The 57671-nt window shown below is 71.1% G+C and carries 49 protein-coding genes (1 of these 49 running past the window's edge); 27 read left to right on the top strand and 22 right to left on the bottom strand.

Annotated elements, in window-relative coordinates:
• Window positions 1–14 carry the 5' end (the start) of a cytochrome P450 gene (locus ABT342_RS25630; protein WP_502965613.1) on the bottom strand. 1276 nt of this gene lie to the left of the window's left edge, so the window shows 14 of its 1290 coding nt (coding positions 1–14); it begins with the start codon at window positions 12–14; the stop codon falls past the left edge of the window.
• A gap of 246 nt (window positions 15–260) precedes the next feature.
• Between ABT342_RS25630 and ABT342_RS25625 the strand changes: the two genes are divergently transcribed.
• The 3 genes from ABT342_RS25625 to ABT342_RS25615 are packed head-to-tail and all read left to right on the top strand — an operon-like array spanning window position 261 to window position 3134.
• Window positions 261–1337 (top strand): type III polyketide synthase, encoded by a 1077-nt coding sequence (locus tag ABT342_RS25625; RefSeq protein WP_351578308.1) that lies wholly within the window; start codon window positions 261–263, stop codon window positions 1335–1337.
• Window positions 1338–1344: 7 nt separating this feature from the next.
• Complete coding sequence (locus ABT342_RS25620; RefSeq protein ID WP_351578305.1) at window positions 1345–2574, top strand: cytochrome P450; 1230 nt, start codon at window positions 1345–1347, stop codon at window positions 2572–2574.
• On the top strand, window positions 2571–3134 hold the full coding sequence (locus ABT342_RS25615; protein WP_351578302.1) for a cupin domain-containing protein: 564 nt from the start codon (window positions 2571–2573) through the stop codon (window positions 3132–3134). Before ABT342_RS25620 ends, ABT342_RS25615 begins: the two co-directional genes overlap by 4 nt.
• Window positions 3135–3136: 2 nt before the next feature.
• On the opposite strand, the gene ABT342_RS25610 is transcribed toward ABT342_RS25615, so the two are convergent.
• The 5 genes from ABT342_RS25610 to ABT342_RS25590 form a co-directional block, all read right to left on the bottom strand.
• A complete protein-coding gene (locus ABT342_RS25610) occupies window positions 3137–3367 on the bottom strand; it encodes a hypothetical protein (RefSeq protein WP_351578299.1) in 231 nt (76 codons plus the stop codon).
• 231 nt (window positions 3368–3598) lie between these two features.
• Complete coding sequence (locus tag ABT342_RS25605; protein WP_351578296.1) at window positions 3599–4198, bottom strand: sigma-70 family RNA polymerase sigma factor; 600 nt, start codon at window positions 4196–4198, stop codon at window positions 3599–3601.
• 95 nt (window positions 4199–4293) lie between these two features.
• Complete coding sequence (locus tag ABT342_RS25600) at window positions 4294–5058, bottom strand: hypothetical protein (protein WP_351578293.1); 765 nt, start codon at window positions 5056–5058, stop codon at window positions 4294–4296.
• Window positions 5059–5300: 242 nt separating this feature from the next.
• Window positions 5301–6461 (bottom strand): acyl-CoA dehydrogenase family protein, encoded by a 1161-nt coding sequence (locus tag ABT342_RS25595; RefSeq protein WP_502965612.1) that lies wholly within the window; start codon window positions 6459–6461, stop codon window positions 5301–5303.
• 182 nt (window positions 6462–6643) lie between these two features.
• Entirely contained in the window at window positions 6644–7282 is a 639-nt protein-coding gene (locus tag ABT342_RS25590; protein WP_351578287.1) for a Type 1 glutamine amidotransferase-like domain-containing protein, read from the bottom strand.
• Window positions 7283–7520: 238 nt separating this feature from the next.
• On the opposite strand from ABT342_RS25590, the gene ABT342_RS25585 reads away from it, so the two are divergent.
• Both ABT342_RS25585 and ABT342_RS25580 read left to right on the top strand, forming a co-directional pair.
• Entirely contained in the window at window positions 7521–8687 is a 1167-nt protein-coding gene (locus ABT342_RS25585; protein ID WP_351578284.1) for a serine hydrolase domain-containing protein, read from the top strand.
• A gap of 93 nt (window positions 8688–8780) precedes the next feature.
• Complete coding sequence (locus tag ABT342_RS25580) at window positions 8781–9194, top strand: VOC family protein (protein ID WP_351578282.1); 414 nt, start codon at window positions 8781–8783, stop codon at window positions 9192–9194.
• On the opposite strand, the gene ABT342_RS25575 is transcribed toward ABT342_RS25580, so the two are convergent.
• Entirely contained in the window at window positions 9119–9865 is a 747-nt protein-coding gene (locus ABT342_RS25575) for a DUF6597 domain-containing transcriptional factor (RefSeq protein WP_351578279.1), read from the bottom strand. The genes ABT342_RS25580 and ABT342_RS25575 overlap by 76 nt on opposite strands.
• An 86-nt stretch (window positions 9866–9951) precedes the next feature.
• On the opposite strand from ABT342_RS25575, the gene ABT342_RS25570 reads away from it, so the two are divergent.
• The 4 genes from ABT342_RS25570 to ABT342_RS25555 are packed head-to-tail and all read left to right on the top strand — an operon-like array spanning window position 9952 to window position 16795.
• Window positions 9952–10302 carry a CU044_2847 family protein gene (locus ABT342_RS25570; RefSeq protein WP_351578276.1) on the top strand — a complete coding sequence of 117 codons (351 nt, stop codon included), beginning with the start codon at window positions 9952–9954 and terminating at the stop codon, window positions 10300–10302.
• Window positions 10302–12053 carry a VMAP-C domain-containing protein gene (locus tag ABT342_RS25565; protein ID WP_351578273.1) on the top strand — a complete coding sequence of 584 codons (1752 nt, stop codon included), beginning with the start codon at window positions 10302–10304 and terminating at the stop codon, window positions 12051–12053. The genes ABT342_RS25570 and ABT342_RS25565 overlap by 1 nt, the downstream gene beginning before the upstream one ends.
• Window positions 12054–12110: 57 nt before the next feature.
• The gene (locus ABT342_RS25560; protein ID WP_351578270.1) at window positions 12111–13100 is read left to right on the top strand and encodes an AAA family ATPase; all 990 of its coding nucleotides are present in this window, start codon (window positions 12111–12113) and stop codon (window positions 13098–13100) included.
• A gap of 17 nt (window positions 13101–13117) precedes the next feature.
• Window positions 13118–16795 carry an SAV_2336 N-terminal domain-related protein gene (locus ABT342_RS25555; protein WP_351578267.1) on the top strand — a complete coding sequence of 1226 codons (3678 nt, stop codon included), beginning with the start codon at window positions 13118–13120 and terminating at the stop codon, window positions 16793–16795.
• Window positions 16796–16808: 13 nt separating this feature from the next.
• Here ABT342_RS25555 and ABT342_RS25550 read toward each other — a convergent pair whose 3' ends face one another.
• Window positions 16809–17987, bottom strand: coding sequence for a YihY/virulence factor BrkB family protein (locus ABT342_RS25550; protein ID WP_351578264.1), 1179 nt, complete (start codon window positions 17985–17987; stop codon window positions 16809–16811).
• 17 nt (window positions 17988–18004) lie between these two features.
• Here ABT342_RS25550 and ABT342_RS25545 point away from each other — a divergent pair, with 17 nt between their 5' ends.
• Window positions 18005–19657 (top strand): acyl-CoA dehydrogenase family protein, encoded by a 1653-nt coding sequence (locus tag ABT342_RS25545; protein WP_351578261.1) that lies wholly within the window; start codon window positions 18005–18007, stop codon window positions 19655–19657.
• A 290-nt stretch (window positions 19658–19947) separates the two neighbouring features.
• Window positions 19948–21231 carry a GAF domain-containing protein gene (locus ABT342_RS25540; protein WP_351578258.1) on the top strand — a complete coding sequence of 428 codons (1284 nt, stop codon included), beginning with the start codon at window positions 19948–19950 and terminating at the stop codon, window positions 21229–21231.
• Here ABT342_RS25540 and ABT342_RS25535 read toward each other — a convergent pair.
• On the bottom strand, window positions 21125–23494 hold the full coding sequence (locus ABT342_RS25535; protein WP_351578255.1) for an FUSC family protein: 2370 nt from the start codon (window positions 23492–23494) through the stop codon (window positions 21125–21127). The genes ABT342_RS25540 and ABT342_RS25535 overlap by 107 nt on opposite strands.
• Window positions 23491–24933 carry an MFS transporter gene (locus ABT342_RS25530; RefSeq protein ID WP_351578252.1) on the bottom strand — a complete coding sequence of 481 codons (1443 nt, stop codon included), beginning with the start codon at window positions 24931–24933 and terminating at the stop codon, window positions 23491–23493. Before ABT342_RS25530 ends, ABT342_RS25535 begins: the two co-directional genes overlap by 4 nt.
• Window positions 24934–25554: 621 nt before the next feature.
• On the opposite strand from ABT342_RS25530, the gene ABT342_RS25525 reads away from it, so the two are divergent.
• Entirely contained in the window at window positions 25555–26451 is an 897-nt protein-coding gene (locus tag ABT342_RS25525) for a DMT family transporter (RefSeq protein WP_351578249.1), read from the top strand.
• Window positions 26452–26555: 104 nt separating this feature from the next.
• On the opposite strand, the gene ABT342_RS25520 is transcribed toward ABT342_RS25525, so the two are convergent.
• From ABT342_RS25520 to ABT342_RS25510, 3 genes are all read right to left on the bottom strand, one after another.
• A complete protein-coding gene (locus ABT342_RS25520; RefSeq protein WP_351578246.1) occupies window positions 26556–27464 on the bottom strand; it encodes a Dyp-type peroxidase in 909 nt (302 codons plus the stop codon).
• A gap of 361 nt (window positions 27465–27825) precedes the next feature.
• On the bottom strand, window positions 27826–28092 hold the full coding sequence (locus ABT342_RS25515) for a hypothetical protein (RefSeq protein WP_351578243.1): 267 nt from the start codon (window positions 28090–28092) through the stop codon (window positions 27826–27828).
• 209 nt (window positions 28093–28301) lie between these two features.
• Entirely contained in the window at window positions 28302–35864 is a 7563-nt protein-coding gene (locus tag ABT342_RS25510) for an RHS repeat-associated core domain-containing protein (RefSeq protein WP_351578240.1), read from the bottom strand.
• Window positions 35865–36209: 345 nt separating this feature from the next.
• Between ABT342_RS25510 and ABT342_RS25505 the strand changes: the two genes are divergently transcribed.
• From ABT342_RS25505 to ABT342_RS25450, 12 genes are all read left to right on the top strand, one after another.
• Entirely contained in the window at window positions 36210–36776 is a 567-nt protein-coding gene (locus ABT342_RS25505) for a GNAT family N-acetyltransferase (RefSeq protein ID WP_351578237.1), read from the top strand.
• 199 nt (window positions 36777–36975) lie between these two features.
• On the top strand, window positions 36976–37062 hold the full coding sequence (locus ABT342_RS25500) for a putative leader peptide (protein WP_351578386.1): 87 nt from the start codon (window positions 36976–36978) through the stop codon (window positions 37060–37062).
• Between the two features lie 123 nt (window positions 37063–37185).
• Window positions 37186–38883: a nitrite/sulfite reductase gene (locus tag ABT342_RS25495; RefSeq protein ID WP_351578234.1), complete on the top strand. Its 1698-nt coding sequence runs from the start codon at window positions 37186–37188 to the stop codon at window positions 38881–38883.
• Window positions 38880–39062, top strand: a complete 183-nt coding sequence (locus ABT342_RS25490) for a hypothetical protein (protein WP_351578231.1) — start codon at window positions 38880–38882, stop codon at window positions 39060–39062. The genes ABT342_RS25495 and ABT342_RS25490 overlap by 4 nt, the downstream gene beginning before the upstream one ends.
• Window positions 39059–39769, top strand: a complete 711-nt coding sequence (locus ABT342_RS25485) for a phosphoadenylyl-sulfate reductase (RefSeq protein ID WP_351578228.1) — start codon at window positions 39059–39061, stop codon at window positions 39767–39769. Before ABT342_RS25490 ends, ABT342_RS25485 begins: the two co-directional genes overlap by 4 nt.
• Window positions 39769–40335: an adenylyl-sulfate kinase gene (gene cysC, locus ABT342_RS25480; protein WP_351578226.1), complete on the top strand. Its 567-nt coding sequence runs from the start codon at window positions 39769–39771 to the stop codon at window positions 40333–40335. The genes ABT342_RS25485 and cysC overlap by 1 nt, the downstream gene beginning before the upstream one ends.
• On the top strand, window positions 40332–41267 hold the full coding sequence (cysD, locus tag ABT342_RS25475) for a sulfate adenylyltransferase subunit CysD (protein ID WP_351578223.1): 936 nt from the start codon (window positions 40332–40334) through the stop codon (window positions 41265–41267). Before cysC ends, cysD begins: the two co-directional genes overlap by 4 nt.
• Before the next feature lie 2 nt (window positions 41268–41269).
• Window positions 41270–42610 carry a sulfate adenylyltransferase subunit 1 gene (locus ABT342_RS25470; RefSeq protein ID WP_351578220.1) on the top strand — a complete coding sequence of 447 codons (1341 nt, stop codon included), beginning with the start codon at window positions 41270–41272 and terminating at the stop codon, window positions 42608–42610.
• Between the two features lie 241 nt (window positions 42611–42851).
• Window positions 42852–43973 (top strand): aliphatic sulfonate ABC transporter substrate-binding protein, encoded by a 1122-nt coding sequence (locus ABT342_RS25465; RefSeq protein WP_351578217.1) that lies wholly within the window; start codon window positions 42852–42854, stop codon window positions 43971–43973.
• Window positions 43974–44014: 41 nt separating this feature from the next.
• A complete protein-coding gene (locus tag ABT342_RS25460) occupies window positions 44015–44815 on the top strand; it encodes an ABC transporter ATP-binding protein (protein WP_351578214.1) in 801 nt (266 codons plus the stop codon).
• Complete coding sequence (locus tag ABT342_RS25455; protein WP_351578211.1) at window positions 44802–45713, top strand: ABC transporter permease; 912 nt, start codon at window positions 44802–44804, stop codon at window positions 45711–45713. Before ABT342_RS25460 ends, ABT342_RS25455 begins: the two co-directional genes overlap by 14 nt.
• Window positions 45714–45722: 9 nt before the next feature.
• Window positions 45723–46556, top strand: coding sequence for a sirohydrochlorin chelatase (locus tag ABT342_RS25450; protein ID WP_351578208.1), 834 nt, complete (start codon window positions 45723–45725; stop codon window positions 46554–46556).
• A gap of 9 nt (window positions 46557–46565) precedes the next feature.
• On the opposite strand, the gene ABT342_RS25445 is transcribed toward ABT342_RS25450, so the two are convergent.
• Entirely contained in the window at window positions 46566–47036 is a 471-nt protein-coding gene (locus tag ABT342_RS25445; protein WP_351578206.1) for a hypothetical protein, read from the bottom strand.
• Window positions 47037–47176: 140 nt separating this feature from the next.
• On the opposite strand from ABT342_RS25445, the gene ABT342_RS25440 reads away from it, so the two are divergent.
• Complete coding sequence (locus ABT342_RS25440; protein WP_351578204.1) at window positions 47177–47368, top strand: DUF4236 domain-containing protein; 192 nt, start codon at window positions 47177–47179, stop codon at window positions 47366–47368.
• Here the strand turns inward: ABT342_RS25440 and ABT342_RS25435 are convergent.
• The 7 genes from ABT342_RS25435 to ABT342_RS25405 all read right to left on the bottom strand — a co-directional run bounded on the left by ABT342_RS25435 (window position 47337) and on the right by ABT342_RS25405 (window position 54158).
• Entirely contained in the window at window positions 47337–47726 is a 390-nt protein-coding gene (locus tag ABT342_RS25435) for a nuclear transport factor 2 family protein (protein ID WP_351578202.1), read from the bottom strand. The two genes, ABT342_RS25440 and ABT342_RS25435, sit on opposite strands and share 32 nt — an antisense overlap.
• Complete coding sequence (locus tag ABT342_RS25430) at window positions 47719–48285, bottom strand: DUF1697 domain-containing protein (protein ID WP_351578199.1); 567 nt, start codon at window positions 48283–48285, stop codon at window positions 47719–47721. The genes ABT342_RS25435 and ABT342_RS25430 overlap by 8 nt, the downstream gene beginning before the upstream one ends.
• A 73-nt stretch (window positions 48286–48358) precedes the next feature.
• Window positions 48359–49561 carry a S8 family peptidase gene (locus ABT342_RS25425; RefSeq protein ID WP_351578196.1) on the bottom strand — a complete coding sequence of 401 codons (1203 nt, stop codon included), beginning with the start codon at window positions 49559–49561 and terminating at the stop codon, window positions 48359–48361.
• 261 nt (window positions 49562–49822) lie between these two features.
• Complete coding sequence (gene mgt / locus ABT342_RS25420; protein WP_351578194.1) at window positions 49823–51028, bottom strand: macrolide-inactivating glycosyltransferase; 1206 nt, start codon at window positions 51026–51028, stop codon at window positions 49823–49825.
• Window positions 51029–51094: 66 nt separating this feature from the next.
• A complete protein-coding gene (locus ABT342_RS25415; protein ID WP_351578192.1) occupies window positions 51095–52399 on the bottom strand; it encodes an ABC transporter substrate-binding protein in 1305 nt (434 codons plus the stop codon).
• 5 nt (window positions 52400–52404) lie between these two features.
• The gene (locus tag ABT342_RS25410) at window positions 52405–53238 is read right to left on the bottom strand and encodes a carbohydrate ABC transporter permease (protein WP_351578190.1); all 834 of its coding nucleotides are present in this window, start codon (window positions 53236–53238) and stop codon (window positions 52405–52407) included.
• A gap of 2 nt (window positions 53239–53240) precedes the next feature.
• On the bottom strand, window positions 53241–54158 hold the full coding sequence (locus ABT342_RS25405) for a carbohydrate ABC transporter permease (RefSeq protein ID WP_502965615.1): 918 nt from the start codon (window positions 54156–54158) through the stop codon (window positions 53241–53243).
• 126 nt (window positions 54159–54284) lie between these two features.
• Between ABT342_RS25405 and ABT342_RS25400 the strand changes: the two genes are divergently transcribed.
• Window positions 54285–55136 carry a phosphotransferase enzyme family protein gene (locus ABT342_RS25400; protein ID WP_351578188.1) on the top strand — a complete coding sequence of 284 codons (852 nt, stop codon included), beginning with the start codon at window positions 54285–54287 and terminating at the stop codon, window positions 55134–55136.
• Between the two features lie 36 nt (window positions 55137–55172).
• On the opposite strand, the gene ABT342_RS25395 is transcribed toward ABT342_RS25400, so the two are convergent.
• Entirely contained in the window at window positions 55173–56378 is a 1206-nt protein-coding gene (locus ABT342_RS25395) for an RNA-guided endonuclease InsQ/TnpB family protein (protein WP_502965611.1), read from the bottom strand.
• 200 nt (window positions 56379–56578) lie between these two features.
• On the opposite strand from ABT342_RS25395, the gene ABT342_RS25390 reads away from it, so the two are divergent.
• A complete protein-coding gene (locus tag ABT342_RS25390) occupies window positions 56579–57418 on the top strand; it encodes an alpha/beta fold hydrolase (protein WP_351578184.1) in 840 nt (279 codons plus the stop codon).
• Window positions 57419–57671: the final 253 nt, after the last annotated feature.

Raw genomic sequence — 57671 nt, 5'->3', positions numbered from 1 at the left:
GGTTCTGACGTCATCGCGTTCAACTCCAGTGTTGTGATCACGCGTGCGTGCGGCTGCGGTGAGCGGATCACGCGCGGTGTACGGGTACGGCCCCCCGTCAAGACCGCATCCCTTCCCGATCGGCGCTCCATCGGCCCGGCGGAGCCCTCGCATCACCGGTTCGGCCCAGGCATGTGGGGGGATTCCCCAGCGCGCGCGTCGGCGAGCGGTCCGTGATCCTCAGATCAAACGCGACAGACGCGAGAGAAGGGCGCAATGTCATGGCCACTCTGTGCAGACCCGCGGTGTCCGTGCCCGAGCATGTGATCACCATGGAGCAGACCCTTGAGCTGGCGCGGTCCGTCCACGCCGACCACCCCCAACTGGAGCTGGCCCTGCGGCTGATCCGGAACACGGGGGTGGAGAAGCGGCACCTGCTGCGACCGATCGAGGAAACGCTGCGGCACCCCGGATTCGAAGAGCGCAACGCGGTCTACGAGTCCGAGGCCAAGGCGCGGGTACCCGCCGTCATCCGGCAGGCACTCGAAGACGCCGAGCTCCGCCCGGCGGACATAGACGTGATCATCTACGTGTCGTGCACGGGCTTCATGATGCCCTCGCTCACCGCGTGGCTGATCAACACCATGGGCTTCCGCACCGACGCGCGTCAGGTGCCGATCGCCCAGCTCGGATGCGCGGCCGGCGGTGCCGCGATCAACCGGGCGCACGACTTCTGCACCGCCTATCCGGAAGCCAACGCGCTCATCGTGGCCTGCGAGTTCTGCTCGCTGTGCTACCAGCCGACCGACGTGAACGTCGGCAACCTGCTCTCCAACGGCCTGTTCGGTGACGGCATAGCCGCCGCCGTGGTCCGCGGCAAGGGCGGCCACGGCGTCGAACTCGAGCGCAACGGCGCGTACCTGGTCCCCGAGACCGAGGACTGGATCGCGTACGACATCCGTTCGACCGGATTCCACTTCAAGCTGGACAAGCGGGTGCCCGGCACCATGGAACCGCTCGCTCCGGCGCTCAAGGAACTCGCGGGGCTGCACGGTTGGGACGCCGCCTCGCTGGACTTCTACATCATCCACGCGGGCGGTCCACGAATCCTGGACGACCTCAGCAAATACCTCGGAGTGGCCCCCGAGGCGTTCCGCTTCAGCCGGGCCACGCTCACCGAGTACGGCAACATCGCCAGCGCCGTCGTTCTGGACGCCCTTCGCAGAATGTTCGAGGAGGGCGGTGCGGAGCACACGGCGCGAGGGCTGCTCGCCGGCTTCGGTCCGGGCATCACGGCCGAGATGACCCTTGGCCGCTGGAGCATTCCAGACGGGCCCTCACCCGCGCAGAGGAACTGACTGAACCATGCGGAAAGACACGACGACCACCACCACGACCACGGACGAAAGGCCGCCGGTCCGCTTCTGGCCGGCCCAGGACCTGTTCGGTGTGGACTTCGATCCGGTGCTCGCGGAGCTGATGCGCGAGGGACCCGTGACCCGGATCAAGCTCCCCAACGGCGAGGGCTGGGCCTGGCTGGTCTCGCGGTACGACGACGTGAGGATGGTGACGAACGATCCGCGCTTCAGCCGCAAGGCGGTCGTGGAGAACGATGTCACCCGGCTGGCCCCGCATTTCATCCCGGTCGACGGCGCGGTCGGCTTCGAGGACCCGCCCGACCATACCCGGCTGCGCCGGGCGGTCGCCGCCGCGTTCACCTCGCGCGGCGTGGAGCGGCTGCGGGAGCGGGCGCAGGAGATGCTCGACGAACTCGTCGACGGTGTCCTGCGCGACGGGCCGCCCGCCGACCTCACCGAGCGGCTCCTGGTGCCCTTCCCGCTCGCCGTCGTCTGTGAGCTGATGGGGGTGCCCGAGCCCGACCGGCCGCGGATGCACGAGTGGACGTACCGCATCCTGTCCTCGTCCAACGGCGTGGAGGTCAGCGAGCAGGCGAAGACGCAGATGTGCGCGTACTTCGCCGAGCTGCTGCGCAAGCGGCGTGGCACGGGCGGCGAGGACGTGATCGGGCTGCTCGGGACGGCGGTCGTGAACGGCGAGATCACCGAGTCGGAGGCGGTCGGGCTCGCGCTGCTCATCCAGATCGGCGGCGAGGCCGTCACCAACAACTGCGGCAACATGGTCTACATCCTCCTCACCCATCCGGAGCATCTGGCCAGGCTGCGCGCCGACCCGGACCTGCGTCCCTCGGCCATCGACGAACTGCTGCGCTACATCCCGCACCGCAGCGCCGTCGGGCTGTCCCGGATCGCCATGGAGGACCTGACGGTCGCCGGACACGACATCAAGGCGGGTGAGGCCGTCTACGTCTCATATCTGGCGGCCAACCGGGACCCGGACGTCTTCCCCGAACCCGAGGAGATCGTCCTCGACCGCAGCCCCAACCCGCATGTGGCGTTCGGGTACGGCCCGCACTACTGCGTGGGCGGCATGCTCGCCAAGCTGGAGTCGGAACTGCTCGTCGCCACCCTGGCGGACCGCTTCCCCGGCCTGCGCTTCGCCGTGCCGGTCGAGGAACTCCGCTGGCGTCCCGGCGCGTTGATCCGCGGTCCCGAGTCATTGCCGGTGACGTGGTGACCGCGCACGTCAAGAACCCGGCCGGGGCCGCCTTCGCGGAGTCGCCCGATGGGCTGCTGGTGCCCACGGGGCACGGCCGTACTCTGCGAACGGCGGCCCAGGAGGTGACCTTCAAGGTCACCGGCGAGCATTCGCGTGTCGCGTCGAGCTTCGAGGTGGTGGTGCCGCCCGGCTTCGATGTCGGCGCGCATCTGCACACGCGCAGTGAGGAGCTCTTCTACGTGCTCGAAGGCGAACTGGACGTCCTCGCCTTCGAGCCCCGGGTGCGGACGCGCGACGACTGGCGGCACTGGGAGTCGCCGGGCGGCAAACGCACCGTCCGCGCGGGCCCCGGCACGGTCATCGTCGTACCGCCGGGCTGTCCGCACGCGTTCGCCAACCGGTCGGGGGAGCCCGCGAAGATGTTCTTCCAGGCATCCCCGCCGCCGGACCACGAGCGCTACTTCGAGGAGCTCCTGGAGATCCTCGACGCGGGCGGCCCGCCCGACCACGCGGCGATCGCGCAGTTGCGCGCCCGCTACGACATCGAGCAGCTGACACCGTTGCGCCACGACGCGTGACGTCACCTGCCGCCTGTGTGCAGTCCCCCCACGAGCGCGAACAACTCCGCCTCGTTGCCCGCGAAGCCCGCCGCCGCGAGAGCCCGGTCCGCCTCCGCCATCGGCGCGGCGGTCAGGGCCACGGGCGGCGGGCCGGCGTGTGCGGTGTCTCCGGGTGGACTGTCGAGGGCGGCGCGGACGGCACCGAGGAGGCGCAAGTAGGCCTGGGCGGCGGCTCTTTCGTGCGATGTCATCACACCGTCCAGACTGCCCCATGCCACTGACAGCGCGGCGGCGGGAACTTCCGCGGTCCGCTGTCCGACCTCCTGGACACGTGGTCGACTCGCGTGCGACGGAGAACCCGGCGACCACCCCCTCCGGCACCGGACCGGGCAGGCGGCGTCCGCGACGCCCGTGTCGTGGACGGCGGCGATCCGGTGTCCGCGAGCGGGGTGGGCGGGAGAAGCCCGCCACAGGCACCCCCCTCATGCCGCCGCGGGCAGCTCCGCCGCCCGTCGTTCGGCGTCGGACAAGAGTGCCGCCAGCGCCGCCCGGGCGCGCGCCACGCGTGAGCGGATCGTGCCGACGGGACATCGGCACAGCGCCGCCGCCTCCGCGTACGGCAGCCCGAGCAGCTGCGTCAGTACGAAGGCGTCGCGACGCTCGTCGGGGAGCCCGGCCAGCAGCGCGGCCAGCGCCACGCCTTCCTCGAAGCCCGGCAGCCCGCGCGGCTGGGCGTGTTCGACGGCGGTCTGCCAGTCGTCGGTGTCGGCACGCCGGGGCCGGGCGGCCGCGTGGCGCAGGCTGTCGACCACGGTCCGGCGTGCGATGGTCAGCAGCCAGGTGCGTGCGGACGAACGCCCCTCGAACCGGCGCAGGCTGCCGAGCGCCCGCAGGAACGTTTCCTGCGTCAGATCGTCGGCGTCCTGCGGATCGGCGCTCAGATGGGCCACGTACCGCCACACGTCACGGTGCAGGGCGCTCACAAAGCGTTCGACCGCGTCGGGGTCGCCGTCCCGGGCGTCCAGCGCCCAGTTGGTGATGGCCTCGTCGTGGATGCGTACGCGGGGCAGGGCAGATGTCATCGCCTCGTGTCCCTCTCGGGTTTCGGTTCCGGTGCTCATGTCGTGACGGCCGCCGCACGCGCTCGGGCGGGGCGGCCGGTGAAACCGGCTGTCGGTCAGACGACAGCGGGGACGACAGGAGGGCCCCGCGAGGTGATGGCGTGGACGAGGAGCCGCCCCCGGAGCCTGCGCCGCCGGTCCGTGTCGGGGCGCCGCCGGAGCCGGGGCCGGTGCGGGCGCACGGCCGGGCGCAGGAGCAACAGCAGCCTCAACGGCGCGGCGAGGCGGTCCGCGACACCGCGCAACGCGCCGAGGGCGCCCCGGAGCCGGGTGACGGCGCGCTCTCCGTGCGCGAGCCACAGTGCGCAGAGCACGGCGGCGAAGGCGTGCGCGAGGAACATGTCGACGGGCGCCGTGCCGTCCAGCGGATGGCCGGACGCCGCCAGGTCGGGGGCGGCCATATGGTGTGCCGCCATGTCGGTCACGCCCATGGTGTGCGAATCCATGGTGTGCGAACCCGCGTCGTAGGAGCCCGAGCCCGGGGAGCCCATGTCGTGGAAGCCCATGCCGTGCGAACCCATGGCGTGCGAGCCCATGCCCGCGTCGCGGGTCACGGTGTGCCCGTACGCCGCCTGCGCGAGTGAGAAGCTCACATGCAGCGCCGCCTGCGCGGCCACCGCCGCCACCGTGACCACGGCGAGCCCGCGTTCGCGCCGGGCCAGCGCCCACGCTCCCGTCACCGTCAGCGCGAAGCCCGCCGCCAGTGACCACCAGGGCACGGTCGCGCCGGACGTGAGGGCGTGCCCCAGGGCGGTGAGCAGCACACAGACGGCCGCGAACACCACGGCCCGTATGCCTCTCGCACATCGCCCAGTCGTCATGGCGCCCTCATCCTCGCATCCACGCGGCGGATCTCACGCGGCGTCACCTCGGTGACGGAGACCCTGTGCGAGGCGGGATCCGCGAGCCCGGACGGCAGGGCGCCGAACGGCCGTGACGACGCCGGTGGTGGCAGCGCCGTACGGCACGAACCCGTCCAGGAGGCCTCCCCTACGGCCTCGCGGCGCTCACCGGCTCGTGGACGTGTAAGGCACCTGACGCCCCGCCGGCGCCATGACTCCGATCACGCCTCCCCCAGCACCCGCCGCGCCACCGACGTGACGTGGAGTTCGTCCGGCCCCTCCAGGATGCGTGCCATCCTGCCCGTGCGCAGCAGCGTGGGCAGGGCCGTGTCCGGGCCGAGGCCCTCCGCGCCGTGGATCTGGATCGCCGCGTCCGCGATCTGCTGCAGCATGCGCGCGGCCGCGACCTTCGCGAGGCCCACCTCCACATGGGCGTCGTGCCCGGCGGCGAGCTTCGCCACCGCCTCGTACACGAGCGGCCGGGTCGAGCGCAGCGCGAGCAGGGCATCGAAGACGTGCTGCTGCACGAGCTGGAGGTCGGCGAGCGGGCCGCTGGAGCGGGTGCGGCTGACCGCCCTCTCCCGCATGAGTCCGTACGCGCGCTCCGCCTGTCCGAGCCAGCGCAAACAGCGCAGGGTGCGTCCGAGTTGGAGCCGTTCGGCGGCGATGTCGACGGCCTGGCCCGGCGCGCCCAGCATGTGGTCGTCCGGCACGGTGACCCTGTCAAGCTCGATCTCCCACTGTCCGCCGCCGCCGAGTACGGGCAGCTCGCGTACCAGCCGGAAGCCGGGCGAGTCGGTGGGAACGAGCAGGAGGGACAGGCCATGGCGGTCGCCGGGCAGACCGTCGGTGCGGGCCAGCACAGTCACCACGTCCGCGCCGCTCGCGCCCGCGACGAACCACTTCCGGCCGCTCACGACCCAGCTGCCCGGCCGGCGCATGGCCGCCGTGATGGTCATGAACGGGTCCGTGCCCGGGGTTTCGGGCTCGGCCATGGCGTAGGCGGCGCGGAGCTCCCCGGCGGCGAGCCGCTTCGGATAGTGCTCGCGCACGTACGGTGTGCCGTGCCGGGCCAGCATGAGGACGTCCAGGAGCGGTGCCGAACCGAGGGCGTCCGGACCGTGGTCGCTGGCACCTTCGGCCTCGGCGACATGGGCGTACTGCGCCAACGGCAGTCCCTGGCCGCCCAGTTCCACGGGTAGCGGGAGCGCCCAGAGACCGGCGCCGCGGGCGCCGTCCTGGAGCTCGCTCACGATGGTGGCGGCGCCGGGGCCGCCCGCGTCCAGTTCCGGCTCGCGCGGCATGACGTGGTCGCGTACGTACGCGGCCGCTCGGTCACGTACGTCCCGCACCTCGTCCGGGCAGGTCGGCAGTCCGCTCACGTCCATCGCTCCACATCATCCGAATCATCGGGAACCAGGGGGAACAGCAGTCCGACTGCTGGTCCTGAAGAACTGGTCGGGCGCGCGGGCCTTCGGGTTCCCGGGTTCGTCATGTTCGTGATCAAGTCCGCAAGTTCGGGAGTAGGTACGCAAGTTCGGGGTCAGCTCCACGAGTTCGCGGCTCACGCGACGGCGGCGGCCTCCTCGTCGACGACGAGGACCTCGCCGTCGCGCAGCGCCCGGTACGTGACCCCCTCGCGCTCGTAGCGCTCGACGACCAGCTCGATCGCCTCGCTCTCCGCGACCGGCGACCGGTAGTGCGGCACGAACGCGCGGTCCAGCAGTCCGAGCCCGTCCCACGGAGCCGGTTCGCCGTAGGCGGCGTCGGTGTCCTCCGGGTCGTCCACGAGTTCCAGGCCGTGCAGGCTCGGTGCCAGGACGCAGGCCCCTGCGCTCCAGCCCGCGTAGACGATCGCGTCGCGCCGCAGCAGGTCGGTCACGGTCTCGTCGGCGCCGCTGAGGGCCATGGCGCGGCGCAGGACGAACGGGTTGCCCCCGTGGACCCACAGCACGTCGAAGGCGGCCAGCCGCCGCGCGAGCCCGTCGGGGTCGCCGAAGTAGTCGCGCAGGTCCACCTCGGTGACGTCGTACCCGCGCTCGCGGAGTGCCGCGATCTCCCGGCCGGTGGCCTGCTGCCGGAGGGTGGCGGGCAGGGCGTCCAGGGCGTTGCCGATGACGGCGGCCTTCCGCCCGCCACGGGCGAGGTGGTCGAGCCGCTCGGGGTTGTCGCCGAGCTTCCAGGAGGAGAGGAACAGGCGCATGGGGGCCTCTTTCTGAACTCGGATCGGGTCTGCCGCGTGCAAGGTCAAGACTGCCGAGACAGGACCCGCCCGACGACTGGCCGGACTGCCACCATTCGCAAGGATCCAGACATGCCCGCCACTCGACGGAGTGATGGCCCGAGGCCGGCCGCCCGCTTCCCGGGTCCTGAACCTTCACCACCGTCCGACCAGTCGGTACGTTCATGGGGACGTACGCACGAGCGCGGAGGAGCGAGTCATGTCCCGACCGGTGCCGCAGATCGAGGGTCATTGCGACGTACGGTTCTCAACGGTGCGCACGGCGTTCGAGGAGAACTTCCGGGAACGCGGCGAGCTGGGCGCCGCCGTCACCGTACAGGCGGGCGGCGAGACCGTCGTCGATCTGTGGGGCGGCTGGGCGGACGCGGCCGGAACGCGGCCCTGGCAGCGGGACACGCTGGTCAACGTGTGGTCGACGACGAAGGGGCCGACCGCGCTGTGCGCGCACATCCTCGCCGACCGCGGACTGCTCGACCTGGACGCCCCGGTCGCCTCGTACTGGCCCGAGTTCGCCGCGGCGGGCAAGGACACCCTGCCCGTACGGCACCTCCTCTCGCACCGCGCGGGGCTGGCGGGGCTGCGCGAGCCGCACACCCTCGCCGAGCTGTACGACTGGGAGCTGACGACCGGCAGGCTGGCCGCGACGGAGCCGTGGTGGGAGCCCGGGACCCGGTCCGGGTACCACGCGATGACGTACGGCTTCCTCGTCGGCGAGGTGGTCCGGCGCATCACGGGACTGCTCCCCGGCGAGTTCCTGCGCCAGGAGGTCACCGGCCCGGGTGGCGTCGACTTCACCATCGGCCTGCCCGAGAAGGAGGCCGGCCGCGCCGCCGAGCTCGTCCATCCCCCGGCCGCCGCCGACAGTGAACAGGCCACGGTCTTCTCGCAGTTGCAGCCGGCGGCGCTGGCCGCGCTGGTCAACCCCGTTGTCACCGCCGCCGATGCCAACACCCCGGAGTGGCGCGCGGCCGAGATCCCGGCCGCCGGCGGCCACGGCACCGCCCGCGCCGTGGCGGCCCTGTACGGCATCGTCGCCTCTGGCGGCCTCCTCGGCGAGCGGCGCGTGCTCTCGGCCGGGGCCGCGGAGAGGGTCCGTGAGGGGCAGGGGGCGTGCCACGATCTCGTACTCGGCGCCGGTTTCCGGTACGAGACGGAGGCCGCTCTCGGCCTGTGGCTGAGCGGCCCGAACGGCTCGTACGGCCCCAACCCGCGGGCCGTCGGCCATGACGGCTTCGGCGGCTCCTTCGGCCTCGCGGACCCGGAGGCGGGGGTGTCGCTCGGCTACGTCATGAACCGCATGGGTCCGCACATCTCGGACGACCCGCGCAAGATGGCGCTGGTGGAGGCCGTGTACAGGGCGCTGTGAGACCGCCCGGGCCCCGGGCCGTTGGCGCCCCCGGGCCCGGGCGTGTCCGATTCGTACAAGACCGGGCATCCGCGCCGCGCCTACCGTGGCCCCATGACCCTGACTCCACAACTCGACTCCGTCGGCCTGGTCGTCGCCGACATGGCCGCATCGCTCTCCTTCTACCGGCGCCTCGGCCTGGACGTCCCCGCCGAGGCGGACTCCGCCCCGCACGCCGAGGCGACCCTGCCCAGCGGGCTGCGCGTGCTGTTCGACACCGAGGACACGGTCAGGTCCTTCGACCCGGACTGGACCCGGCCCGAGGGCGGTGACAGGGTCGGTCTGGCCTTCCGCTGCGACGGTCCCGCCGAGGTGGACAAGGTGTACGAAGAGCTGATCACGGCGGGCCACCGCGGCCACCTCGAACCGTGGGACGCGTTCTGGGGCCAGCGTTACGCCGTCGTGCTCGACCCGGATGGCTGCGGCGTCTCGCTGTTCGCTGACATCGAAGCCGCCAGCGCGACGTAGCCGCCGAGCGTCAGTCCCGTCAGGTCCCGCATCTCCCGGGCGAGATGGGGCTGATCGGTGCAGCCCGCGGCGAGCGCGGCCTCGGCGTACGGCATGCCGGATCGTACGAACGCCAGGGCCCGTTGCAGCCGCAGCACGCGGGCCAGCGTCTTGGGCCCGTACCCGAAGGCGTCCAGCGATCTGCGGTGCAGCCCGCGCGCACCGAGGCCCACGGCCTGCGCCGTCGCGGCGACGCTGCGGCCCGCGTCGAGGGCGGCGACGACGGCGCGCAGCAGCGGATCGGGCGGCGGGGTGCCTTCCGCGTGGCGCAGTGCGACGGCCTCCAGGGCCGCCGGCCGGTCCCGTGCGGCGCCGACGCGGTCGGCGAGCGTACGCACCCGGGCGGCGGGCCACAGGTCGGCGAGGTCGACGCGGCGGTCGCGCAGTTCGTGTGCCGGAACACCGAGGAAGGCGGGCGCGGCGCCGGGCGCGAACCGTAGGCCGACGTAGTGGGCGCCCGTGTCGGGCGGGACGTGCGCGTGCGTGTCGGGTCCCGCGACGAGGAGCCGTCCCTCGGTCCACAGCAGGTCCATGCAGCCGTCCGGCAGGACGGGCACGAAGGGTCCGGGGCCGGACGGCCGGTTCGTCCAGACGACGGCGCCGTCGAGCAGTGAGGCCCGTTCCTCGTACATGCTGTTGAGGCTAAACCTCCTCCGCCGGGGCGGCCATTGATCCAGAATGGTCGGCGGATCGGACGCGTACGAGGGACGGGGCGACGATGGCGGCATTGATGGAGTTCACCACCGACGACGGGGCGACGGTGGTGGTGGAGGTGGACCGGGACTCCCCCGGTGCCAGACTCGTCGGACGCGGCGGCGACTCGCTCGCGCAGGCGACCCGGACGTTCGACCAGGCGCTGGAGGGGATCCGCGGTGCCGCCGAATCGGCCCTCGCGGTGTTCCGTGACGGTCCGCTCAAGCCGGACGGTGTCGAGCTCGAATTCGGCGTGAAGATCATGGCGGAGGCGGGCGCGGTGATCGCCAAGAGCGCCGCCGAGGGCCATCTGACGGTCAAGCTGTCGTGGACGCCGGGCGGCGCGCCTCAGCCCCCGGGCGGCGCGGCGCAGTGATGGCCTCGCCCGCCTGGCACGCGCGGATCGACATCGGCGGTGCGGTGGAGGGCTCCGGGTTCCTCGTCTCCGACCGCGCGGTGCTGACCTGCGCCCATGTGGTGCGGTCCACGGACCGCGCCGAGGTCGTGTTCCCCGGCTCTCCGTACCAGGCGCCGGTCCCGGCCAGGGTCGCCGGGCGCGGCGGCTGGGCGGGCGGCGACCGGGATCCCGGCGATGTGGCCGTCCTGGAGCTGGAGCGGCCCGTGGACATCGCGCCGGCCGGTTTCGCGGGGCTCGACGAGGCCTACGCGGCACGGGACCGGAAGCTGGTCGCGTACGGCTTCCCGTACGGGTACGACGAAGAGGGCGTGCAGAGCGAATTACGGGTCACGTCCAGCCAGTTGATCCGCGACGAATGGTCACAGCTGGAGTTCTGGCGGGGCTACGGGCAGGAACCGGCGCGCGGTTTCAGTGGCGCGGCCGTGATGCTGGAGCACAGCGGGACCGTGGCCGGGATGGTGTCCGCGCACGACCCGACGACCCGCAACGGCCGCATGATCCCGGTCCACGTCCTCGCCCGCCACTGGCCTCCGCTGGCCGATCTGGTGCCCACGCCGGGCTATCCGGCCGAGGAGAAGCGGTGGCTGCGCGAGCTGGTGGCGCGGACGCCGGTGCTCACCGAACCGGTCGGACCGCTGCTGCGTGCCGCGATCGGCCCGCTGGGCGTCGTACCGCCGGGCGGACGGATCGGCAGCCTGTGGGAGGCGGTCTGGTATCTGCTCTCCGAGTCGCCGCCGAGGCCGGACGGCCTGCCGCTGGCCGATCTCGCGGTACGGGTCTCCGGGCTGGTCGGCGACCGGCCCGGTCCGGGGCGGGAGTTGCTCGACTGGGCGCGTGCGCACCGGGCACGCCACGAGGTCCGGGCACCCGCGGCTCCGGCACCGGCCCCGGAGCGGGCCACCGGGCGCTGGTCGCCGATCCTCGTCGAGATCAGACGCAGCGGGGCGGACCGTGGCGCGCTGGTGGTCGAGGTGTCGGCGTACCGGAACGGCAGCCGCCGTCTCGTCGGCGAGGAGCGGCTGCCGCGGGCGCGGGTGCGCGAATGGGTGCTGGACCGGATCGACCGGGCGTTCGGGGAGATCGACAGTGACGGGCAGGAGCTGATCGGCTTCGCGCTGCCGCGCGGCTGGCTCAACCAGCCGGTCGACCAGTGGGCCCGGCGCAGGGGCCGGGACGCGCCGCTCGGCTGCCGGGCGCCCGTGGTGGTCATGGACCACGACCGCAGGTCCAACGACCGGCTCCAGTTCCGGCTGCGCAAGGTCTGGAACGTCCTGGAAGGCCGCGACAGCTCCCCGGTCCACCGGATCGAGTGCGGCAGTACGCACCGGCCCGACCGGCTCTCCGCCGAACTGCAGGAGGTGTACGGGCCGGTGGGCCTCAGCCGGCCGCCGCGCGCCCCACGCGACAAGGCACTGCACCGAGCGGTGCTCGAAGCGCCCGCGCCGATCGTCCTGTGGCCGCGCGTCGGCTGCGAGGAGAAGTCCTGCGAGGGCTCGTGTCCGGCGGGCAGCGGCTTCCTGGACGTGCTCGCCGAGCGGCTGGCCGCGCTGCCGCCGTCCCTGCTGCCGCAGTTCGTCATGAAGTTGAGACTGGACGCGTTCCTGCACAAGGGGCCCGACCCGCACTGGGCCGCCGACTTCTCCTTCGTCTGGGAGGACCCGCGCTGGTTCCCCGCCGTCCCCCGGCTGAGCCGCAGTCCCGTCGGCTGATCCGCAGTCCTGTCCGCTGCTCCGCAGTTCTGTCGGCTGATCCTCTTGGAGGCCCGCATGTCCCTCTGGCCGGTCTACACCGGATCGAACGCGCCGCACGACGGTATCGAGCGGCTGCCCGCGCCTCCGCCGTGGCGCGCGTTCAACGGCGGGCCGCCCGTCCGGCCGCCCGCCGACGAGCCCGAGCCGTCCCCCGACCAGGTCCACCGGGCCCGCGCCTACCGCGCCACCGACCAGAGCGTCCAGCTCGTCAACGCCGCGCTGTACCTGCGTCGGCCGCTGCTGGTCACGGGCCCGCCGGGGAGCGGCAAGTCGAGCCTGGCGTACGCGGTGGCACGGGAGCTGAAGCTCGGGCCCGTGCTGCGCTGGAACATCACGAGCCGGGCCGTGCTCAGCGACGGGCTCTACCAGTACGACCCGTTGTCCCGGCTGTACGCGGCGGGGCACACCCCGGAGAACAGCGGCATCGAGGACCATCTGCGGCTCGGCCCGCTGGGCACCGCCCTGCTGCCGTACGAGCGGCCCCGGGTGCTGCTCATCGACGAGATCGACAAGAGCGACCTGGATCTGCCGAACGACCTGCTGAACGTCCTGGAGGAGGGGCGGTACGAGATCCCCGAGCTGGTCCGGGCTGCGGGGACGCGGCCGACGGCCGAGGTCCTGGTGGCCGACTCCGACCGGCGGGTCGATGTGGTGCGCGGGCGGGTGCGCTGCCGGGCGTTCCCGTTCGTCGTGCTGACGAGCAACGGCGAGCGCGAGTTCCCTCCCGCCTTTCTGCGGCGTTGTGTGACGCTGGAGTTGAAGCAGCCGGTGGCCGAGCACCTGGAGGACATCGTGCGGGCCCATCTGGGGGAGCTGGACGAGCGGGCGCGGGAACTGGTGCGGACCTTCCTGGAGCGGGGCAGCGCCGGGGAGCTGGCCACCGACCAGTTGCTCAACGCCATCTACCTGACCCGGGCTTCGGGTCTCGACGGCGCTTCGCGCGACGAACTGGCGGAGAACCTCATGCGCTATCTGAGCCGGGCGCCGGAACCCGACGCGTTCTGATGAGCCCGAGGGGGGCGATGGGCGCGATGGACGCGATGGGCGCGGAACTGGAGGCGCTGCGGCGCACGCTGGAGAGCGCGGGCGGCGATCCGCCGACCGGCCGGGAGCTGGCCGAACTGATCTGGCTCGCACGGCACATGACGTCCGGGCCGGACGCCGGCGATGGCGCGTCCGGCGTCCCCGGCCCCGAAGCCCCGCCGCTGTCGGCCGACGTCCGCCGCCCAGGTTCCGCTCCCCCGCCGGGCCACACCGACGGCGACCCGCTGCCGGACCCGGATCCCGACCTGGTGCCGCTGCGCACGTCCGCGCCCGCCTCCGTACCGCCCGACCGGCACCGGCCGGCCGCGGCCGGCGCGGAGGCCTCCGTGCTCGCGCCCGCTCCCCCGATGATCGCCCGCCCGCTCGCGCTCCAGCGGGCACTGCGACCGCTGCGGCGGACCGTACCGTCGGTGCACGAGCGGGAGTTCGACGAGGCGGCCACCGCGCACCGGATCGCCGCGCTCGGCGCCCGGCGCGGTCTGTGGCTGCCGGAGCTGCGTCCGAGGCGGGAGCGGTGGCTGCATCTGCGGATCGTGCTCGATACGGGCCCGACCATGGCGATGTGGCGGCCACTCGCGCGCGATCTGCACCAGGCGTTCGGGCAGACCGGTGCGTTCCGGACGGTCGAGGTGCAGCGGCTGGGCGCGGACGGGAAGGTCCCGGCCCGGCCCGTCGCACCCGCGCGCACCGCCGTGCTCGTCCTGAGCGACTGCATGGGCCCGCAGTGGCGCGAGGGCCCGGCGGGTGCGCGGTGGTACGGGACGCTGAACCGCTGGGCCCGGGAGCTGCCGCTGGCCGTCGTACAGCCGCTGCCCGAACGGCTGTGGCAGCAGGCCGCGCTGATTCCCGTCCCGGGGCTGTTCTCCGCGCCGGGACCGGGTGCGGCGGCCGCGGCACTGCGCTTCGAGCCGTACGACGGCGGGCCCGTCGCGGGGATCGCGGGGATCCCGGTGCCGGTGCTGGAGGCGTCGCCGGAGTGGTTCGGGAACTGGGCCGCGCTGGTGGCGGGTCCGGGCGGGGCGGGGCTGCCGGGCTCGGCGGCGCTGCTGGGGGCACTGCCGCCACCGGCCGGGGACCAGGACGGCGGGCTGGTTCCGGAGGCCGTCGGGGCGGAGGAGCTGGTGCTGCGGTTCCGTTCCCTCGCCTCCCCGCAGGCGTTCCGGCTGGCGGCCCATCTGGCGGTGGGCCCGCCGAGCCTGCCGGTCATGCGGCTCGTCCACACGGCGGTCGAGGAGCATCCACGGCCGCAGCATCTCGCGGAGGTGGTGCTCAGCGGGATGCTCACCGCGCGCCCCGGAGGCGGCCCGGAGGGCACGTACGACTTCCGGCCCGGTGTGCGGGACCTGCTGCTGGGCGCCCTGCCGCGCACCGCGCTGGCCCGGACCGTGAACCTGCTGGAGCGGGTGGGCGCGCAGATCGAGGCGCGCGCGGGTGCGGTGCCGGGCGAGTTCCGGGCACTGGTGGGCACGGCTGGTCCGGGCCGGGCGGGTGAGCCGTTCGCGCTGGTGAGCCGGGAGAGCATCCGGCTGCTGCGGGGGCCGGAGCCGGAGGCCGTGCCGGAAACCGTGCCCGACGCCGTGCCGGAAACCGTGCCGGACGCCGCGCCGGAAGCCGTGCCGGACGATCCGCGCCTGATCGCGGGCCGGTACCGGCTGCACACCGTCCTCGGCCGCGGGGGACACGCCCAGGTCTGGCTCGCCCACGACACGGCGACCGGCACCTGGGTCGCGGTCAGGCGCCTGGAGCTCCTCGGTTCGGAGCGCGCCGGGTACGAGGCCCGCGTGCGGGCCCGCGCGCTCCGCGAGGCCCGCAGGGTGGCCGCGCTGCGACATGACGGGATCACCCTGATCCATGACTTCGGCGTGCACGGCAACACCTTCTACCTCGTCATGGAGCTGCTGGAGGGCCGCGACCTCCGTGAGCTGCTGGAGGCGGGCGGCGGGCGGCCGCTGCCGGCCTCGGACATCACCGACATCGCGCGGCAGGTCCTCGCGGCACTGACGTACGCGCACGAGCGCGGCGTCTGGCACCGCGACCTGACGCCCTCCAAGATCGTGCTGCTGCCCGACGGCACGGTGAAGATCCGCGGCTTCGGCATCCTCCAGTCCGGCATGGGCAGCACCCTCACCTCGCAGCTCGCCCGGGCGGCGGCGGCCCGGAGCGTCCCCGCGTATCTGTCGCCCGAACAGGCCGCCGGTGAGGGTGCCGACCACCTCAGCGATCTGTACGCGCTCGGCTGCGTGCTGTACGAGCTCGCGACCGGCGCCCCGCCGTTCGACTTCGCCGACGACTGGCAGACCCTCGTGGCCCACCGCGACTCCGCGCCCCGGCCGCCGAGGGAACTGCGTCCCGAACTGCCCCGGCTGGTCGCGGACGCGATCCTGCGGCTGCTCGCCAAGGACCCGGAGGAGCGGCTGTTGGGCGCGCGCGTGCTCACCTCGCCGCAGGTGATCGGACCGTGGCAGTACGCCGTACTCGGACCGCTCACGGTCCTGCGAGGGCGCGAGAACCTCACCCCCGGGGCTGCGACGGCGCGGATCCTGCTCGCGCGGCTGCTGGTGGAGCGCGAACAGTGGTTGAGCCTGGACGACCTCCGCGCGGCGCTGGGCCCCGGTCACCCTGAAGGCCTCCTGGCCGAGCTGATCGACGGACTGGCGGGACTGGGCCATGTGATCGAACATTCGGGAGGCCTGTACCGGCTGCGGCTGGCGGGCTCCGAACTGGATCTACGGACCGCCGAGCGGCTGGCCGCCGAGGCCGGTCGGGCGGTCGGCGCGAGCGAGTTCGCGCGCGGCGCCGAGCTGTACGGCAGGGCGCTGGACCTGTGGCACGGCGAGCCCCTGAGAGGGATCGAGGGCGCGTGGGCGGACGAACGCAGGGAGACGCTGAACTCGTGGCGGCGGCTGCTGGAGGCGGGGCGGGACATGGCCGCGGCGCGGGCCGCCGGGGCCGGACCGCAGAGCACGTACCGCGTCGCACAGCCGCAGGGTGAGACGCCGCCCCGGGTCGACCTACCGCAGGTGCCGCAAGGCCAGATGCCGCCCCCGGTCCGGAGCGACGACCCGTTCGATCGGGGCTTCACGTCCGCCGACGACGAACAGCCCGTACGCGACGGGCTCCAGCTCCTCATCCTGCGGGCGGACCGAGACACGGTCTTCGGCAGCGCCCCTGACGGCCCCGAACCGGACTTCCTGCCCGCCCTGCGGGGCGCGGCGGACCGGACGCTCGGCAGGGTCACCGGGATCGCGGAGGGCTTCGCGGTACGGGTCGCCGTCCCGCGGGGCCTCTCGCTGCCCGACGTGGAGGAGCGGCTCACGAACGTGTTCGCGCATCAGCTGAACAACTCAGGCGTGGATCTGTTTCCGTTCCACGTGGTCGTCCACTCCGGTCAGCCGGAACGGACGACCCTGGCACTGGTCAGGGGCCTCGCTGTCCCACGGTCTTACTCCTGGAAGACCTTCAGGTGTGTCGTCGGCCTGACGGACGTGCTCTACCAGAGCCTCGGCTCGCCCGAGGGATATCTGCCTTACACGGGCTTCGATTCCGACCACACCGCGCACAGGGGCTGGTTCCGCGTCCTCGACCCGGCCCGGCAGGCCCCCGACCGGTTCTCCTGGCTCCGCCGCCTCATCAGCGGCGACTGGTTCTCCAGCTAGAGCGGCCGGAGCGTCAGTCCTTGTCCTTGCCGTTGTCCTTACCGTTGTCCTTGTCCTTACCGTTGTCCTTGTCGCGCGGCGCCTTCTGCTCCCGCGTGCTGTGGAAGCGGGACTTCACGTCGTCCGGCGGCAGGAACTTCGACCAGCGCTCGGGGAACTCGGACGGCATGTCCGGATCCTCGTCGTCCAGGTCCTCGACGGCCGCCTTCGCCCGTGCCACCAGCGCCGCGGCCTCCGCCGTACGGGCCCGCTCGGTCTCGGCGCGGGCCGCGGCCGTGGTCGCCGCCGGCCAGACCCGGTCGATCGCGGCGTTGACCGCGGCGCCGACGAGGACCGCGAAGGCGGAGATGCCGATCCAGAGCAGTACGGCGATGGGCGCGGCCAGGGAGCCGTAGATCGTGGGGCCCTCGACGGTGCTCGTGAGGTAGATCCGCAGCAGGAAGCTGCCCAGCACCCACATGCCGAGGGCGACGAGCGCCCCGGGGATGTCCTCCACCCAGGGCGAGCGGACCGGCACGGAGACGTGGTACAGCGTGGTGAGGAAGGCGATGGACAGCAGGATCACCACCGGCCAGTACAGGACGCTGACGACTTCCGTACCGAAGGGGACGATCTCGACGACCCGGTCGGGACCGACCACGGCGAGCGGCAGGACCACCGCGCCGATCAGCAGCGCCACGATGTAGAGCAGGAAGGCCAGCAGCCGGGTGGCGACGATGCCGCGGTGGCCGTCGAGGCCGTACATCACGGTGATCGTGTCGATGAAGACGTTGACGGCCCGCGATCCGGACCACAGGGCGATCGCGAAGCCGATGGAGATGATGTCGGGCCGGCCGCCGTGGGTGACATCCGCCAGCAGGGGTTTGGCGATCTCGTTGACGCCCCGGTCGGAGAGGACCGTGCCAACCGCGGCGAGGATGTTCTCCTCGATGGAGGCGACGGTGGTGGTGTTGGTCCAGTCGTCGATGTAGCCGAGGAGACCGATCAGGCCGAGCATCAGGGGCGGCAGCGAGAGCAGCGTGAAGAAGGCGGCTTCGGCCGCGAGCCCGAGGATTCGGTACTCGATGCACGAATTGACGGTGTCCTTCAGCAGCAGCCAGGCCATCTTGCGCTTGGATACGTTGCGGTAGAGGGCCCGGGCCCGGTGGAGCCGCCCCCGGGGATGCTCGGGTGTTTCGTTTGCTGCCTGCACCTCCTTACCGTATCGGCATGGCGACCACCACCCACACAGTGACCAACCAGGCTCCGCCCCTGGTGGGGTACGACGTCTTCGCCGCGGACCGCGCGCTCGCCGAGGCGGTCGAGCGGCATCTCGAACCGCTCGCACCGGAACTCCTCGACGAGGCACGGGCGGAGCTGTCGACGCTCGGCCGCGCGGCGGGCTCGGTCCAGGCGCGGGAATGGGGGGTGCAGGCCAACGAGAATCCGCCGGTTCTGCGCACCCACGACCGGTACGGCAACCGGATCGACGAGGTGGACTTCCATCCGGCCTGGCACCGGCTCCTGGGCAAGGCGGTCACCTCCGGGCTGACGGACGCCTGGGGGCGGCCCGGTGGACATGTGCGGCGCGCGGCCGGGTTCCTGGTGTGGACCCAGGCCGAGGCGGGGCACGGCTGTCCGGTGTCGATGACGCATGCCGCGGTGCCCGCGCTGCGCACGGATCCGGCGCTCGCCGCCGAGTGGGAGCCCCGCCTCACCTCGCGGATCTACGACCGGTCCCTGCGGCCGCCTGCGCGGAAGGACGGGGCGCTGCTCGGGATGGCCATGACGGAGAAGCAGGGCGGCAGCGACGTACGGGCGAACACGACCCGGGCGGAGCCCCTGGCCGCCGAGGGCGAGTACCTGCTGACGGGGCACAAGTGGTTCTGCTCGGCGCCGATGTCCGACGGTTTTCTGGTGCTCGCGCAGGCTCCCGGGGGGCTGACGTGCTTCCTGGTGCCCCGGGTGCTGGACGACGGGACGCGGAACGTGTTCGCTCTCCAGCGGCTCAAGGACAAGCTCGGCAACAGGTCGAACGCGTCGAGCGAGGTGGAGTTCGACGGGACGTGGGCGCGCCGGGTCGGCGACGAGGGGCGCGGGGTGCGCACCATCATCGGGATGGTGGCGGCGACCCGGCTGGACTGTGTGATCGGCTCGGCGGCGCTGATGCGGCAGGCGGTGGCGCAGTCCGTCCATCACGCGGCGCACCGCGGCGCGTTCGGCGGGCCGCTGATCGACAAGCCGCTCATGCGGAACGTACTGGCCGACATGGCGCTGGAGTCGGAGGCGGCGACGGTGCTGGCGCTGCGGCTGGCGGCGGCGTACGACGCGGAGGGCCCCGGCGGCGAGGCGGACCGGGCTCTGCTGCGGCTCGCGGTGCCCGCGGCCAAGTACTGGGTCACCAAGCGGTGTACGCCGCTGACGGCCGAGGCCCTGGAGTGTCTCGGCGGCAACGGTTACGTCGAGGAGTCCGGGATGCCGCGGCTGCTGCGCGAGTCGCCGCTCAACTCGATCTGGGAGGGCTCCGGCAACGTACAGGCGCTGGACGTCCTGCGGGCGCTGCGCCGGGAGCCGCAGGCCCTGGACGCCTTCCTGCGGGAGATCGGGCAGGCCCGGGGCGCCGATCACCGGCTGGACAGGGCTATCAAGGGTCTGCTGACCGAGCTGGCCGATCTGGAGACGGCCGAGGTGCGGGCGCGGCGGCTGGTCGAGCGCATGGCGCTGGTGCTGCAGGGCTCGCTGCTGGTGCGCTGGGCGCCGCCGGCGGTGGCGGACGCGTTCTGCGCCTCGCGGCTGGGCGGGGACTGGGGGGCGGCGTTCGGGACGCTGCCGCACGGGCTCGATCTGGCGGCGGTGGTGGAGCGGGCGCGCGTCGACCTCTGACCGTCGTCGACCTGTGACAGTCGTCGACCTGTGACAGTCGTCGGCCTCTGACAATCGTTGGCTGTGACAGCGGAGGGTGGTGCTGCGCCGACACGGCACCACCCCCGGCTGAAGTCACCTTCGTGCAACGGGCGGGCTTTTGCCAGAGTTGCAGACCGTTGCAGCAGTTATAGGAAGCAGCCCTCCGAGCGGATGCGCGGGCGGCACGATGGGACCACCGTTCCACCGATCCACGATTCATGACTCACGACTCAGAGTTTCGGCGCCGCGTCGGCGGCGGGGGGTACGCGATGAGGAACACCGCTCTCGACATGACTCGGCTCGCCACGATGGACGCCGCCCATGCGACCCGCCTGCTTCATCAGGTCCGCGCGGCGACACTCGCCGGCGAACGGCCGCCGATCGCTCCGCGGCCGGTCATCGACGCGTCCTGGCAGCGGATGTTCCGGCTGGGGGTCGACCCCGACCGGGACACCAGCAGCGTGCTGCTCCAGCGCGAGGAACTGGAGCACCGGCGGCGGGCGACCGTGCTCGGCGAGGTGATGCGGACGCTGAGCGGCGGGCTGACCGAGATCGCGGACGCGTCGCTGCAGATCATGGTGGTGACGGACGCTCAGGGCCGGGTGCTGTGGCGGGAGGGCCACGCGGGGGTGATCCGGCAGGCCAACACGATCTGTCTGGAGGAGGGCGCGGCCTGGAGCGAGGACACCACCGGCACCAACGCCATCGGTACCGCCCTCGCCGCGCGCCGGCCGGTGCAGGTCCACTCCGCCGAGCACTTCGTACAGACCCTGCGCAACTGGACGTGTGCGGCGGCGCCCGTGCACGATCCGCGCGACGGGCAGTTGCTCGGCATCGTCGACGTCAGCGGGCCGGCGTCCAGCTTCCATCCGGCGACGCTGGCGCTGGTCGACTCGGTGGCGCGGCTGGCCGAGGCGGAGCTGCGGGACCGGCACGTGCGGACCGTCGAGCGGCTGCGTTCGGTGGCGGCGCCGATCCTGTGCCGGGTGGGCGGCCGGGCGGTGGCCGTGGACGTGCACGGCTGGACGGCGGCGGTCACGGGCATGGCGCCGGTGGACCGGCTGCCGCTGCCCAAGTCGCTGCGGGCGGGCCGGGTCTGGATGCCGTCGCTGGGCATGTGCACCATCGAGCCGCTGCCGGGCGGCTGGCTCGTGCGGCCCGACGAGTCGGGGCAGACGGGGGCGGCGAGCCGGGTCGTCCTGGACCTGACCCGGGCGCGCAGCTGGTCGGTCGCGGTCTTCGGCCCGGCGGGCGGCTGGACGCGGGAGCTGAGCCCGCGCCACGCCGAGCTGCTGTACGTCCTGTCGAAGCACCCGAAGGGCCGTACGGCGGCGGAGCTGGCGGCCGACGTGTTCGGCGATCCGACCCGTACGGTGACGGTGCGTGCCGAGATGTCACGGGTGCGCCGCTATCTGGCGGGAGTGCTGGCGCACCGGCCGTACCGGTTCAGCGAGGAGGTCGAGGTGGAGGTCCTCCGGCCGCCGTGTCGGGGGGATCTGCTGCCGCACTCGTCGGCGCCCGCGGTGCTGGACGAACGTCGGACGGAGGAGTGAGCAGGGAGGTCTCGATGTGCCGGAGCTCCCGCGCGATGCCGGTCAGCCAGTGTTCGAGGTCGATCAGCAGGGGCAGCGGGGGGTGGATGTCCGGGGAGTGCGCGGGCAGGGGTGCGTCGGCGGGGGCCGCCTCCGCGTCGACGCAGAGGTCCGCGAGCCGTGCCATGGCCCCGGCGAGGCTGTCGGCCGTCGTACGGGCCCACGCGGCGGCCTCGGACGGGACGGCGGCGGTGGGCGCCTCGACGCGAGGAAGCAACGGGGCGTCGACCAGGATGTGGGTCGTGGTGATGAGTACGGCGTGCCAGTCCGCCCGGGAGGGCGCGTGCGCACCCGGTTCCGCGCGGTACTGCAGGTAGGCGGCCTCGGCGAGGCGCAGCTTGTGCAGGGCGGGGCGGGTGTCCGGCGGGGCGGCGCCAGGGGACAGCAGTCCCCCGGCCGTCGCGGTGATCAGCGGTCCGCAGGAGCGCAGCAGGTCGGCCATGGCCCGGCCCACCTCCTGGCGGGCTCCGGTGGGCCAGGCGATCAGTCCGCACAGCAGCCCGGTCACGCTGCCCGTCAGCACCGCCACGAACCGCTGCTCGGCGAGATGCCAGGTGGACGGTGCGATCTGGGCGAACGCGACGGCCACCACCAGGGTGAACAGCGCCTGCCCCCAGGCGAGCCCGAGCATCGGCCCGAGCGCGAACGCCGCCAGCATGCCGGGGGCGAGCACGGCCGCGTACGCGTCGGTGTGCTGCCCGACCGCGATCAGCAGCGCGCCCGCGGCCGTCGCGCCCGCGAGCGTCCCGATCAGGGCGGAGCGCATGGCCGACCAGGTCTCCCCCGCGGTCGTACGCCCCAGGGTCAGTACGGCCAGCAGCACCCAGAAGCCGTGCGGCAGATCCAGCGAACCGGCCACCAGCCGGGCGGCGCCCAGGCCCAGCGCGGTGCGGACGGCGTTCTGGAACTGGACCGAGCGCAGTGTCATATGGCCCGCGAAACGGGCCCGCCACAGGCCGGCCGTGCTCAGCCCGGAGTACCAGAACAGCTCGCGCGGCTCGATCGGCGGTCTGCGCCGCCCTTCCAGTCCGATGCGTGAGGCGACCACCACGACGTGCGCCGACTCGGCGATGGCCAGCACCGCGGCCTGCCCACGCAGCACGGCCACGGGCGGCACGGCGTCCGGCGGCCCGGCCTCCTGCCGTCCCCGGTACGTCTGGAACTCCCGGATCGCCCGGTCCAGGTCCCGAGAGGACGCGGGCGCCCGCCCGGCGCGCAGCGCCCGCGCGGTCACGTCGCAGCGCGACGCGACGGTGTGGAGGAGCCGACGGGACAACACGTCCAGACCGTGTGCGGGGTGGGGGGCGGTGCCGGGACCCGCTTCCGGCCCCGGCCGTTCGGAACCGGGGCTGGTGTCCGGCCCGTCGGCCGGGCCGGTCTGGCCGGCGGGGTCGGCGGGGCCTGTGGGGTCGGCGGGGCCTGTGGGGTCGGCCGCCGGAATACCGGCTTGGCCGGTGGCGGCCGGGATGCCGCCCGTGGCGGGATCCCTGGGCGGGGGTTTTCCCGCCTCGGCCAGGTGCGCGAGTTGGTCGAGCAGTCTACGGACGGCGGCGCCGGCCTGGGCCATGGCGCGGTCCGTGCGGGAGGGGCCGGCGGGGCGTTCGGCGGGCGGGACCTCGGAAAGGCGCATCCGGCGGCCTGCGGCCCGGAGGTCGCCCGGCGGTGCGCTGTCGCCCGCCGCGGCGCGGGCAGCGAGGGCGACGGCGTCCGCCAGGCGCTCCCGGTAGCTGGGGACGACCGGGTCGGGCAGCAGGAACGCCTCGGCGGCGGCGATCAGCAGGATGCCGAGCGTGAGCCCGGCGAGGCGGTCGACGATGGTGTCCGGGGCGTAGGGCGGGAAGCAGGCCAGGATGTAGAAGAGCTGGAGGCCCGGGGCCGTTCCGGCCGGTCGGGGGCCCGCGACCGCCGCGAAGGCGAGGACGAAGCCCACGACCAGCATCCCGAGCACCGCCGCCCAGGTGTGCACGGCGAGCGCCGTCCCGAGGGTGACGAGCAGCAGCCCGATGGGCAGCACCCGGAGCATGACGGCGGCGCGCTGCCGCCCGGATCCGGGGATATGGGCGAGCAGCCCGAGCGTGATCGGGGCGAACAGCGCGTAGACGGCCATGACGGTCCGGTCGAGCCCGTACTCGCAGAGGTAGAAGCCCGTGCACGCCGCCGCGGTGATCCTGATCGCCCGGTGCACGATCGCGGTACGGCTCGGCTTGCCGTCGGTGCCCGTCACGGCCGCACCCCACCGCCGCTCATGTCCGCCCGTACCTTCGCCTTCGCCTTCATGGACAGGGGAGGAAGCTTGCCGCGGGCGACGAGCCCTCGGCGTACGGCCATGCAGACGAGCGACGCGGCCAGGATGACCGCCCCGCCGAACCGCAGGATCGCGTCGTAGGCCTCCTCCGGCGGACGCTCCGGGGTCATCGCGGTGATCGCGGCGGCGGCCCCGGCGAGTGCGATGGCGCCCAGGGTGACCAGGAAGGTCAGGACGACGCCCGAGGCCTCGCCCGCCCTGGCCGGTGCGACGACCTGCTGGGTGGCGACGCCCGAGTACGTCCAGCCGAGGCCGAGGCCGAGCCCGCACCAGGCGAACACGGGCACGTACAGCCACCAGGCCGTGGCATGGCTGAGCCCGATCATCCCGGTGCCGGCGATCGCACCCGCCAGGGCCATCACCGCGGTGGGGCGCATGTGCGTGCCCAGCCGGGCGCCCAGGGGGCCGCTGAGGGCCACGAGCACGGCGGGAGCCAGGAAGACGACGCCGGCCGTCAGCGGGGACAGCCCGCGCACGTCCTGGAGATAGAGGGTCGCGACGAAGACGGTGACGGCGTAGCCCATGTTCGCGACGGTGCCCATGCCGGTCACCAGGTCGAACGGGACGTTACGGAACAGGCGCAGGTCCACGAGCGGGTGCCGGGCGGTCCGCTCGCGCAGCAGGAAGAGCCCGAACGCCGCCACGGCCACCGCGAGGAGGGTGAGTGTGCGGGCGTGGTCCCAGCCCCAGGCGCTGCCGCGCTCCACGGCGAGGGTGAGCGCGGCCAGGGCACACACGATGGCGAAGCAGCCGGTGAGATCGAGCCGGCGGGGCGCCGAGGTGTCGCGTGAGTCGGGGACGTACGCGAAGGCGATGAGCAGCGCCAGCGTGCCGATCGGGGCGAGCAGCCAGAAGATCCAGCGCCAGCCGGGCCCTTCGGCGAAGCCTCCGCCCACGAACGGCCCCAGCGCCGTTCCGATGTTGGCGATTCCGAAGGCGGCCCCGAGCGCGTGGCCGCGGGTCGCGTCGGGGAAGGCGTTGCTGATGACGGAGACGGACACCGGGAAGACGAAGCCCGCCCCGACGCCCTGCACGATCCGCGCCCCCACCAGCGATCCGAGCCCGGGGGCGAGCGCACACCCCACGGAACCGGCCACGAACAGCGCGATCCCGACGAGCAGCGTCCTGCGCCGCCCGAAGATGTCCCCCAGCCTGCCGCCGACGATGAAGGAGCAGCCGACGGCGAGCATGTACGCGGAGAGGGTCCACTGAGCGGCCGAGGCGGTGACACCGAACTCCTTCGCGATGCCCGGGATGGCCAGATTGAGGGCGAAGAAGTCCACCTGCACGCAGAACAGCGCGAGCGAGACCGCGATGAACGCCCCCGCCCGCGTGCCCGACGACGACTCCGCGCGCATGTGCACGCTCCTCTCCGCCGCGGAGGTTTGGCCCCGGGGCCTGGACTGCGCACGCCCGGATCCGGATCCCGAATCCCCGGCCTCCGGTACGGCCGACGGGCGCGGGGTCACCCGGGGATGCCCCGGGGAACCACCGGGCCCTTGGGCCCGCCGGGGCGAAAGGATCCGGAGCGGAGCCCTGCCTCCGGCCCCGCCGAAGGAACGTTCGGGGTACGCGGTCCGGGGCAGCGCACCGGCGGGGGACCGGGGGCGAAGGCCCCTGACACGCGTCCCCACGCCTCTCCGCCATTGTCGGCCGCCGGTCCCCGCCTCGCAGCCCGGCCCGCGCCGCCGCGCCCACCGCGTCGCCCACCACGACCGGGCCGGATCGCGGGGGACGGCGGGCCGGGGAACGATGGTCGTATGCCTTCCCAGCGCGCCGCCGCGCCGACTGCCGAGGCGTGCTCCACGCGCATCGTCGAGTCCCACACCGTGGGACGGCTGTCCATTCCCGGACGGGACCGCTGCCTCTCGCAGCCCGTACGGGGACCGAAGGGGGCTCCCACCACCCCGTGCGTGCCCCCGTCCCACGCCGGTCGCGACACCGGCTGAGATCCGCTGAGACCCGCCGGAGCCCGCCCCGTGCACAACCTCCTGCCCGTCGCCTTCGCCCTCGCCTCGGCACTGAGCAACGCCTTCGGCACCGTGCTGCAGCGCAGCGCCGCGCTGGCGGTGCCGAGTTCGAGCGGGCTGCGGGCCGGGCTGATGCTCGATCTGTTGCGGCGGCCGGTGTGGCTGGCCGGGATCGCCGCCGTCATCACCGCGGGCGTCTGTCAGGCGGTGGCGGTGGCCACCGGGCCCCTCACCGTCGTCCAGCCCCTCTTCGTCCTCGAACTCCCGCTCACCCTGATCGTCGCTTCGTTCCTGCTGCACACGCGGATGCCGCGGCGCGGCTGGGTGGGCGTCGCCTGCGTGGTCGTGGGTCTCGGGGTCGCTCTCGCCGCCGCGGCACCCACCGGCAACCGCACGCACGTGCCGTTGGACCGCTGGATCCCCACCCTCGCGGTGGGGGCGGGCGCGGTCGCCGTCCTCGTGGGCACCGCGCTCAAGCGCCCCGTGGGCCGGACCCGCGCGGCATGCCTGGGGACGGCCACCGCCATCTGTTACGCGCTGACCGCGGCCCTCATGAAGGCTGCGGTGCACATCCTGGACGACTACGGGGTCGCCGCCTTCTTCACCTCCTGGCAGACGTACGCGTTCGCCGTGACCGGCGGGAGCGCCCTCTTCCTCCTGGAGCACGCGATGCAGGCGGGCCCGCTGGTCGCCTCCCAGCCCGCGATCACCCTGGGCGACGCCTCACTGAGCATGGTGCTCGGGCTCGTCCTCTACGAGGAGCACATCCGCACCGGCTGGTGGCTGGTGCCGCAGCTGCTCGGCGTGGCGCTGATCGTCTCGGGGGTCTTCGCGCTCTCCCGTATCCCCCTCACACGATCCGTGGTCGCTGCCGACGGGGCACGGGGCAGCGAGAACGTCCCCTGACGGCAGGAGCGGCCCGCGCTCGCGCGGCGAGGCTCGGTGTCACTCAGGTGGCACCGACTCGCCATGACCACCCCACCGAGCTACCCGTCTCGACGACATACTCGTTAGGCGAACGCCGCATCGATCCACGCGTCGCCGGGTGGCGGCACGAAGAAGTACCCGCCCCCGACCGTGAGCAGGTACTTGGCCATGGTTTCCCCCTCGAGCCGCTTCTGCACCGACTCGAAGCCCTTGGCCAGATCGCGCTGGAAGCAGGAGAAGATCAGCCCGGTGTCTCCGTTGCCGCGGTCGTAGCTGTAGCTGCGCCGCACGATCGGCGGCGGATTGCGCCGGTCTGGGGCGGCGAGTCGTACATGGGAGTCGAGCGGGGTCAGGTTGCCGTCAGGGTCAGCGGCGAGGTTCGGCTGCTCCCCGTCGGGTGTGCCGTCCAGCCAACCACCCTCCCTGCGCCGCCCGATGATCCGCTCCTGCTCCTCGACCGGATCCGTGTCCCACAGCTCGGTCGCCAGCCGGATGATCCGCACGACCTGGTAACTCCCGCCGACAGCCCACGCCGGTTCAATCTGATCCGCCCGTACGAGCACACGGTCCGCGGTCTCTCTCTCCGTGCCGGGGTTCCCGAACCCCTCCGTGAAATGGAACGGGTTGCGAGCCAGCCCTCGGCCGCCCTCCTCCCGGTTATCGCTGCGAAATCCGTCGGCGCGCCACCGCACCCGCCATTCGGGCGCGCTCGCCAGCAGCCGGTCAACCGCCGTCTTCACGGTGGCCTGCCGATCGGCCGCGATGTGCAGCAGCACCTCACCGTGCGATCGGGCCGGATCCAGCAGATCGCCCGGAAAGCGGGGCATGGTGACGAGTCCACGCGGCCGCAGCTCGGGCCGAACGAACAACGCGGCGCCTACCGCCGGTGCTGCGGACGCGCCGGCGCTCCGGGCCGCGCGAAGGCCACCGGCCAACGTATGCAGAGAACTCGCCGGGTCGGCGCGGCTTGAGGTCCGGTCGACGGCCACCATGGTCATATGGCTGAAGGGCCGCGTACCACGCAGCTGATCCGGGAGCGCGCCGCTTCGACCCCCTGTCGCCTGCTGCTCGGAACGCTGGCCCAGGGCGTAGAGCCCACCGCTCGCAGCAATCCCGGCCGAAGTGCTCAGCAGCAGCGTTCTCCGTCGCATCAAGCCACACCCCCAGAACAGTTCAAGCGTTTAGGCAGTCAGCTGATTGAGGCCCCGCCACTCAATCCCCTGCGAGAAGGGCTACCTCGAACAGCAGGACCGCTACTGACCTATCCTCCCGGTCGGCGAAGACGAAATTTAGCGACCAATAACCCGCCACTGACCCGGCCTCCCAGATTCCCACCCAACGACCCTTGGCCCACTATTCGATGAGCGAAAGAAGCTCTAGCGCGAGTTCAGAAATTCTAGAATCCGAGTCTCTCGTCAATTCGCGAAACACCTCACGGCCAGCGGAAACGGCATTCCTGCTCGAGGCCTCCCAGTGGATTTTCTCCCGATACTTTTCCGCATTTTCCGGCGATGCCGCCAAAGCAGCAGATTCCCACTGCCTGGCCGAGTGGATCTTAGAAATTAGCACCAAGACATCTTCGCGCCCTTGAACGGCTTCATCTTTCACCAGCTCCAGCAAGAACGGGACCACGTGCGGAGTCGCCTCCGACACTACGAAGCCGAGAGCACACACTCGGTCGCCTAGTTCATCAATTGCCGCCCTCGCATCCACCTCGTCACCCCAGGCTGCGACGGCAAGGAGTCGCGGAATTTCCTGAGCAGAACCCGACGAATCACGCAACTGTCCCCAGCTGATCCGAGGAAGCCGCTTAAGGAGACGCCCCATCCTCACCCTCCAAACATGTCAGTTACCCCAAGTCTCGACATCAAAGCCCGACATGAACCACAGGCAGGCAGGAGTGTCCTGTTGCGGAGATTACCGAACGGCTTATGTGTCATTGCGAGGCTTTGACTGCCACGGACCATATCCCCGGCCTCCATCGCCTGAGCTATGCATCCAATTTCGGCGCACCCGCCATGATGGCCCGTCTGCTCTACAACCCGGCGAAGAGAAAGCGGGAGGCTCCTGATGTCCGACGCAGCTCTCAGCCGACTGCTATCGAAGTACACACCACCCGATGGAGTCCATAATGCGCTCGTAGCCCCCTCATTCTTCCCCGGCGCCATCCTCTGGAGGTCGGTGAAGACTCGAAGATCGCAGACGCGATTCGATGCATTATGAACCAGGACCGGGGTCGCACCTGCCAGCACATAGTACGTGTGCAGGTTATCGACGGTGAGGTTGTACGCCGTCGCAGTGTCGGTTCGACCGCGCACCGCACTGATCTGGATCCAGGTTCCACTGCTGTTCCGGAGCCATTGGCCAGGTTCAAGGTCGCCGGCATCAAGCCACTCACGCAGTTCGGGCACCCAGAAGGGGTGGCCTGCCGTCGCAGTGACGTGACCCGTCCTGGCACCGGTCGAGCCGCCGGTGTCGATGGTGATGTCGACGAGTTGCTTCTCACCGCTGCCCTGGATCAATGCGGTGACCTTGCGTGGGCCGGTTTCGCCCGTTTCCGGGTCGGTGGCGAGGACCTTGTCGCCGATCTTGATGTCCTTGATGGGTTTGCGGGTGCCGTCGGCCATGAGGACCGGGGTGTCGGCGGTGAAGCTGTTCCTGCAGCCGCGATTCGCCCATTTGAGGCCGCCCCAGGCGCCGAGCATCCCGAATGCGCAGCCCATGGCGGCGGCTCGGCCGACCTGGCCCCAGTTGACTTTTCGGCCGGAGAGGCGCTGGATTCCCCAGTCCATGGCGCCATCGACGAGGGCGCCGACGGCGCAGCCGATGAGGAGGGGGTTGTTGCCGGTGGGGTCGGTGTAGGTGGTGGGTGAGCTGAGTGCGTACTGGTAGAGGTTGGTGCCGCCGGCGTGTCCGATGGGGTCCTGTGAGATGAAGCGGCCGGTTTCGGGGTCGTAGTAGCGGTTGCGGTAGTAGAGCAGGCCGGTGCCGTCGCTCTCGCGCCCTGTGAAGGTGTACGGGTTGGTGGAGGCGGCGCCGGTGGTGGTGGGCTGGCCGTAGGGGTCGTAGGTGTAGCGGGTGGCGATGGTGCCGTCGGTGTTGGCGAGGCCGACGACGGTGCCGAGGGCGTCGGTGAGGTAGACCTGTGTCTGGCCGTTCTCGGTGCGGGTGAGGTACTCGTCGAGACCCGAGGCGGTCACGGTGGCCGCGGTCTCCCCCGAACCGTTCTGTTCGACCAGGGGGTTGGAGGCGTCGGTGAGGTACTTGCTGGTTGTTCCGGCGAGGGTCTTGCTGGTGCGGGTGCCGAGTGGGTCGTAGCCGAACGAGCTCGAGGGTTCGCCGGTCTTGGTCAGGCCGGTGAGCTGGCCGCGGGCGTTCCAGGTGTAGGTGCGTCGGCCGTCGCCGGTGAGTTGGCCTTCGTTGTCGTAGGTGAAGTTGCGGCCGTTGAAGGTGGTGAGCCGGTTGTCCTTGCCGAAGACGGAGCCGGATTCGGCGGCCGGGATGGCGATGCTTGCGAGGCTTCCGGTGAGGCCGGTCTGAAGGCCGCGGGCGTCGCGGGTGTAGGTGAGGTCGCCGATCGTCGATGTGTCCCGGGTGTAGGCGATGTCCTGGATGATGCCGGTCTTGTCGTAGCCGGTGGTGCGTGTGATGCCGCCGGGCAGCGTCGCGGTCTTCTCCCGGCCGACCGCATCGAGCCCGAAGGTGATGTTCTGGGCGCCGGTGGTGATCCTCGTGAGGAGGTCGGATTTGTCGTAGCCGTAGGTCGTGGTGGTGCCGGCTGCGGTCATTTCCTTGCGGCGGTCGGCGGCGTCGTGGTCGTAGCCGACCGTGCCGGTCGGGCCGGTGACCGTCTTGATCCTGTCGTAGGCGTCGTAGGTGAAGGACTGGTTGCCGGCCGCGGTGTCGGTGATGGTCTTGGGAAGGTCGACGGTGTCGTAGGCGTAGGTGGCCGTGGATTCGGCCTGGCCTGCGACGTCGACGCCGTACTTCACGGTCCTGGCGCGCCCCAGGACGTCGTAGTCGGCGGTGGCGATCTGGCCCTGGCGGTTGGTGACCTTGGCGATCTGGCCGGCCGGGTGGTACGCGAACAGGGCTTTGGCGCCGAGTGGGTCGGTGGCGGCCTTGGGCCGGTCGGCCTGGTCGTACTCCCACATGGTGGCGTTGTTGCGGGCGTCGGTGAGGGTGGTGAGGTTGCCGTTGTCGTCGTAGCCGAAGCCGGTCCTGTGGCCGAGCGGGTCGGTGACGCTGCGGGTCTGGTTGAGCTTGTCGTAGACGATGGTGGTGGCTGAGCCCGCCTCGTCGGTCAGGACGGTCGGCCGGCCGGCGGCGTCGAGGAACCGGCTGCTGGTGCGGCCCTCTGCGTCCTTGACCGATACCGGCTCGCCGTAGCGGTACGTGTACTCGGTCATCGCTCCGGCGGCGTCGGTGACCGACTTGAGCTGCCCGTCGGGCATGAAGTCCAGCTTGGTGACCCGGCCTTCGGGGTCGGTGACCGTGTCCAGGTCGCCGTCGGCGTCATACGTGAGGGTGGTGGCGTTGCCGAGGGGGTCGGTGATGCGTGTCGGCTGGTCGTACGGGCCGTCGAAGAGCGCGGTGCCGGAGGTGCGGGCCTGGGCTGTGCCAGCGAGTTCGGTCGTGGAGGTGATGTAGCCGTTGGTGTCGTACGTGAGCTTGGTGCGACGGCCGTACGGGTCGATGACGGCGTCGATGCGGTGGTTCGTCCCCCCGCGCTCGTACGTCGTCGTGCGGGCGAGGCTGGTGCCGTATGCCTCGGTGTCCTTGACGCCGTAGCCTTCCGGGTCGTATTCCACTCGGCGTACGGATCCGCCCGGTTGGGTCACCGTGGCGGAGGTGACCATCCCGGTCCCGTTCTGGGTGTATTCGAAGCTGTACTTCTGGCCCTCGGTGAGGGTCTGTTCCTTGACCCGGCCGTCCGTGTGGAACGTGTTGGTCATGTAGGTGATGCCGCGGGCGTCGGTCGCGGTGGCGATCCGGTTCGACGTGCCGTCGTATGTGTAGCGGCTGACCTTCCCCGCTGGGTCGGTCACCGTCTCCAGGCGGCCTGCGGTGTCGTAGGTGTAGGCAGTGGTGCGGCCGGTGTTGTCGGTGGCTGTCTTGACCCGGTCCTTGTCGTCGTACTCCAGGGAGATCCAGCGTCCGCCCGGGGTGGTGATCCGCTGGACGTCTCCCTTGTCGTCCGGGCCCCGGGTGATCTGGACACGGTTGCCGTGCCGGTCGCGGATCTCCCGCAGTGCCCCGTACCAGCGGAAGACCATCGTCGTGCCGTCCCTGAGCCGGACCTCCCAGGTGGGGTTCTCCTTGCCTTGGACGATCTTCGATCCGTGGAAGGCCGTCGGTGTGCCGGACGGTTGGAAGACGGCGTCGAGGAAGCCTGTTCCGGGTGAGGTGCGTACGTAGTGGACCTTCTGGCCCCCGGGGAGGTACAGGTCCACTTCGGTGTACTGGTTGTCCGAGTGCAGGAAGGCGTTGTAGGACAGGTCCCTGCCGATGCCGAAGGCGCGTGAGCGGGTGTCGCCCTGCCAGTAGGTCCGGGTGACCTCGGCGGCGGCCAGCGGATCGTCCACGGCCAGGTCGGTCCTGGTCTCGGTCAGCATGCCGGTGCCCAGGTGCACGGGGTCACCGGACATCCAGTCCAGTGCGTCGCTGAACCAGGACAGGTCCCAGGGCACCAGGTCCCCGGTGTTGAACATCGCGCCGTGGAAGGCCCAAACCCGGGTCTTCGCGTCCGGCACGACCTGGCGGCCGTCCGCGGACACCTGGCCGTGGCCGTATACGTACCAGCCCTTCTTCTTCGGGTCGTAGTCCATGAACTCGACCCGTGAGCCCGGGGCTTCGCGGGTGTAGTTCGGGTAGATGATCCGCGCGCCCTCGGGGAAGACGTAGGTGCCGCCGGGCTGCACGGTGAAGTACACCGGGATGACGCTGTTCTTCGGGAGCGGGAACGGCGGCCGGTCGATCGGGATCGCGGTGATCCCGAGCTCGGTGACCGTGCGGCCCTTCTCGTCGCGGACCACCGAACCCTTGGGTATACGGACCTCGAGCCCGGGGATCTTCGGGGTCTTCAGCACGACTTCGGCCGTGGCCGGTGCGACGAAGCGGACCGTGTGCTTCGTGTCCAGCGGAGTCATCCACACCGGGAAGCCCAGGTCCACGCTCTGGCCGGCCTTGGGGTGGATGCGGATGTCGAAGCGCCCGTAGGTGCGGAGTTCGGTGTTCGCGCTCGTGCCGTCGACGATCACGGTCGTCGCGGCCGGGTCGATGCCGGTCAGCAGGAATCGGCCGCGGCCGTCGGTACGGGTGGTCTTCGTCCCCACCGACACGGTGGCCTTCGCCAGCGGTGTGCCGTCCATCCTGAGCAGGTGACCGGTGAGCGCCGTGGCTCCCGGCGGCGCCCGCAGCCGTGGCGGTGCCGCCGGCGCCTTGCCTCGGGCCGTCACCCAGTCCCGGCCGGCCAACTGGGCACTGCCCGGCTGCCAGGTGTCCGCGCCAGTCGGCACCGCACCAGGGGTGTCCGTCGCGTTCGCCCGATCAGGTTCTGCCGACGTGGGCGCCTTGGCGGCAACCGCCGGCGCGGCGGTCAGACCGAGATTCCAAGTCCCCGTCTTCATGCTGCTGGGGTCCACCGTGATGGTGTAGGTGCCGGTCGCGGGCAGCGCGGCGAGTGCGGTCGAGGTGGCCGTGGCGCCGATGGACTTGTTGTTCACCAGCCACTTTCCGTCCGGCCCGGACACCGACATCGACCACGCGGACGGCGAGCCGCTGTGTCCGACCACCAGCTTCTGTCCGGCCGAGCCGGTAAAGGTGTAGTGGGCGTTCTGCCCTGCGGCGGCGATCGCCGCCGGGCGCGGCGGACTTCCGATGGTCAGGTGCCCGCCGTCCACATCGGCCAGGCGCTGGGCGGTCATGGCGCCGGTGGTCACATCGGTGGGGCGCACCAGCAGCTGATAGGTCCCAGCCGCCAGCGGCGCCCGCAGATCCGCCTCTCCCGTAACCCCTGGCGCGAAGGCGACGTAGCCGCTCTGCCTCACCCCGTCCGGGTGCACCAGGTCGACGTTCGAGGTCTTGGTGAACGTGTTGCTCTGGAAGGCCACCGCGTGACCGTCCCCGGCGGCCGCCTGGACCGTGTACCGCAGTTGCTGCCCGGGTCTGGTGATCTGCCCGGTCAGCGCCTTGTCGTCCAGCCGGCCCGCCTCGACCGGTGCGGAGAGCCACAGCGACGCGGATCCCGTCAGCGCCTTCTCGGGTTCCAGGTGCAGCGTGTAGCGGGCACCGGCATTGAGCTTGTCCAGGTATTTGACCGAGGTGCTGCCGCCCCTCACGGAAAACGCTTCGACCTGCGCCCCGGCCGCGTCCAGCAGCTTCACGTCCAGGTAGTCGCCGAAGGTGTTGCCGGTGACACCGAGCCCCAACAGGCTCCCCTCCGGGGCGGTGAAGTCCACCAGCCCCTGCTGCCCGGCCCGCGACAGCGACAGGGTCCCCGCCTGGCCGTCCACCGGCACGTTCAGCCTCACTGTCTCCGACAGTGTGAGCGTCACCCCTCCGGTACCGGCGTCGTCCGGATCGATGACCACCAGGTACGTTCCCGCTTCAGCCGCCTCCGGCAGCGTGAGCGAATCCGCACCACCGGCCGATAACGAGGCCCGGTTGACCAACGTGGCACCCGACGGCGCGAACACGCTGGTGTACAGCGTCTTGGTCAAGCTGTTGTCCGTCAGGCCCAGTGCGAAGGGCTTGCCCGGTTCGGCGTCGAACGTCACCACGCCGCGCTGCCCGAGCCGTGCCAGCTCCAGCCTGTTCGCCGGTCCTGTCGCATCCAGCTGACCGGCTCGTCGGTAGTGCGACGCCTGCACCCGCAGAGTTCCCGTCCCGGCGAAGTGCGGATCGAGTACGAAGGTGTAGAGGCCCGACTCCGGCAGCTCGTCGACATTCAGTGAAGCGCCGCCCCCGGCCGGGAAGCTGGTCTGAGCGACCTCCAGACCATCCGGCCCGTACAGCACTCCGGTCGTCGCCTTGGTCAGCGTCGGTGTGGCCACACCCAGGCTCGCCGACTCACCCTCCAGCCCGGCGAAGGTGAACCTCGCGTCCTGCCCCGGCCGGGACAGCGGCACATCCAACGAGTCCCCGAGGAAGTCGAGCTTCCCGGTTACGGCCCGGGATACCGTCACCCGCACCGCTCCTACCGCCGCGGGTGCCAGCACCAGCGAGTAGGTCCCCGCCACCGGCAGATTCGCAGCCTCCCAGTTCTGCTCACCCGCGCCGAAGGTGTCGTCGCCGAGCTGCCGCCCCAGAGGGGAGATCAGCCGAACCGTCACGTTGCCGGTGAACGTGTTCTCGGTGAACCCGAAGCCGATGTCGTCCCCGACCTCCGCGTCGAACAACACCCTCGCCTGATGCCCCGCCGTGGTCACCGAGACAACCGCACCCTGCTGCGCCGACACCGATGTCCGCTCCGACGAGTCGAAGACGACACCCTCCGACGGCACCGTGAAGTCCCCGGGCGCCGTGGCGACCCCGTCCGGCGTCGCCACCTCGACCGCGCCCGAGCTCACTCCCGGCGGCACCTCCACGGTCAAGGCCGTCTGCGTCAGCGAAACCGCCCTGGCCAGCTGGCCGTTGAACCGCACCACGTTGTCCGTGATCACCGGTGCGAAACCTGAACCCGTCAAGGTCACCAGGGTGCCCGGCAGGCCCGCCCCCGGAGTCACCGCGGTCACCCGGGGCCCACCCGAGGCCGACGTGAACACCTCGGCAGAAGCCGCGGTCACCCCGCCGACCGTCACTGTGACCTTGCCGCCCACCGCCCCGGCCGGGACCGTCACCACCAGGCGCGTCGGCGTCGCCGAGACCACCTCGGCCGCCGCGCCACCGAACGACACCGCGTTGGACGCCGCAGTCGCCGAGAAGCCCGTACCGGACAGGGTCACCGTCGCTCCGGCCGCCGCGCGCACCGGCACCAGCGAGAGCACCGACAACGTGGCGGAAGCGAACCGGTCGATGCCGAGACGGTTCCCGGCCGCGTCGTACCGGTACCGGGCCGTCTCACCAGCCAGGTCCGTCACACCGACAAGGCGGCCGGCCGCGTCGTACGCGTACACAGCATTGCTCGTCGTCGGCGCAGCGTCAGCGGCCGTGGGCCGTAATCGTGCGGGACCGGCCTTCGACGGCGGTGCAGAGGTCGGCGCAGAGGCCGGCGGCGAGGGCGTGGTGCTCCTCGCCGCCACCGCGGCGGGTGACCGCGACGGACCGGACGGCGCGGGCGCGGCCTGCGCCGAGAGCGTGCCCGCCGCGAGGGCCAGCACCAGCGCTCCGACCGTCAGCGGCCGCCACCGCGTGGACAGACGTACCCCGAACCGTTCGCCGTGCACGCGCACCGCGTCCTCCCCAGAGCAGCGACAGAGCGCCACAGGACGCCCATAAGGCCCACACTCCCCATGCGGGCCGTCACAAGCTATCCACATTCTGTTGAACTCAGCCAGGATTCGAACGCGTGCGCGACGTGCGCTGCCCCGGTTCCGGCCAGCGGAACGATCACATCAGCCGCGAGGTCCGCCCCGCGCCGGACTCCATTCACCTCAGCTCAGTCGCCTCGTCGCGGGCGCGAGGCGACCGGAACGGCCGGAGCCGCGAATGGCCGAATCGGGTGAGCGGCTGCGACGCGGAGTAGCGACGGAGCGGATGTTTGGGGCTGCGGCCGGGGACGTGGTTCCCTGGCCGTCATGAGCATCACCGTGACCACGTGGTCCCTGGAGCAGACCTCGCCCGACGACCTGCGCCCGGCCGCCGAGCCGGCCGCGGACGCGGACCTGCGGATCGTACGGGCGGAGGTGCCCTCCGCCGAGTTCAGCCGCTTCCTCTATACGGCGGTCGGCGGGGACATCCACTGGACGGACCGGCTCTCGCTCACCCACGCGCAGTGGCAGGAGTCCCTCGGCAGGCCCGGCGTGGAGACCTGGGTCGCCTACGAGAGGGGCACCCCCGCCGGATACGTGGAGCTCGACCCCCAGGACGACGGCGTCGTCGAGATCGTCTACTTCGGACTGATCCCGGCCTTCCGGGGCCGCCGCATCGGCGGCCACCTCCTCTCCTACGGCACCGCCCGCGCCTGGGACCTGGCCGAGCGCTGGCCGGGGCGCACGCCCACGAAGCGGGTCTGGCTCCACACCTGCTCCAAGGACGGGCCGCACGCGATGGACAACTACCTGCGCCGCGGCTTCACGCTCTTCGACACCAAGATCGAGGAAGAGCCCGAGTCGGACACTCCCGGCCCGTGGCCCGGCGCCTGACCCGACTCCTGATCCGGCTCCCGACCCCACGCCTGACCCGGCGCGTCCACCCGACGCGTCGGCCCGAGGTGGCCACAGCGGACGGGCGCGGAGCGATCACCGAGTGATCAAGGACACACCGTCTCGCGATGCGGGACACTCTTGTCCACAATATGGATAGCGGTGGACTGGGTCCAAACTCCCGTGCCACGCTTCCGTCATGTCTCGAGCTGGAATTGCCTTGGTGAGTCGGCGGCACGTCGACCTCGGCCGCATGTCCAGCGCCATCTGTCGGACGGGCTGTTAGAACCAGCACCGCCACGATCCACGAGATTCCCCCGTCTTCTGCGCACAGCCGCGCCGCACCCACAGCCGTGCGCGAGTGCGCAGGTCAGAGCCGCCCTCCTGCAGTCCCGAAGGACGTATCGTCATGGCCTCCACCCCCGAAAAGCCCGCCTCCGCCACGCCCCGCCGCAAGGCCGGACGCCACCGCGGCGAGGGCCAGTGGGCGATGGGCCACCTCACTCCGCTCAACGCCAATGAGCAGACCAAGAAGGACGACGACGGTCTCAATGTGCGGACACGCATTGAGACCATCTACTCCAAGCGTGGTTTCGACTCCATCGACGGAGCCGACCTTCGCGGACGTATGCGCTGGTGGGGCCTGTACACCCAGCGCAAGCCCGGGATCGACGGCGGCAAGACCGCGATCCTGGAGCCGGAGGAGCTGGACGACGAGTTCTTCATGCTGCGCGTCCGTATCGACGGCGGCCGGCTGACCACCGAGCAGCTGCGTGTCATCGGCGAGATCTCGCAGGAGTTCGCGCGCGGCACCGCCGACATCACGGACCGGCAGAACGTCCAGTACCACTGGATCCGGATCGAGGACATGCCCGAGATCTGGAACCGGCTGGAGGCCGTCGGCCTGTCGACGACCGAGGCGTGCGGTGACACCCCGCGTGTCATCCTCGGCTCCCCCGTCGCCGGCATCGCGGAGGACGAGATCATCGACGGCACGCCCGCCATCGACGAGATCTACCGCCGCATCGTGGGCAACAAGGACTTCTCCAACCTGCCCCGCAAGTTCAAGTCGGCGATCTCCGGCTCCCCGCTCCTCGATGTCGCGCACGAGATCAACGACATCGCCTTCGTCGGCGTCGACCACCCCGAGCACGGCCCCGGCTTCGACGTCTGGGTCGGCGGCGGCCTCTCCACCAACCCCAAGATCGGTGTCCGCCTGGGTACCTGGGTGTCGCTGGACGAGGTGCCGGACGTCTACGAGGGCGTCATCTCGATCTTCCGCGACTACGGCTACCGCCGTCTGCGCACCCGCGCCCGGCTGAAGTTCCTCGTCGCCGACTGGGGCCCGGAGAAGTTCCGCCAGGTCCTCGAGGACGAGTACCTGAAGCGCAAGCTGGCCGACGGCCCCGCGCCCTCGCAGCCGGTGCAGCAGTGGCGTGACCACGTCGGTGTGCACCGGCAGAAGGACGGTCGTTTCTACGTCGGTTTCGCGCCGCGCGTCGGCCGGGTCGACGGATCGACGCTCACCAAGATCGCCGAGGTCGCCGAGGCGCACGGCTCGGGCCGGCTGCGTACCACCGCCGAGCAGAAGATGATCGTCCTCGATGTCGAGGAGTCCCAGGTCGAGTCGCTGGTCGCCGGTCTTGAGGCGCTGGACCTGCGGGTCAAGCCGTCCCCGTTCCGGCGTGGCACGATGGCCTGCACCGGCATCGAGTTCTGCAAGCTGGCCATCGTCGAGACCAAGGCCCGCGGCGCCTCGCTGATCGACGAACTCGAGCGCCGTCTGCCCGAGTTCGACCAGCCGATCACGATCAACATCAACGGCTGCCCGAACGCCTGCGCCCGTATCCAGGTCGCGGACATCGGTCTCAAGGGCCAGCTGGTCCTGGACGACGACGGCAACCAGGTCGAGGGCTTCCAGGTCCACCTGGGCGGCGCGCTCGGCCTGGAGGCCGGCTTCGGCCGCAAGGTGCGCGGTCTGAAGGTCACCTCGGCCGAGCTGCCTGACTACGTCGAGCGTGTCGTCAGGCGCTTCCAGGAGGAGCGCGAGGACGGCGAGCGCTTCGCCACCTGGGTCGCCCGCGCTTCTGAGGAGTCCCTGTCATGAGCGAGCGAGCGGCACCTTTCTACTGCCCGTACTGCGGCGACGAGGACCTGCGGCCCAACGAGCAGGGCCACGGCGCCTGGGAATGCGCGGCGTGCAACCGAGCCTTCCAGCTGAAGTTCCTCGGGCTGCTCGCCCGTGGAGTTCAGCGCACCAACAACGGTGGAGGGAACGAGATATGACGGCGGTTCAGACCGAGCGGACCAAGGACGAGCTCAAGGCGCTCGCCGAGCAGGCCGGGCGGGACCTCGAGGAGGCCTCCGCCCTGGACGTCCTGAAGTGGGCGGCCGAGACCTTCGGCCCGCGCTTCTGCGTCACCTCCTCCATGGAGGACGCGGTCGTCGCCCACCTCGCCTCCCGCGTCTTTCCCGGCGTGGACGTCGTCTTCCTCGACACCGGCTACCACTTCCCGGAGACCATCGGGACCCGGGACGCGGTCGAGGCCGTGATGGACGTCAACCTCATCACGCTCACCCCGCGTCAGACCGTGGCCGAGCAGGACGCCGAGTACGGCCCGAAGCTGCACGACCGCGACCCCGACCTGTGCTGCGCGCTGCGCAAGGTCAAGCCGCTGGAAGAGGGCCTGACCGCGTACGACGCGTGGGCGACCGGACTGCGCCGTGACGAGTCCCCGACCCGTGCGAACACCCCGGTCGTCGGCTGGGACGAGAAGCGGCAGAAGGTCAAGGTCTCGCCGATCGCACGCTGGACGCAGGACGACGTGGACGCCTATGTCCTCGAGCACGGCGTCCTCACCAACCCCCTGCTGATGGACGGATACGCATCTGTCGGCTGCGCCCCCTGCACCCGTAGGGTGCTCGAGGGCGAGGACGCCAGGGCAGGCCGATGGGCCGGCCGGGCGAAGACCGAGTGCGGACTGCACGGCTGATGACGACCGATCAGAACTCTTTGGAGAAGGACGTGACTGGGGCCACCATCTGGCTCACGGGGCTCCCGAGCGCCGGCAAGACCACCATCGCCTACGAACTGGCCGGCCGCCTGCGCGGCGAGGGCCACCGGGTCGAGGTGCTCGACGGCGACGAGATCCGCGAGTTCCTCTCGGCGGGCCTCGGCTTCAGCCGCGAGGACCGGCACACCAACGTGCAGCGGATCGGCTTCGTCGCCGAGCTGCTCGCGTCGAACGGCGTGAAGGTCCTGGTCCCGGTGATCGCTCCGTACGCCGACAGCCGCGAGGCCGTCCGGGGGCGCCACGGCGCCCAGGGCACGTCGTACCTCGAGGTGCATGTCGCGACTCCGGTCGAGGTCTGCTCCGAGCGTGATGTGAAGGGCCTGTACGCCAAGCAGGCGGCGGGCGAGATCAGTGGGCTGACCGGGGTCGACGACCCCTACGAGGCCCCCGAGAACCCGGATCTGCGCATCGAGTCGCACACCCAGACCGTTCAGGAGTCCGCGGCGGCGCTGCACGCGCTGCTCATCGAGAGGAAGCTGGCATGACGACGGCGACCACCGTCCACGAGGACGTTGACCATCCGTACGCCCTGTCGCACCTGGACGCGCTGGAGTCCGAGGCGGTGCACATCTTCCGCGAGGTGGCGGGCGAGTTCGAGCGGCCGGTGATCCTGTTCTCCGGCGGCAAGGACTCCATCGTCATGCTGCACCTCGCGCTGAAGGCGTTCGCCCCGGCCGCGATCCCCTTCTCGCTGCTGCACGTCGACACCGGGCACAACTTCCCGGAGGTCATCGAGTACCGCGACCGCGTCGTCGCCGAGCACGGGCTACGGCTGCACGTGGCCTCCGTGCAGGAGTACATCGATGCCGGGAAGCTCCGCGAGCGTCCCGACGGCACGCGCAACCCGCTGCAGACCGTGCCGCTGACCGAGGCCATCCAGCAGCACCGGTTCGACGCCGTCTTCGGCGGCGGACGCCGTGACGAGGAGAAGGCCCGCGCCAAGGAGCGGGTGTTCTCGCTGCGTGACGAGTTCTCGCAGTGGGACCCGCGCCGCCAGCGCCCCGAGCTGTGGCAGCTCTACAACGGCCGCCACGCACCGGGCGAGCACGTGCGCGTCTTCCCGCTGTCCAACTGGACCGAGCTGGACGTCTGGCAGTACATCCAGCGCGAGAAGATCGAGCTGCCGGAGATCTACTTCGCCCACGAGCGCCCCGTGTTCCAGCGCGCCGGCATGTGGCTGACCGCCGGTGAATGGGGCGGTCCGAAGGACACCGAGACGACTCAGACGCGGCTGATCCGCTACCGCACCGTCGGCGACATGTCCTGCACCGGTGCCGTCGACTCCGACGCCACCACGCTGGACGCCGTGATCGCCGAGATCGCCGCCTCCCGGCTCACCGAGCGGGGCGCGACCCGCGCCGACGACAAGCTGTCCGAGGCCGCGATGGAAGACCGTAAGCGCGAGGGGTACTTCTAGTCATGACCACCACGAACGAGCACCTGGCCGGACTTTCGGCCACCACCCTGCTGCGCTTCGCCACCGCCGGGTCCGTCGACGACGGCAAGTCCACCCTGGTGGGCCGCCTCCTGCACGACTCCAAGTCGGTGCTCGCCGACCAGCTGGAGGCCGTCGAGCACGCCTCCCGCTCCCGCGGCCAGGAGGCCCCCGACCTCGCGCTGCTCACCGACGGCCTGCGTGCCGAGCGCGAGCAGGGCATCACCATCGACGTGGCCTACCGCTACTTCGCCACGCCGCAGCGCCGGTTCATCCTGGCCGACACCCCCGGGCACGTGCAGTACACCCGGAACATGGTCACCGGCGCCTCCACCGCCGAGCTCACCGTGATCCTCGTCGACGCCCGCAACGGTGTCGTCGAGCAGACCCGCCGGCACGCCGCGATCGCCGCGCTGCTGCGCGTCCCGCACGTCGTCCTCGCCGTCAACAAGATGGACCTGGTCGCCTACGAGGAGTCCGTCTTCGCCGCGATCGCCGAGGAGTTCACGGCGTACGCGAGCGAACTCGGCGTCCCCGAGATCACGGCCATCCCGATCTCGGCGCTGGCCGGTGACAACGTCGTGGAGCCGTCCGCCAACATGGACTGGTACGGCGGCCCGACCGTGCTGGAGCACCTGGAGACCGTCCCGGTCAGCCACGATCTGACCGGTTGCCACGCGCGCTTCCCGGTGCAGTACGTGATCCGCCCGCAGACCGCCGAGCACCCCGACTACCGCGGCTACGCGGGCCAGATCGCGGCCGGTACGTTCCGGGTCGGCGAGAGCGTGACCGTACTGCCCTCGGGCCGTACGTCGAAGGTCGCCGGGATCGATCTGCTCGGCGAGCCGGTGGACGTGGCCTGGACGCCGCAGTCGGTGACGCTGCTGCTGGAGGACGACATCGACATCTCGCGCGGTGATCTCATCGTGCCGAGCAGCGATGTCCCGTCGGCGACCCAGGACATCGAGGCGACGGTCTGCCATGTCGCCGACCAGCCGCTCGCGGTGGGCCAGCGGGTGCTGCTCAAGCACACCACCCGCACGGTCAAGGCCATCGTGAAGGAGATCCCGTCGAAGCTGACGCTCGACGACCTCTCCCAGCACCCGGCTCCCGGGCAGCTGGTGGCCAACGACATCGGCAAGGTCCTGGTCCGCACCGCCGAACCGCTCGCGCTCGACGCGTACGCGGACTCCCGGCGTACCGGATCGTTCCTGCTGATCGACCCGGCAGACGGTACGACCCTGGCGGCCGGCATGGCGGGCGAGTCCTTCGCCGGTGCCAAGGCCTCCGCGGCCGAACAGGACGACGAGGGGTGGGACTTCTGATGACGGACGTCTTCGCGACCTTCGCCAAGGAGGGCGGCCGCGTGGGCAGCGGCGTGCTCGGCTCGGGCACGGGCGGGGTGGCGCGATGTGCGCGATGACGTACGCGCACTGCCTGCGCGCCCGCACCCCCCACGAGCAGTACCTGTACCGCCGAAAACACGCCGACTTCCCGGCCGCGTCCCGACATTCCCGGAGTAACCGGGGGACGTGAGCACCGGGCCTCCGAGAGGAACCGCCTCCCGTGCCTGCCACCCGTACGATCAGCTCCACCCTGCGCCGCGGCGCCGTCGTCGCCGCCGCCCTCCCGCTGCTGGCCGTGGCACTCACCGCCTGCGGCTACGGCTCCCAGGCCGCGGACGACCAGAAGACCAAGGTCACGCCCAAGGGTGAGAAGCTCTCCGTCGACACCGTGAAGCTCGGCTACTTCCCGAACCTGACGCACGCCACCGCTCTGGTGGGCGACCAGGAGGGCATCATCCAGAAGGAGCTGGGCGGGACCGCGCTCAAGTCCACCACCTTCAACGCCGGCCCGTCCGAGCTCGAGGCGCTCAACGCCGGGTCCATCGACATCGGGTTCATCGGCCCCTCCCCCGCCATCAACGGCTACGTGAAGTCCAAGGGCCAGAACCTGCGCATCATCTCGGGCGCCGCGTCCGGCGGTGTGAAGCTGGTCGTCAACCCGGACAAGATCAAGACCCTTGACGACATCAAGGGCAAGAAGATCGCCACCCCGCAGCGGGGCAACACGCAGGACATCGCCTTCCTCAACTGGATCGCCGAAAAGGGCTGGAAGGTCGACGCCAACAGCGGCAAGGGTGACGTCTCCGTGCTGCGCACGGACAACAAGACCACCCCGGACGCCTACAAGTCCGGCTCCATCGACGGTGCCTGGGTACCGGAGCCGACCGCGTCGAAGCTGGTCTCGGACGGTGCGAAGGTGCTGCTCGACGAGTCCACCCTGTGGCCCGACAAGAAATTCGTGATCACGAACATCATCGTGTCGCAGAAGTTCCTCAAGGAGCACCCGGACGTCGTCGAGGCCGTACTGCGCGGCACGGTGAAGACGAACGCGTGGATCAACGCCAACCCGGACAAGGCGAAGGCCTCGGCGAACGCGGCGATCAAGAAGTTCAACGGCAAGGAACTGCCGGCCGAGGTGATCGACGGCGCGTGGCCGTCCATCCAGTTCCTCGACGACCCGCTGGCCGCCACGCTCCAGACGCAGGCCGACCACGCGGTCAAGGCAGGACTGCTGGAGAAGCCCGACCTGAACGGCATCTACGACCTGAAGCCGCTCAACAAGGCCCTCAAGGCGGCGGGCAAGCCCGAGGTCGCCGACGCCGGTCTCGGCGCCAAGCAGTAACCACCCACACCCGGATCCCAGAACCCCAGGAGGTGACGACCATGGCCACTGCCATCGCCAAGGCCGCGGACCGTGCGCAGGACAGCGCCGCGGTGACGCACGCCGCCCGCATCGAGCACGTCTCGAAGTCCTTCGCCGGACCCCGCGGTCAGCAGCTCGTGCTCGACGACATCAGTCTCGATGTCGCCCCGGGCGAGTTCGTCACGCTCCTGGGGGCCTCCGGGTGCGGCAAGTCGACGCTGCTCAATCTGGTCGCGGGGCTCGACCGTCCGACCGCGGGGTCCATCGAGACCCCTGGCGGGCGGCCCGCCCTGATGTTCCAGGAGCACGCGCTGTTCCCGTGGCTGACCGCGGGCAAGAACATCGAACTGGCCCTGCGGCTGCGCGGTGTCGCCAAGTCCGAGCGCCGCACGGAGGCGGAGCGGCTGCTCGAACTCGTACGGCTGGGGGGCTCCTACGGCAAGCGGGTGCACGAGCTGTCCGGCGGTATGCGCCAGCGCGTCGCGATGGCCCGCGCGCTCGCGCAGGACAGCCAGCTGCTGCTGATGGACGAGCCGTTCGCGGCGCTCGACGCCATCACGCGTGACGTGCTGCACGGGGAGCTCACCCGGATCTGGGAAGAGACGAACCTGTCCGTCCTGTTCGTCACGCACAACGTGCGCGAGGCCGTGCGGCTGGCGCAGCGCGTGGTGCTGCTGTCCTCGCGTCCGGGCCGTATCGCCCGCGAGTGGACGGTGGACATTCCGCAGCCGCGCCGCATCGAGGACGCCGCCGTGGCGGAGCTGTCCGTCGAGATCACCGAAGAACTGCGTGGGGAGATCCGCCGTCATGGCCAGCACTGATACGACGACCGATTCGACGGCGAAGGCCAAGAAGCCGGTCACCCACGATCTGGCGGACCTGGAGGCCGGCCTCGACGCGCTCGATGCCGTACAGGCCCATCGCACCCCGGTGCGCGAGGTCCTGCTGAAGAAGGTGCTGCCGCCGCTGCTCGCCGTCGCCCTGGTGCTGGTGGTCTGGCAGCTGCTGGTCTGGGCGAGGGTCACCGACGACTACAAGCTGCCGCCGCCGGCCGCGGTCTGGAACAGCCTGGCCGACATGTGGCTGCAGGGCACCCTGCTCGAGGTCGTCTGGACCAGCGTCTGGCGCGGCCTGTCCGGCTTCCTGATCGCGCTCGCCATCGGCACGCCGCTGGGTCTGCTGGTCGCGCGGGTGAAGTTCGTCCGGGCCGCCATCGGTCCGGTGCTGTCGGGTCTGCAGTCGCTGCCTTCGGTGGCGTGGGTGCCGCCCGCGGTCATCTGGCTAGGCCTGGACAACTCGATGATGTACGCGGTCATCCTGCTCGGCGCCGTGCCGTCCATCGCCAACGGTCTGGTCTCCGGCATCGACCAGGTGCCCCCGCTCTATCTGCGGGCCGGCCGGACCCTCGGCGCCACCGGACTCCAGGGCGCCCGGTTCATCGTGATGCCGGCCGCGCTGCCCGGATACCTGTCGGGGCTCAAGCAGGGGTGGGCGTTCTCCTGGCGCTCCCTGATGGCCGCGGAGATCATCGCCGCGTCCCCCGATCTGGGCCTCGGTCTGGGCCAGCTGCTGGAGGCGGGCCGGGAGACGCAGGACATGGCCGGTGTCTTCCTCGCCATCCTGCTGATCCTCGTCGTCGGCATCGCGATCGACCTGCTGATCTTCAGCCCGCTGGAGCGGCGTGTGCTGCGCAGCCGCGGGCTGCTCGTCAAGAGCTGAGTTCCTCTGATGTACGGCCCTGTCCTCCTCGTCATCGCCCACGGCAGCCGCGACCCGCGGCATGCCGCGACCGTGCACGCCCTGGTACGGCACGTACGGATGCTGTGTCCGGGGCTGCGTGTGTCGACGGCGTTCCTCGACTTCAACGCGCCGTCCGTGCCGCAGGTGCTGGAGCGGATGGCGAACGACGGCGTCCGGGACGTGGTGGCGCTGCCATTGCTCCTGACCAGGGCGTACCACGCCAAGGCCGATATCCCGTCCGTGCTGAACGAGGCACGGGCGAGGCATCCCCGGCTGCGGATCACCCAGGCCGACGTGCTCGGCCCGTCCCCGCTGCTGCTGGACGCCGTGGAGCGACGGCTGTACGAGGCCGGGCTCTGCCCGGCCACTGCATTCTCCCGGGGGGCGACCCCCGGACCCCCGGTCAAAAACCCCGACTGGCGTCGCGAGGTCGACCGGTTCAAGAGCTCGACCGGGGTCGTCCTGGCCTCGGCGGGCTCCTCCGATCCGGAGGCGATCGCAGTGATCGCTGAAATCGCGCGGGAGCTGCGGCACACCGGTTGGTGCGCCGTGCGGCCTGCGTTCGCCTCCGCCGCGCTGCCCCGTACCGAGGACGCGGTACGGGCGCTGCGCGCGGAGGGCGTGCGCCGGGTCGCGGTGGCGCCGTACGTGATCGCCCCGGGCCGGCTCCCGGACCGGATCGCCGCGGGTGCCGTCGAGGCGGGGGCGGACCTCGTCTCGGACGTCCTGGGCCCGGCCCCGGAGCTGGCGCGCCTGCTCCTGGAGCGCTACGAACAGGCACACCGGGCGGCGACGCCGACGCTGGTGGCCGACGTCGCTTAGAAGGTGTCCTCACGCCCGGGGCGGATGCGGGGGCCTGACCTCCACGAAGCGGTGTCGGCCGCGCCCCCGGTACAGCAGGGCGTCCCAGCCGAGGCGGTCCAGTGCCTCGGCGCATGCGGTCAGTTCGGTCTCCTCCTGCCCGGCGGCGCCGCTGCCGTGCGGTCCGAGCCACTCGACGCTCACCGTCCCCGGGTCCGTCTCCTTGACGCGGTACCCCGTCGCCACCCGCTGCCCGGCCCCGTCGACGGCCGACGGGGTGCTCCCGGCGGCTTCCAGGGCGAGCGCGACGGCCCGGACGATCCGGCGGCGCTCCCAGAGCGCCGGTATCGCCTCCGGGGCGGCGGCGCCGGTGTTGGTCAGGCGGCGGATCTGGAGCAGCCCTTCGAAGGCGACGCGCACCTCGGCCGCCCGCGCCGGGCCGGTGCGTGCGGGTCCGTCGCCGGTGGCCACCGGGAAGCCGTCGGCGTCCATGGAGTTCATGGCATCGACCATAGGGGCCGGCACTGACAGCCTCGCGCGACCAGCTCCCTGGGCCATCCGGAGGCACGGTGACATGACCGTGGCGCGGCCGTGACGGTCCCGCCGCGCTCTTCACGCAGCATGGTGGGAAGGAGGCCGACATGTCGATCTATTACCACAAGCAGATCACGATCATCCCGAAGCTGCTGCGCCTGAACATCGGCACGCACGGCTGGTCGGTGAGCCTCGGTACGCGCCGCGCGCACGTGACCCGGCACAGCGGTGGCCGGCGCAGCGCGTCCGTGCGGCTGCCCGGTGGCTTCAGCTGGCGCCGGAGCTCTCGTCGGCACTGAACGGCGTCCCCTGGTGGAAGTAGAGGAGCCAGTCGCCGTCGGTCAGCCGCCACAGTGAACTGCGGTGTGCGCGGCGGCCCGCGGCCTCGGTGACGAAGGTCAGATGGACGACGTCGTCGGCGAGCTGGGTGCCCTTCACATCCGACGCGGTGATCGGTTTGCAGGCCTGGGACGCGCACTCCCGGGTGAGCGACTCGATGATCGAGTCCCGGTCCCAGCGGCGTCCGGACACCCCGAACTCGAGGTAGTGCGGGTGCAGCAGCGCCGCGAGCCGCGCGGCGTCGCCCCGGACGGCGGGGTCGAGCAGGCGCAGTTCGCCCTCGATGGCGGCGGCGACCGCCGTGGTGGCCTCAGACATCGGTCTCCTCCGAGGTCAGCTCCGCCAGCTTGACGACGGTGTTCCAGTTGCGGGTCGTGGCGACGATCCCCTTGAACAGGCTGGGCCTGGAGAGCGCTTGGCCGAGTGCGGAGCGGCCGAGTCCGTCGGGGGCGTACAAGTACAGTGCTCTGTCGCCGAGCCGGAACTCCTCGGGGAGGAAGGCGGCCGGTTCGACGGAGGTGAAGCGCTCGGGGCCGACGGGCTCGGAGAAGTACGTGACGTGCAGCTGCTTGCCCTCCAGTTCGGCGGCCGGGAAGGGGCAGTTGTCGCGCACGGCGTTCAGATAGGCGCCGTCGCGGACGATGCAGCCGACGGAGAAGCCGAAGTGCCCGGCGATGGCCCGTTCGATGTCCCGGGTCAGCGCCGCCTCGTCGTCCGCGTCGCTGGTGAAAGCTGCGTTCCCGCTCTGCAGATGGGTGCGGACGTCCCCGAGGCCCAGTTCCGAGAGCACCGTACGGAGCTCCGCCATCGGGACCTTGCGATGGCCGCCGACATTGATCCCGCGCAGCAGCAGCGCGTACGTGAACGTCCTCGTCATGGGCACACCATAAAGCGGCCGCCGCGCCCCGTGGGGGAGGGCGCGGCGGCCACCGGTTCACATCCTGAAGCCGCTACTCGACGATCTTCAGGAGCTTGTTGGGCGTGCCCTCGCTCGGGTTGCTGATCTTGTCGGGCGTGGCGCCCTCGGTCAGCGCCTTGGCGACCTGGTCCGGGGTGGCGTCCTGGTGGGCGGCGAGGTAGACCGCGGCGGCTCCGACGACGTGCGGAGTCGCCATCGACGTACCGGAGATGGTCTTCGTGCCCTCGTCGCTGTCGTTCCAGGTGGAGGTGATGTCCGAGCCGGGGGCGTAGATGTCCACCACCGAGCCGAAGTTGGAGAAGTCGGACTGCGCGTCCTCCTTGGTGGAGGAGGCGACGGTGATGGCCTCCTCCACGCGCGCCGGGGAGCTCTGGCTCGCGTCGGAGGACTCGTTGCCCGCGGCGACGCCGAAGGTCACGCCGGAGGCGATGGCCTTACGGACGGCCTCGTCGAGCGCCGGGTCGGCGCCGCCGCCCAGGCTCATGTTGGCGACGGACGGGCCCTGGTGGTTCTTGGTGACCCAGTCGATGCCGGCGACGACCTGCTCGGTGGTGCCGGAGCCGCTGTCGTCCAGCACCCGGACCGCGACGATCTTCGCCTTCTTGGCGACTCCGTGGGAGGCGCCGGCGATGGTGCCCGCCACGTGCGTGCCGTGGCCGTTGCCGTCGTCCGCGGTGTCGTCGTTGTCGATGGCGTCGAAGCCGTGGGTGGCCCGGCCTTCGAAGTCCTTGTGGGAGACGCGGACGCCGGTGTCGATGACGTACGCGGTGACACCCTCACCGGCACTGTCGGGGTAGGTGTACTTGCTGTCCCCGGCGGTGTCGGCCTGGTCGACGCGGTCCAGGCCCCACGACGGCGGGTTGTCCTGGGTGGCGTTGATGGTGAACTTCTTGTTCTGGACGACCTTGGCGACGGCCGGGTCGGCGGCGAGGCGCTTGGCCTCGGTCTCCGAAAGGCCGCTGGCGGAGAAGCCGTTGATGGCGGAGGTGTAGTTGCGCTGGAGCTTGCCGCCGTATTCCTTGGCCAGCTCCTGCTTGTCCGCCTTCTCGTCCAGCAGGACGATGTAGCTTCCGGCGACGGCGCCTTCGGCGTTCGCGCCGTAGATGGTGCCTTCCGCGGGGGCGGGAGCCGCTCCCGCGAAAGAGGTGCCGAATACGGTCGCGCCGGCCACGGCGGCCACGGCGGTTATGGCTGCGCTGAGCTTGATCCTGCTCGCACGCTTGTGAGTTGCCATGAAGAGGGGTCTCCTCGTCATCATTTGTGGGGGGATTGGCCTCCGGCCGGAAAATCTCCGGGGGCTGGCTCGAAACCCTGACCGAATGACGGGCTCAGATCAAGACCTTCATACACCTGTGACTTACTCAACAAGCCTTCGTAATAAGAAATCGACCGGAGCCGGGCAACTCGGGCTCCCCCTCAACCGCCCCGTTTCACACGACAACGGGAGGCCGGTCCGCAGGGACCGGCCTCCCGGAATATGGAGCAAAAGCGAAGGTCAGACGGAGGTTTCGGGGAGCTCCACTTCGATCAGGTCCGCGGCGCGCCGCGTGCCGCCCTCGTTCACCATCGCCCGCCCGATCTCCTGGAGCCTGCCCGCGACTTCGGGATCGGCGGTCAGGCCGAGCACGGCCTCGCGAAGGGTGTCCGCCGTGGCCTCCTCCATCGGGACATGGCGGGCGACGCCCAGCGAGACGAGCATGTCCGCGTTGCCGAACTGGTCGACGGCCTGCGGGACGGCGACCATCGGCGTGGCGGTGGCCAGTCCTTCCTGGCTGCCGCCGGCCCCGGCGTGCGTGATGAACGCGTCGGCCTGCTTGAGGACCGCCAACTGCGGTACCCAGTGGTGGACTTCGACGTTGGCCGGGATCTCGCCGAGCTCGGCCTCGTCCACGAACTTGCCGATCTGGAGCACGACATGCCATCCGGGCAGGTCCCCGAAGGCCCCCAGGCACTCGCGGTAGAAGTCGGGCTGCTTGGTGAAGGCCGAGCCGAGCGAGACGAGCACCACCTTCTCCGCGTCGGCGGGCCGCTGCCAGTCGCCCTGGTCGGCGCGGGCCCCCTGGCAGGCGCCCACGAACGAGTAGACGGCCTCGTCGACCCGGTCGGCGTTGGGCTGGAGGGCCTTGGGGATCAGGACGACGGCCCGGCGGGGGCGGGCGATGAGCCGGTCGGGGTGGGTGTCGACGCCGTGCTCGGCGAGCCAGGCCTCGAAGCGGGCGTAGTACGCCTTGCCGCGCTCGGACGCCTTGAGGTCGGCGAACATGGGCTCGGCGATCTCCTCCTCGTACCCCTCCCAGGGGACGAGGTTCGGCCACAGCGAGACGGCGGGGACGCCCCAGCGGTGGGCGAGGACGGGCGCCGGGTACGCGGTGATGTCGTGGAGGACGAGGCCCGGTTCGTCGCCCGCGAACGCCTCGGCGAGCTGCGGCAGCACATGGATCGCGTCGTTCAGGAACGGCTCGACGTTGTCGATCAGCTCCGTGCCCCACGCCTCCGGGTCGTCGTCGGTCGGGAGCGTGGAGTCGTAGATCACCGGCTCGGCGCCGGTGGCGGCGACCTTCTCGGCGAAGGAGGCGGGGATCGCGTAGCTGACGCGATGGCCACGGGCGACGAGCTCCCGGATGACTTCGAGGCTCGGGTTCACGTGCCCGTGGGCGGCGATGGAGAACATGGCGATGTGGGCACGCTTCGGTTCGGTCATGCCCTCAACCTAAGCGAGACGATACGTCTCGTGCAACCTTCTTTTCGCGCCGTGCCTCGGCCTCCCCTATTCGCGCTGGTAGCGGGCGAGCACCAGACTGCCGTCCTTCACCAGCCGTTTCTCCAGCTCGGCGGCGTCGATGGCGCCGCTGTAGTACTCCTGGAACGCCGGGGTCGCCACCTTGTCCTTCCACTCGGGATAGCCCCGCACCGACTGCGCGGGCGCGGGCCGCAGATGCTCCGCGAGCGCCGCGCCCGTCGCCCAGCCGTCCTTCGCCGTCCGCAGCGACGGGTCGGCCAGCGCCTTCGTACCGGTCGGCAGCATCCAGTCGCCCTTCGCGAGGCGCACCATGTTGGGCGGCTGAAGCAGGAAGTCGATGAACGCCACCGCCTCCTTCTTGTGCGGGCTGTCCTCGGCGACCGACAGGGTCTGCGGGCTCACGCCCTGCGCGAGGCCCCGCGCGCCGGCCGGGGCCGGCAGCACCGTCCACTCGAAGCCCTCGGGCGCCTGCTGCGCGATCTGCTGGCGGTACGAGAAACCCAGTGGGACCATCGCGTACTTGCCGCCGAAGAAGCCGGGCAGGGTGTCCGAGCCGCCCGTGCCGAGGGTGGTGGGCGACGCGCTCGCGTCGGTGTTCACCTGGTCGTGGATGGTGCCGGCGACGACGGCGTCGCCCTCGGTGAAGCGGATCTCCACCTGGCCGTCCCGCTCCCGGTGGAAGAGCTGCCCGCCGGCGGACAGGCCGAGGTTGAGGGTGGCCGAGACCGGCTCCTTGAGCGGCCAGGCGACACCGTACTTCCCCTTCCCCAGCTGCTTCGTGAGCTCCTGGGTGACCTGCCGGAACTCCTCCCAGCTCCAGGGCTTTTCGGGGGTGGGGACCCGGACGCCGGACGCGTCGAGGATCTTCTTGTTCGCCATGATGACGCGCGGCTCCTGGAGGAACGGCACACCGTAGACGCCTTCGCCGAAGGTCGTGGTCCGCCAGCTCTGCTCCGGGATGTCGGCGGTGAGCCGGGCCGGCAGCAGCTCCCGGAGATCGGCGAGGTAGCCGCCGTACGCGAAGTCCGCGAGGTCGTCGGACGCGTCATGGATGATGTCCGGTGCCTCCCCGCCCTCGAAGGAGGTCAGCAGCTGGTCGTGGACGCTGTCCCAGCTCCCCTGGACGTACTCGACCCGGATGTCGGGATGGGCGGCGTTCCACTCCTCGACCAGCTGCTTGTTGGCCGCGACGGACTCCTCCTGCCAGGCCAGCGACTGGAAGCGGAGGGTGATCCTTCCGTCGGTGCTCCGGTCCTCCCCGGCCGAGCAGCCGCTCAGCAGCAGGGCCAGTGCGCCGGCCGCGGCGGCCAGCAGGCGTACCCGCTTTCGCATCCTCATCAGCTCTTCACCGCCCCGGCCAGCATTCCGCCCGTGATGCGTTTCTGGATCACCGCGAAGATCACGAGCGAGGGAATGGTCGCGAGGAACGCCGCCGCGGCGAGCGGCCCGAGGTCGGCGACGCCCTCCGCTCCCAGGAAGTGGGTGAGGACGACCGGCAGGGTCTGCTTCTCGGGGGTCTTGAGCAGGACGAGTGCGAAGAAGAACTCGTTCCACGCGGTGATGAACGCGAACATCGCCGTGGCCACGATCCCGGGCGCGAGCAGCGGCGCGGTGACCGAGACGAGCGTACGGACCCTTCCTGCGCCGTCGACCGCCGCCGCCTCCTCCAGCTCGGCCGGTACGGCCCGTACGTACCCGGTGAGCATCCACAGCGCGAACGGCAGCGACCACACGACGTAGACGAGGACCAGTCCGGTGTGGGTGTTGATGAGGTGGAGGCTCTTCAGGATCAGGAACAGCGGAATGATCAGCAGGACGAACGGGAACGCCTGGCTGACCACGACCCAGCCGGTGGCGGCCCTGGCGAGACGGGTGCGGTGCCGGGCCATGACGTACGCCATCGGGGTCGCGACGACGACGGCGACGAGCGCCGCGCTCAGGGCGATGACCAGGCTGTTCGCGGCGGCTTCGAGGAGCGGCTGCTCGTCGAAGGCCTGGCGGAAGTTGGCGAGTGTGGGGTTCTCGGGGATCCAGGTGGGGTGGAGCGAGCCGAGTTCGCGGGGTGGCTTGAAGGCTGTGGAGACCAGCCAGAGGAACGGGAAGGCGAGGAAGACGAGATAGCCGAGGAGTGCCAGGTACTGCCCGGCGCGCCCGGCTCTGCCGGTGCGCATGCTCACCTCGGCTCACCACCCTTCAGCCGGCCGACGAGATAGAGCGCGAGCATCACCGAGATCACCGCCACCATGACGCAGCCCATCGCGGCGGCGTAGCCGAACTGGCCGTAGCGGAAGGCCTCTTCGTACGCGAACAGCATCGGCAGCCGGGTGCGGCCGCCGGGGCCGCCGCTGGTGAGGACGTACACGAGGGCGAAGGAGTTGAAGTTCCAGATGAACTGGAGTGCCGTGACGGCGAGGGCGACGGGCCGCAGGGCGGGCCAGGTGACGGTACGGAACCGGCGCCAGGCGCCCGCGCCGTCGAGGGCGGCGGCCTCGTGGAGTTCGTGCGGGGTGTTCTGCAGTCCGGCGAGGAGGGTGACGGTGGTCTGCGGCATGCCCGACCAGATGCCGACGACGATCACGGCGGGCAGCGCGGTGGCCAGTCCGGTCAGCCAGTCGCGGCCGTCGCCGAGGCCGAGGTCGCGGATGGTCTCGTTGAGGATGCCCGCGTCGGGGTTGTAGACGAGGCGCCACATGATGCCGACGACGACCTCGGGCATCGCCCAGGGGATGATCGCGAGGGCCCGGGCCAGCCAGCGCAGGCGCAGGTTCTGGTTGAGGAGGAGGGCGAGGCCCAGCGCGAGGAAGAACTGGGGCACGGTCACGCCGACCGCCCACAACAGCCCGATCCGGAACGAGTCCCAGAAGAGCGTGTCGTGCAACAGGTCCTGGAAGTTCAGGCTCCCGACCCACTGGGTGGCCTGGGTGCGGCCGGACTGCGCGTCGGTGAGGGAGAGAGCGATGCCGTAGAGCAGCGGTCCCACGCTCAGGACCAGGATGGGGATCAGGGCGGGGAGCACGAGGAACCAGGCTCCGTGATCCGTTCTTGTGCTGGACCGCCTTCTGCTGGACCGCTCTTTCGCGGTCACCGCCAATGCCACGAATTCGACCCCTTTTCGATCCTTTTTGGACCACTTCGGGATGCTGGACCGGCCTGTGTCATCGTGCTGACGGTCCGTCGGTTCGTCAACCCCACCTGCACGGATGCGAGAATCCGGGCCATGGACGAGACACGCGCACGCGACGTTCTGGCGGCCGCGGGACTGTCGCGGGACGCGACCCTGCTGGCCCTCGGCGAGAACGCGGTCTTCGGCGTGGGCGACCTGGCCGTCAAGGTCGGGCGGAGCGCGGAACTGCTGGAGCGGGCGGAGCGCGAGCTGGCCGTGGCCGGGTGGCTGGAGCGGGCGGACGTACCGGCGGTACGGGCCGCGGAGCCGAAGGCGCGCCTGGTGGACGGGCATCCGGTGACCCTCTGGCACCGGATGCCGCAGGCCCTACGTCCCGCCGAGCCGCGCGATCTCGCACCGCTGCTGCGGCAGGTGCACGCGCTGCCCGAGGCGCCGTTCGCGCTGCCCCGGCGCGAGCTGCTCGACGGTGTCGAGCGCTGGCTACGGCTGGCGGGGGACTCGATCGATCCGGCGGACGCGGCGTATCTGCGCGAGCGGCGGGACGGGTTCGCCGCGGCGGCGGCAGCGCTCACCCCGCGTCTGACCCCCGGCCCCATCCACGGTGACGCCCTCCCCCGCAACGTCCACATCGGCCCGGACGGGCCGGTACTGGTCGACCTGGAGACCTTCTCCGCCGATCTGCGCGAACACGACCTGGTCGTCCTCGCGCTCTCCCGCGACCGGTACGGGCTCGACCCGGCGGCGTACGACGCGTTCACAGACGCGTACGGCTGGGACGTACGCGCCTGGGACGGCTGCGCGGTCCTGCGGGGCGCCCGCGAGACGGCCAGCTGCGCCTGGGTGGCCCAGCACGCCCCGGCCAACCCGAAGGCGCTGGCCGAGTTCCGCCGACGGGTGAACTCGCTGCGGTCGGGCGACACCGAAGTGCGCTGGTACCCGTTCTGACATCTTGACTTCCTCCCCCCTGAAGGAGGGGGATTCCTACGGCTCGCGCCGTGGGGTTTCCTGCTTCGTTGCCGACTGCCCGCCCGGAGTTCTCCGTTGAGGTCTTACACCAGCTCCACAGGCTGTCACCGCCAGTCCGGCGGCCTTCAGGTTCTTCGCTGCGTTCACGTCCCGGTCGTGGGTCGTGCCGCAACCCTCGCACGTCCAGGTCCGGACGTGCAGCGGCATCCTCTCGGCGAGGGTGCCGCAGTGGGAGCACAGCTTGGACGAGGGGAAGAAGCGGTCGACCGCGATCACTTCCCGCCCGTACCAGGCGGCTTTGTACTCCAGCATGCTCCGGAACTCCGACCACGCCGCGTCGCTGATGGCGCGGGCGAGGCTCCGGTTCTTGACCATGTTGCGCACGGTCAGGTCCTCGATCACGAGCGTTTGGTTCTCACGCACGAGTCGAGTGGTCAGCTTGTGCAGGTGGTCGCGCCGACGGTCGGCGATCCGGGCGTGGATCTTCGCGACCTTGCGCCGGGCCTTGGCCCGGTTCGTACCGTCGCCCTTGGCCTTCTTCGCCAGGCGGCGCTGGGCCAGGGCGAGGCGGGCACGGTCGCGGCGCTCATGCCGGGGGTTGGTGATCTTTTCCCCGGTGGACAGGGTCAGAAGGTGGTTCAGGCCCACGTCGATGCCGACGGCCGTGTCCGTGGCGGGAAGCGGCTTGACGCCAGGGTCCTCGCACAGCAGGGAGACGAACCAGCGTCCCGAGCTGTCCTGGGACACGGTCACCGTGGACGGCTTCGCCCCTTCCGGGAGCGGACGCGACCACACGATGTCCAGCGGCTGCGACATCTTGGCCAGGGTCAGCCGTCCGTCGCGGAAGCGGAATCCGCTGGTGGTGTATTCGGCGGACTTCCGCGACTTCTTCCGCGACTTGAAGCGGGGGTACTTGGCCCGCTTGCCGAAGAAGTTGGTGAAGGCCATCTGGAGGTGGCGGAGCGTCTGCTGGAGGGGGACGGAGGACACCTCGTTCAGGAACGCCAGTTCCTCGGTCTTCTTCCACGCGGTCAGCATGACGGAGGTCTGGTTGTAGTTCACCCGCTCCTGACGCGCCCACGCCTCCGTGCGGGCGGCGAGCGCCAGGTTGTAGACCTTGCGAACACAGCCGAACGTGCGCGACAGCTCAACCGCCTGCGCGTCGGTCGGATAGAAGCGGTACTTGAACGCGCGCTTCACATGACTCGTGGTCACGCTCACAAACTAGAGCGACTACAGGTAAAGATCAAACCTGCGGGTCAGAGCACGGTCTTTCGCCCTGGGGCGAAACCCCGTTCCTTGCACTGCTCCGCAGGGGTTTCGTTTCCTCCCCCACCTGAAGGTGGGGGTATCCACGAAAGGACTCGGATGAACGGGACGTTCCGCCCGGCTCATCTCCTCTCCGTGATCGGAGTGTTGTCATGCGTGTCGAACTCAGCGAGGTGACCCTCGAGGCCGCCATCGGCGGCGGCACGGGGCCGGCCGTGCTGCTGGTGCACGGCTTTCCGGACACCCACGACTGCTGGCGCCACCAGATCGCCGCACTGGACGCCGCCGGCTACCGCACCATCGCCCCTGATCTGCGCGGCTTCGGCGGATCGGACCGTCCGGAGGGCACCGACGCCTACGCCCCGGCCCGGTCGGCGGCCGACCTGCTGGAGCTGCTGGACCGGCTGGAGGTGGACAGGGCCCATCTCGTCGGTCACGACTGGGGCTCCGCCATCGTCCAGCAGCTCGCGACGACCGCTCCGGAGCGGGTGGCGAGTCTGAGCATCCTGTCCGTGGGCGGGGCGCTGCTGGAGGCCGGGTGGGAGCAGCGCCAGCGGTCCTGGTACATGCTGTTGTTCCAGTTCCCGGGGATCTCCGAGGACTATCTCGCCCGGGACGATTTCGCCCGGTTCCGGGAGATGCTCGGCGAGCACCCCGACGCCGACGCGATCGTCGACGGCCTGCGCGCGCCCGGCGCGCTCACCGCCGCCCTGTCCATCTACCGGGCGGGCGCCCCGCCCGAGGTGCTGTTCGGCCCCGTACCGGCGCGGCCGCCGCTTCCGGGGCCCGTCCTCGGTGTCTGGAGCACGGGTGACCGCTTCCTCACCGAGGAGTCGATGACCGGCACGGACAAGCACGTGTCCGGCTCGTGGCGCTACGAGCGGGTGGAGGGCGCCGGTCACTGGCTCCAGCTGGACGCCCCCGAGCGCGTCAACGAGCTGCTGCTCGACTTCATCGCCGAGACGGAGCCGACGGGCAAGGCTGCGGTATAGGGCCGGGGCCGCCTGCGGCGGGCTTCTCTCCCCGCCCCGCCCCTTCCCGAAAACTGGGGGGCAAGCCCCCAGACCCCCGGTACGGCCTCCGGCCGTGTCCTCAAACGCCGGACGGGCTGGAAGACCCAGCCCCGCCGGCGTTTGAGGCGCGGGGGTCCGGGGGGTGCCCCTATGGGTTTGGTCAACCCGTGGGGGCGGGTTGGGGGTCGTAGAAGGTGCCGTCGCGGAGCATGGCGAAGAGGACGTCGGCTCG

This window comes from Streptomyces sp. NPDC000410 (assembly GCF_040300305.1).
Lineage (GTDB): Bacteria > Actinomycetota > Actinomycetes > Streptomycetales > Streptomycetaceae > Streptomyces.
The sequence above is the reverse complement of the archived record's forward strand: the minus strand, read 5'-3'. Positions and strand labels throughout refer to the sequence as shown.

Coding starts and splice junctions, on each gene's coding strand:
- ABT342_RS25520 (WP_351578246.1), bottom strand. CDS start 27,464: ATGGTGGCCGTCGACCGGACCTCAAGCCGCGCCGACCCGGCGAGTTCT.
- ABT342_RS25585 (WP_351578284.1), top strand. CDS start 7,521: ATGTCCCGACCGGTGCCGCAGATCGAGGGTCATTGCGACGTACGGTTC.
- ABT342_RS25435 (WP_351578202.1), bottom strand. CDS start 47,726: ATGTCTGAGGCCACCACGGCGGTCGCCGCCGCCATCGAGGGCGAACTG.
- ABT342_RS25565 (WP_351578273.1), top strand. CDS start 10,302: ATGGCCTCGCCCGCCTGGCACGCGCGGATCGACATCGGCGGTGCGGTG.
- ABT342_RS25490 (WP_351578231.1), top strand. CDS start 38,880: ATGAGCGAGCGAGCGGCACCTTTCTACTGCCCGTACTGCGGCGACGAG.
- ABT342_RS25470 (WP_351578220.1), top strand. CDS start 41,270: ATGACCACCACGAACGAGCACCTGGCCGGACTTTCGGCCACCACCCTG.
- ABT342_RS25570 (WP_351578276.1), top strand. CDS start 9,952: ATGGCGGCATTGATGGAGTTCACCACCGACGACGGGGCGACGGTGGTG.
- ABT342_RS25460 (WP_351578214.1), top strand. CDS start 44,015: ATGGCCACTGCCATCGCCAAGGCCGCGGACCGTGCGCAGGACAGCGCC.
- ABT342_RS25620 (WP_351578305.1), top strand. CDS start 1,345: ATGCGGAAAGACACGACGACCACCACCACGACCACGGACGAAAGGCCG.
- ABT342_RS25450 (WP_351578208.1), top strand. CDS start 45,723: ATGTACGGCCCTGTCCTCCTCGTCATCGCCCACGGCAGCCGCGACCCG.
- ABT342_RS25600 (WP_351578293.1), bottom strand. CDS start 5,058: ATGACGACTGGGCGATGTGCGAGAGGCATACGGGCCGTGGTGTTCGCG.
- ABT342_RS25425 (WP_351578196.1), bottom strand. CDS start 49,561: ATGGCAACTCACAAGCGTGCGAGCAGGATCAAGCTCAGCGCAGCCATA.
- ABT342_RS25400 (WP_351578188.1), top strand. CDS start 54,285: ATGGACGAGACACGCGCACGCGACGTTCTGGCGGCCGCGGGACTGTCG.
- ABT342_RS25560 (WP_351578270.1), top strand. CDS start 12,111: ATGTCCCTCTGGCCGGTCTACACCGGATCGAACGCGCCGCACGACGGT.
- ABT342_RS25495 (WP_351578234.1), top strand. CDS start 37,186: ATGGCCTCCACCCCCGAAAAGCCCGCCTCCGCCACGCCCCGCCGCAAG.
- mgt (WP_351578194.1), bottom strand. CDS start 51,028: ATGACCGAACCGAAGCGTGCCCACATCGCCATGTTCTCCATCGCCGCC.
- ABT342_RS25415 (WP_351578192.1), bottom strand. CDS start 52,399: ATGCGAAAGCGGGTACGCCTGCTGGCCGCCGCGGCCGGCGCACTGGCC.
- ABT342_RS25605 (WP_351578296.1), bottom strand. CDS start 4,198: ATGACATCTGCCCTGCCCCGCGTACGCATCCACGACGAGGCCATCACC.
- ABT342_RS25455 (WP_351578211.1), top strand. CDS start 44,802: ATGGCCAGCACTGATACGACGACCGATTCGACGGCGAAGGCCAAGAAG.
- cysC (WP_351578226.1), top strand. CDS start 39,769: ATGACGACCGATCAGAACTCTTTGGAGAAGGACGTGACTGGGGCCACC.
- ABT342_RS25575 (WP_351578279.1), bottom strand. CDS start 9,865: ATGTACGAGGAACGGGCCTCACTGCTCGACGGCGCCGTCGTCTGGACG.
- ABT342_RS25530 (WP_351578252.1), bottom strand. CDS start 24,933: ATGCGCGCGGAGTCGTCGTCGGGCACGCGGGCGGGGGCGTTCATCGCG.
- ABT342_RS25540 (WP_351578258.1), top strand. CDS start 19,948: ATGAGGAACACCGCTCTCGACATGACTCGGCTCGCCACGATGGACGCC.
- ABT342_RS25505 (WP_351578237.1), top strand. CDS start 36,210: ATGAGCATCACCGTGACCACGTGGTCCCTGGAGCAGACCTCGCCCGAC.
- ABT342_RS25390 (WP_351578184.1), top strand. CDS start 56,579: ATGCGTGTCGAACTCAGCGAGGTGACCCTCGAGGCCGCCATCGGCGGC.
- cysD (WP_351578223.1), top strand. CDS start 40,332: ATGACGACGGCGACCACCGTCCACGAGGACGTTGACCATCCGTACGCC.
- ABT342_RS25610 (WP_351578299.1), bottom strand. CDS start 3,367: ATGACATCGCACGAAAGAGCCGCCGCCCAGGCCTACTTGCGCCTCCTC.
- ABT342_RS25430 (WP_351578199.1), bottom strand. CDS start 48,285: ATGACGAGGACGTTCACGTACGCGCTGCTGCTGCGCGGGATCAATGTC.
- ABT342_RS25545 (WP_351578261.1), top strand. CDS start 18,005: ATGGCGACCACCACCCACACAGTGACCAACCAGGCTCCGCCCCTGGTG.
- ABT342_RS25410 (WP_351578190.1), bottom strand. CDS start 53,238: ATGCGCACCGGCAGAGCCGGGCGCGCCGGGCAGTACCTGGCACTCCTC.
- ABT342_RS25485 (WP_351578228.1), top strand. CDS start 39,059: ATGACGGCGGTTCAGACCGAGCGGACCAAGGACGAGCTCAAGGCGCTC.
- ABT342_RS25555 (WP_351578267.1), top strand. CDS start 13,118: ATGGGCGCGATGGACGCGATGGGCGCGGAACTGGAGGCGCTGCGGCGC.
- ABT342_RS25625 (WP_351578308.1), top strand. CDS start 261: ATGGCCACTCTGTGCAGACCCGCGGTGTCCGTGCCCGAGCATGTGATC.
- ABT342_RS25440 (WP_351578204.1), top strand. CDS start 47,177: ATGTCGATCTATTACCACAAGCAGATCACGATCATCCCGAAGCTGCTG.
- ABT342_RS25590 (WP_351578287.1), bottom strand. CDS start 7,282: ATGCGCCTGTTCCTCTCCTCCTGGAAGCTCGGCGACAACCCCGAGCGG.
- ABT342_RS25500 (WP_351578386.1), top strand. CDS start 36,976: ATGTCTCGAGCTGGAATTGCCTTGGTGAGTCGGCGGCACGTCGACCTC.
- ABT342_RS25445 (WP_351578206.1), bottom strand. CDS start 47,036: ATGAACTCCATGGACGCCGACGGCTTCCCGGTGGCCACCGGCGACGGA.
- ABT342_RS25580 (WP_351578282.1), top strand. CDS start 8,781: ATGACCCTGACTCCACAACTCGACTCCGTCGGCCTGGTCGTCGCCGAC.